Source organism: Collinsella sp. WCA1-178-WT-3 (M1) (assembly GCF_009696325.1).
GTDB lineage: Bacteria > Actinomycetota > Coriobacteriia > Coriobacteriales > Coriobacteriaceae > Collinsella.
On record NZ_VUME01000012.1, the window covers coordinates 1 to 57671 of the forward strand.

47 protein-coding genes and 1 tRNA gene are annotated in these 57671 nt (G+C 59.2%); 21 read left to right on the top strand and 27 right to left on the bottom strand.

Annotated elements, in window-relative coordinates; translation table 11 throughout:
• The 4 genes from FYJ40_RS09040 to FYJ40_RS07370 form a co-directional block, all read right to left on the bottom strand.
• The coding region (locus tag FYJ40_RS09040; protein ID WP_370450658.1) for an IS3 family transposase at nt 1-596 on the bottom strand (596 nt) is incomplete at its 3' end.
• Nucleotides 593-880, bottom strand: a complete 288-nt coding sequence (locus FYJ40_RS09045; protein WP_229770720.1) for a transposase — start codon at nt 878-880, stop codon at nt 593-595. The genes FYJ40_RS09040 and FYJ40_RS09045, both read right to left, overlap by 4 nt.
• A 251-nt stretch (nt 881-1131) precedes the next feature.
• Nucleotides 1132-1428 (bottom strand): hypothetical protein, encoded by a 297-nt coding sequence (locus tag FYJ40_RS07365; protein WP_154517889.1) that lies wholly within the window; start codon nt 1426-1428, stop codon nt 1132-1134.
• A gap of 54 nt (nt 1429-1482) precedes the next feature.
• Nucleotides 1483-2460, bottom strand: coding sequence for a nuclease-related domain-containing protein (locus FYJ40_RS07370; protein ID WP_154517892.1), 978 nt, complete (start codon nt 2458-2460; stop codon nt 1483-1485).
• Nucleotides 2461-2587: 127 nt separating this feature from the next.
• On the opposite strand from FYJ40_RS07370, the gene FYJ40_RS07375 reads away from it, so the two are divergent.
• Entirely contained in the window at nt 2588-3457 is an 870-nt protein-coding gene (locus FYJ40_RS07375; protein ID WP_154517895.1) for a hypothetical protein, read from the top strand.
• A gap of 511 nt (nt 3458-3968) precedes the next feature.
• Nucleotides 3969-4187, top strand: coding sequence for a helix-turn-helix domain-containing protein (locus FYJ40_RS07380; RefSeq protein ID WP_154517898.1), 219 nt, complete (start codon nt 3969-3971; stop codon nt 4185-4187).
• Nucleotides 4188-4307: 120 nt separating this feature from the next.
• On the opposite strand, the gene FYJ40_RS09245 is transcribed toward FYJ40_RS07380, so the two are convergent.
• The gene (locus FYJ40_RS09245) at nt 4308-4478 is read right to left on the bottom strand and encodes an IS3 family transposase (RefSeq protein WP_154517901.1); all 171 of its coding nucleotides are present in this window, start codon (nt 4476-4478) and stop codon (nt 4308-4310) included.
• Between the two features lie 251 nt (nt 4479-4729).
• Here FYJ40_RS09245 and FYJ40_RS07390 point away from each other — a divergent pair, with 251 nt between their 5' ends.
• Both FYJ40_RS07390 and FYJ40_RS07395 read left to right on the top strand, forming a co-directional pair.
• The gene (locus FYJ40_RS07390; RefSeq protein WP_154517904.1) at nt 4730-5809 is read left to right on the top strand and encodes an HNH endonuclease domain-containing protein; all 1080 of its coding nucleotides are present in this window, start codon (nt 4730-4732) and stop codon (nt 5807-5809) included.
• Between the two features lie 11 nt (nt 5810-5820).
• The gene (locus FYJ40_RS07395) at nt 5821-6417 is read left to right on the top strand and encodes a class I SAM-dependent methyltransferase (protein WP_154517906.1); all 597 of its coding nucleotides are present in this window, start codon (nt 5821-5823) and stop codon (nt 6415-6417) included.
• 343 nt (nt 6418-6760) lie between these two features.
• On the opposite strand, the gene FYJ40_RS09050 is transcribed toward FYJ40_RS07395, so the two are convergent.
• Nucleotides 6761-7018, bottom strand: a complete 258-nt coding sequence (locus FYJ40_RS09050; RefSeq protein WP_229770721.1) for an N-terminal phage integrase SAM-like domain-containing protein — start codon at nt 7016-7018, stop codon at nt 6761-6763.
• Between the two features lie 177 nt (nt 7019-7195).
• Here FYJ40_RS09050 and FYJ40_RS07405 point away from each other — a divergent pair, with 177 nt between their 5' ends.
• The 3 genes from FYJ40_RS07405 to FYJ40_RS07415 all read left to right on the top strand — a co-directional run bounded on the left by FYJ40_RS07405 (nt 7196) and on the right by FYJ40_RS07415 (nt 10630).
• Nucleotides 7196-7987, top strand: a complete 792-nt coding sequence (locus tag FYJ40_RS07405) for a hypothetical protein (protein WP_154517909.1) — start codon at nt 7196-7198, stop codon at nt 7985-7987.
• Nucleotides 7988-8226: 239 nt separating this feature from the next.
• Nucleotides 8227-8640, top strand: coding sequence for a helix-turn-helix domain-containing protein (locus tag FYJ40_RS07410; protein ID WP_154517912.1), 414 nt, complete (start codon nt 8227-8229; stop codon nt 8638-8640).
• Between the two features lie 1570 nt (nt 8641-10210).
• A complete protein-coding gene (locus tag FYJ40_RS07415; protein ID WP_154517915.1) occupies nt 10211-10630 on the top strand; it encodes a YjdF family protein in 420 nt (139 codons plus the stop codon).
• A gap of 456 nt (nt 10631-11086) precedes the next feature.
• Here the strand turns inward: FYJ40_RS07415 and FYJ40_RS07420 are convergent, their stop codons facing one another.
• The 4 genes from FYJ40_RS07420 to FYJ40_RS09250 form a co-directional block, all read right to left on the bottom strand.
• Nucleotides 11087-12292 (bottom strand): agmatine deiminase family protein, encoded by a 1206-nt coding sequence (locus tag FYJ40_RS07420; protein WP_154517918.1) that lies wholly within the window; start codon nt 12290-12292, stop codon nt 11087-11089.
• A gap of 306 nt (nt 12293-12598) precedes the next feature.
• Complete coding sequence (locus FYJ40_RS07425) at nt 12599-14029, bottom strand: APC family permease (protein ID WP_154517921.1); 1431 nt, start codon at nt 14027-14029, stop codon at nt 12599-12601.
• A 266-nt stretch (nt 14030-14295) separates the two neighbouring features.
• A complete protein-coding gene (gene ptcA, locus FYJ40_RS07430; protein WP_154517924.1) occupies nt 14296-15366 on the bottom strand; it encodes a putrescine carbamoyltransferase in 1071 nt (356 codons plus the stop codon).
• A gap of 370 nt (nt 15367-15736) precedes the next feature.
• On the bottom strand, nt 15737-16648 hold the full coding sequence (locus tag FYJ40_RS09250) for a response regulator transcription factor (protein WP_370450660.1): 912 nt from the start codon (nt 16646-16648) through the stop codon (nt 15737-15739).
• 241 nt (nt 16649-16889) lie between these two features.
• Here FYJ40_RS09250 and FYJ40_RS07440 point away from each other — a divergent pair, with 241 nt between their 5' ends.
• Nucleotides 16890-18695 (top strand): amidohydrolase, encoded by a 1806-nt coding sequence (locus FYJ40_RS07440; protein WP_154517926.1) that lies wholly within the window; start codon nt 16890-16892, stop codon nt 18693-18695.
• A 106-nt stretch (nt 18696-18801) separates the two neighbouring features.
• A complete protein-coding gene (locus FYJ40_RS09255) occupies nt 18802-19092 on the top strand; it encodes a helix-turn-helix transcriptional regulator (protein ID WP_154517929.1) in 291 nt (96 codons plus the stop codon).
• Between the two features lie 792 nt (nt 19093-19884).
• Here the strand turns inward: FYJ40_RS09255 and FYJ40_RS07450 are convergent.
• Together FYJ40_RS07450 and FYJ40_RS07455 are read right to left on the bottom strand one after the other, a co-directional pair.
• Complete coding sequence (locus tag FYJ40_RS07450) at nt 19885-20958, bottom strand: SDR family NAD(P)-dependent oxidoreductase (RefSeq protein ID WP_229770722.1); 1074 nt, start codon at nt 20956-20958, stop codon at nt 19885-19887.
• A 104-nt stretch (nt 20959-21062) separates the two neighbouring features.
• Nucleotides 21063-22400 (bottom strand): LPXTG cell wall anchor domain-containing protein, encoded by a 1338-nt coding sequence (locus FYJ40_RS07455; protein ID WP_154517932.1) that lies wholly within the window; start codon nt 22398-22400, stop codon nt 21063-21065.
• A 337-nt stretch (nt 22401-22737) separates the two neighbouring features.
• Between FYJ40_RS07455 and FYJ40_RS07460 the strand changes: the two genes are divergently transcribed.
• Entirely contained in the window at nt 22738-23967 is a 1230-nt protein-coding gene (locus FYJ40_RS07460; protein WP_195838609.1) for an InlB B-repeat-containing protein, read from the top strand.
• 129 nt (nt 23968-24096) lie between these two features.
• Here the strand turns inward: FYJ40_RS07460 and guaA are convergent, their stop codons facing one another.
• Nucleotides 24097-25695, bottom strand: a complete 1599-nt coding sequence (guaA, locus tag FYJ40_RS07465; protein ID WP_154517938.1) for a glutamine-hydrolyzing GMP synthase — start codon at nt 25693-25695, stop codon at nt 24097-24099.
• 268 nt (nt 25696-25963) lie between these two features.
• Between guaA and FYJ40_RS07470 the strand changes: the two genes are divergently transcribed.
• Entirely contained in the window at nt 25964-26977 is a 1014-nt protein-coding gene (locus tag FYJ40_RS07470) for an asparaginase (protein ID WP_154517941.1), read from the top strand.
• Nucleotides 26978-27294: 317 nt separating this feature from the next.
• Here FYJ40_RS07470 and FYJ40_RS07475 read toward each other — a convergent pair whose 3' ends face one another.
• The 6 genes from FYJ40_RS07475 to FYJ40_RS07500 form a co-directional block, all read right to left on the bottom strand.
• Nucleotides 27295-27513 (bottom strand): helix-turn-helix domain-containing protein, encoded by a 219-nt coding sequence (locus FYJ40_RS07475; protein WP_154517944.1) that lies wholly within the window; start codon nt 27511-27513, stop codon nt 27295-27297.
• Between the two features lie 475 nt (nt 27514-27988).
• Nucleotides 27989-28372, bottom strand: a complete 384-nt coding sequence (locus FYJ40_RS07480) for a DUF1648 domain-containing protein (protein ID WP_154517947.1) — start codon at nt 28370-28372, stop codon at nt 27989-27991.
• A gap of 11 nt (nt 28373-28383) precedes the next feature.
• Complete coding sequence (gene ychF, locus FYJ40_RS07485; protein ID WP_370450661.1) at nt 28384-29460, bottom strand: redox-regulated ATPase YchF; 1077 nt, start codon at nt 29458-29460, stop codon at nt 28384-28386.
• Between the two features lie 114 nt (nt 29461-29574).
• The gene (locus FYJ40_RS07490; protein ID WP_154517950.1) at nt 29575-30828 is read right to left on the bottom strand and encodes a 4Fe-4S binding protein; all 1254 of its coding nucleotides are present in this window, start codon (nt 30826-30828) and stop codon (nt 29575-29577) included.
• Nucleotides 30829-30979: 151 nt separating this feature from the next.
• The gene (locus tag FYJ40_RS07495) at nt 30980-32047 is read right to left on the bottom strand and encodes a glycerol dehydrogenase (protein WP_154517953.1); all 1068 of its coding nucleotides are present in this window, start codon (nt 32045-32047) and stop codon (nt 30980-30982) included.
• Between the two features lie 152 nt (nt 32048-32199).
• Nucleotides 32200-33414, bottom strand: a complete 1215-nt coding sequence (locus tag FYJ40_RS07500) for an iron-containing alcohol dehydrogenase (RefSeq protein WP_117794788.1) — start codon at nt 33412-33414, stop codon at nt 32200-32202.
• 500 nt (nt 33415-33914) lie between these two features.
• Here FYJ40_RS07500 and FYJ40_RS07505 point away from each other — a divergent pair, with 500 nt between their 5' ends.
• From FYJ40_RS07505 to FYJ40_RS07525, 4 genes are all read left to right on the top strand, one after another.
• A complete protein-coding gene (locus tag FYJ40_RS07505) occupies nt 33915-34991 on the top strand; it encodes a hypothetical protein (RefSeq protein ID WP_154517956.1) in 1077 nt (358 codons plus the stop codon).
• Nucleotides 34991-36034: a hypothetical protein gene (locus FYJ40_RS07510; RefSeq protein WP_154517958.1), complete on the top strand. Its 1044-nt coding sequence runs from the start codon at nt 34991-34993 to the stop codon at nt 36032-36034. The genes FYJ40_RS07505 and FYJ40_RS07510 overlap by 1 nt, the downstream gene beginning before the upstream one ends.
• Nucleotides 36035-36079: 45 nt before the next feature.
• On the top strand, nt 36080-38257 hold the full coding sequence (locus FYJ40_RS09060) for a MurT ligase domain-containing protein (protein ID WP_229770723.1): 2178 nt from the start codon (nt 36080-36082) through the stop codon (nt 38255-38257).
• 298 nt (nt 38258-38555) lie between these two features.
• Nucleotides 38556-38632 (top strand) — tRNA-Glu (locus FYJ40_RS07525).
• Between the two features lie 572 nt (nt 38633-39204).
• On the opposite strand, the gene FYJ40_RS07530 is transcribed toward FYJ40_RS07525, so the two are convergent.
• Nucleotides 39205-41292, bottom strand: coding sequence for a glutamine synthetase III (locus tag FYJ40_RS07530; protein ID WP_154517961.1), 2088 nt, complete (start codon nt 41290-41292; stop codon nt 39205-39207).
• A gap of 498 nt (nt 41293-41790) precedes the next feature.
• On the opposite strand from FYJ40_RS07530, the gene FYJ40_RS07535 reads away from it, so the two are divergent.
• The 6 genes from FYJ40_RS07535 (at nt 41791) to FYJ40_RS07560 (ending at nt 49154) form a co-directional block, all read left to right on the top strand.
• Nucleotides 41791-42663 carry a methylenetetrahydrofolate reductase gene (locus FYJ40_RS07535; RefSeq protein WP_154517964.1) on the top strand — a complete coding sequence of 291 codons (873 nt, stop codon included), beginning with the start codon at nt 41791-41793 and terminating at the stop codon, nt 42661-42663.
• Nucleotides 42663-43451 carry a hypothetical protein gene (locus FYJ40_RS07540; protein WP_154517967.1) on the top strand — a complete coding sequence of 263 codons (789 nt, stop codon included), beginning with the start codon at nt 42663-42665 and terminating at the stop codon, nt 43449-43451. The genes FYJ40_RS07535 and FYJ40_RS07540 overlap by 1 nt, the downstream gene beginning before the upstream one ends.
• Nucleotides 43452-43460: 9 nt before the next feature.
• Nucleotides 43461-46019 carry a homocysteine S-methyltransferase family protein gene (locus FYJ40_RS07545; RefSeq protein ID WP_195838611.1) on the top strand — a complete coding sequence of 853 codons (2559 nt, stop codon included), beginning with the start codon at nt 43461-43463 and terminating at the stop codon, nt 46017-46019.
• 108 nt (nt 46020-46127) lie between these two features.
• Entirely contained in the window at nt 46128-47492 is a 1365-nt protein-coding gene (locus FYJ40_RS07550) for a PFL family protein (RefSeq protein WP_154517970.1), read from the top strand.
• A 479-nt stretch (nt 47493-47971) separates the two neighbouring features.
• Nucleotides 47972-48697 (top strand): methyltransferase domain-containing protein, encoded by a 726-nt coding sequence (locus FYJ40_RS07555; protein WP_154517973.1) that lies wholly within the window; start codon nt 47972-47974, stop codon nt 48695-48697.
• 157 nt (nt 48698-48854) lie between these two features.
• Nucleotides 48855-49154 carry a YhbY family RNA-binding protein gene (locus tag FYJ40_RS07560; RefSeq protein WP_117839974.1) on the top strand — a complete coding sequence of 100 codons (300 nt, stop codon included), beginning with the start codon at nt 48855-48857 and terminating at the stop codon, nt 49152-49154.
• Between the two features lie 61 nt (nt 49155-49215).
• On the opposite strand, the gene FYJ40_RS07565 is transcribed toward FYJ40_RS07560, so the two are convergent.
• From FYJ40_RS07565 to FYJ40_RS07595, 7 genes are all read right to left on the bottom strand, one after another.
• Nucleotides 49216-52212 carry a BTAD domain-containing putative transcriptional regulator gene (locus tag FYJ40_RS07565; RefSeq protein WP_195838613.1) on the bottom strand — a complete coding sequence of 999 codons (2997 nt, stop codon included), beginning with the start codon at nt 52210-52212 and terminating at the stop codon, nt 49216-49218.
• Nucleotides 52213-52751: 539 nt separating this feature from the next.
• A complete protein-coding gene (nagB, locus tag FYJ40_RS07570; RefSeq protein WP_154517979.1) occupies nt 52752-53480 on the bottom strand; it encodes a glucosamine-6-phosphate deaminase in 729 nt (242 codons plus the stop codon).
• A gap of 272 nt (nt 53481-53752) precedes the next feature.
• On the bottom strand, nt 53753-54220 hold the full coding sequence (locus FYJ40_RS07575) for a PTS glucose transporter subunit IIA (protein ID WP_370450664.1): 468 nt from the start codon (nt 54218-54220) through the stop codon (nt 53753-53755).
• A gap of 100 nt (nt 54221-54320) precedes the next feature.
• Nucleotides 54321-55658, bottom strand: coding sequence for a phosphoglucosamine mutase (gene glmM / locus FYJ40_RS07580; protein WP_154517985.1), 1338 nt, complete (start codon nt 55656-55658; stop codon nt 54321-54323).
• A gap of 122 nt (nt 55659-55780) precedes the next feature.
• Nucleotides 55781-56176: a 30S ribosomal protein S9 gene (gene rpsI / locus FYJ40_RS07585; RefSeq protein ID WP_022094634.1), complete on the bottom strand. Its 396-nt coding sequence runs from the start codon at nt 56174-56176 to the stop codon at nt 55781-55783.
• A gap of 2 nt (nt 56177-56178) precedes the next feature.
• On the bottom strand, nt 56179-56622 hold the full coding sequence (rplM, locus tag FYJ40_RS07590) for a 50S ribosomal protein L13 (protein WP_370450665.1): 444 nt from the start codon (nt 56620-56622) through the stop codon (nt 56179-56181).
• Nucleotides 56623-56779: 157 nt separating this feature from the next.
• On the bottom strand, nt 56780-57658 hold the full coding sequence (locus tag FYJ40_RS07595; RefSeq protein WP_154517988.1) for a patatin family protein: 879 nt from the start codon (nt 57656-57658) through the stop codon (nt 56780-56782).
• Nucleotides 57659-57671: the final 13 nt, after the last annotated feature.

Sequence of the window (57671 nt, forward strand, 5' to 3'; positions counted from 1 at the left end):
CGAGGGACGGGCCCGTCAAGCCGTGACCGGAATCGGTGAAAATACGTTAGCGCAACCGGTGAAACCGCCTTTGCGCGAACGGTGCGCCTGTTTAGCGAAACTGGTGAAAAATAGATTGACGCTAACAAGTGGCCGACGATCTCCCTGTTGCAGGGGTCGACGAGCAGGCAGACGTAGTTCCACGAGGCCCCGACGCGCACGTAGGTCAGGTCGCTGCATATATGGGTGCGCGGCGCCCTGCCGCCGAAGCCGCGCGCGACGACGTTGGGCGCGTCGGCCTCGTTGACCGCCCCGGGGTGCACCTTGAACCTCTTCCTGCCGTATGCGCTGGCCAGGCCGTTCTCCCTCATGATGCGACAGACCCGGCGCCGGCTGACGGTGACGCCCGACCTCCCGAACGAAGCCTTTATCTTGCGCGAGCCGTACCGGCCCTTGCTGGCGGCGTGGGCCGCGACCACGGCCGGCGCGGCGGGGTCCGGCGCGGCGGGCCGGTCGGCCCGCGAGCGCATGGAGTAGTACGTCGACCTCGCGACGCTGAGGAGCCTGCACTGCGCTGATATGGGGTAGCGGCCCTCGTTGGCCGCTATGGCCCTCACTTTCGAGCGTATATCAGCGCCGCTTGTTTTAAGACGTCGACCTCCATCCGGAGCCTGCGGTTCTCGCGCTCGAGCTCCAGGATCCGGTTCTGCTCGGGCGTGCGGTTGTCCGCGGCGCGCGGCGAGCCGGTCGCGTTTATCGACTTGATCCACCTCTCCACGGTGCTCTTGCCGAGGTCGTACTCGTCCATGATCTCGCGCTTGGGCTTGCCGGCGTTGTAGAGGTCGACTATCTGCCTCTTGAAATCGTCGGTGAAATGCCTCGGGTGCCTGGGGTCCCTCATATACGGCCCTCCCGTCTCTTGCGCCCCTCCCGGAACTGTCCACATCAGTGTAGCCAATCCACTTCTGCGCGAGCGACTCAAGCTGCCAAAGCAGGTCGTACAGCCCCACCGCGGGCAGAAGCCCGGCCCCGCACCCCTTCTCAAGCATCGATCGCTCGAAGTGGTTGTATGCGAGGATCGCCTCGCCGTAAGTCAGCGTGGTCCCGATCGAAGGTATCTCATTCACCTACATCGATTCTCCTGTCTGCCGATTAGAGGCTGCTCGCCTCGCCGAGCGCTGCCATATTCGCCGCGAAGCGCACCCCTCCAGAGGTGAGCTCGACGGGGTGTCTGGATTTGACCAGGTCGCAAAGGGCGTATATTCCATATCCCGCCACCCCGGCAATGGAAACGACGAGGCATCCGAGAAGGCCAGCCTGAGGCCCGGTGATGCCGCTCGTCGCATCGACAAGGGATTTGAACACACCCTGGCAATTAATGGCCTTCTCGTTCATGGCATCAATCGTCACGTCGCTTATTGCAATGGATCCCATCGTGTTTTCGGTCATCCTTACTCCTTTTTGTAGTCAATCTGTGCTTTCCGCATCCAACAGCCAGGCTCCTTATCCTTTCTTTGCATGCAGGAATAGCCCACCCGCGCCTATTGCCAAACCAGAGATGACAGCCGCCGCGGCGGGTACCCAGCTGGGCAATTGCGAATGTCGAGCATGGTTATCGAGTGTTGTTGGAGAATCAACTTCGTTGTGGCCAGCCGCTATTGATTTAGCAGCGTCCTTCGCAGTCTTGGCCTCGACCAGATCGAGGAAATCCTCGAGCTCGCTTTTTACACGGTTTTCGTCAAGCGGCATTGGAAACTCTGCCGCCGTCTTTCGTGCGAGGAGGACGGACTTGATGCGAACCATATCCTCCCAAGACAGCTTATCGTCGCATCGGTTTGCGTCTTCGATGCTGTAGACAATCTGGCCACGACGCATCACGGGGACTCGATGGAAGAAATCGGAAACACTTGCCTCGTTATTCACGAAAAGAAGCATGCCATGCACGTCCTCTTCGCTCATGCAGCTGTCAGAAGAGAATTGAATCGCATCCCAAAGGGCATGCATCTTCTCACGCATTCGCTCACCGACGTTGTAGGAGCGAAGGCCGCAGCGCAGGATTCCCCCATCGTCTATCACGACGTCGTTTCGGTAGTTCTTTACCTCGATCACGTATACGCCCGAACGGGCGATTAAAACTTGATCGTATTCCTCGAACGAGCCTCCATTCGGAAGCGCGATGTTGGAAAGCAGCAGGTTATCGCCGCGAAGACATTTGAGACTCTTTGCGGCGAGAAGCTCGCCGCGCTTCCCGTTGATCAGCCCGCCTATGGTCGAACTGAGCTTCTCTAGATTCCGAATGAGGGCGGTGTAGGTGTCCTCTCCCTCCAACCCAAGGTCGTGGGCCTTGCTTCGCAGGTGGTCGATAAGGTCGTAGGTACGCAAGCTCTCGCTGTACGAGGTTTCGAAAACTCGCTCCAGAAGCACCCCTTCAAGACTCTTGAGCCGATCAAGAATCTCCTCGTTGGTATAGGTCTTGCTCATCTAGCACTCCTTGTCTACTTGCTCTCTGCCTGTTAGTATGCCTCGTAGAAAAGCAGAATGGTAGAATCGATTAACAGTAATATTTGTAGATTGAATCATATAATAGTCACTTAGGAGGATATTTTAGATGAGTGGTCCAAAGGCAGAAGTTCTGCAGTCAAATAAAGTCGTGGAACCAAGACTCGAAGCGTGGCGAAACAATCTCCTTGGACTCATGAAGGAGCAGGGCCTAACGCAGAATGATCTCAAGGATCTGATAAACGATCGATTCTATGGCGAAAGCGAGAAGCCTCGGTTTACGCAGAAGAACGTCAGCACGTGGGTCAACGCTGGCCTTCCGGACAGGAAGGGCCATGTGCGGCCTTTTCCAAAATTCGAAATCATGCTTCAAATCGCCGCGGTGCTCGAGGTCGATCTCGGCTATCTCATAGGCGATATCGAATGCAAAACCTACAAGGCCCAGGATGCCCATGAGTACACGGGAATAGAGGAATCCGCCCTCGAGCAAGTTCGAAAAATCACACATTTCGAACGCAGGTACCACCTCGAAGAAAGCCGGGACTCGAACAGCGCAATGATAAGCGAAATCCTAAAATCGCCCATCCTCCCAGAGCTTCTCGACGAAATGGCGTGCTTGGTTCGACTTAATGACAAGAGAGACGATATAACGGAGGCCGTCGTTGCAGAATACGGGGAGGAACTCGTCAACAGGGCCTTTAGGTTTCGCGACGACTTTGTCGCACCCGGGCCCGACGCACCTGAGGAAGAGCTTCATGAGGTAGAAGCGATCAACGAGGCCGTTTTTGAGTCGGCCGGGGTATCGCCTGTGGAGCGGCCGCGATTCATGGAGGCGGTGAAGGCGATTAACAAGGCCATCGACGACTGCTACGACGAGGAAAACCGCCTGGTTCGAAACGAGAGCGCAAGTCGCTATATGGTTCAGAAAAGGTTCGGAGAAATCGTCGAGTTGATTGCGCCCTCGCGTTTTACAAAATAGAGCACAAGGCCCTTTAACTTGAATTATTGCTTTTAGAGCCCCGCCACTCGTACATCCCAGCTTACCCAGACAGCCCTCCCACAATGTCCGTATCCCAACGGATGGTTACCATTTACCCGTGTGCACCTGGGACAACGGGCTGAAAAACCTGCGCAAGGTCGCTCGCAGAACATGCAACAGCAAATACGACATAAGAGGCGAAAGACAGATGCCGGACCCCGGATGACAACACCGCGGAAGACGAGCATTCCGACCACAACCGAACAACTCCAGCTACTAAGCAGGCGTCCGCATGGGCGCCTTTAACTTTTCAGAGACTTAGCTGAGGGCTAAGAAGCGCGGCTCATGGCCGTTTCATGGAGACCCGACCTGCTCGACCCACCTCGACCCATCTCCGCTCCTGTCGAGCGCGCCAACCGCAATCAGACGGTTCAATCGTCGCGCAGACGAAAAGGCACACGGTGTCGTGCGGTGTCCTCGCACGGTGCCACACGGGAAGATTGGAGGAACCATGGCACGCACAGCCGAATGCGCCGCGCCCGAGGGAAGCCAAGATCGGGACGAATGGATGACGGTGATCGAGATGCAGGAGTACATGAGAGCGGGCCGAAACAAGGCGTACGACCTCATCTGGTCGGGAGAGATCGACTCGTACAGGCTCGGAAGAAAGCTCCTGGTGTCGAGGGCGTCAGTGAACGCCTACATCGATTCAAGGAGCGGCAGGAATTGACGGCGGCGACCGCCCCGAGAGCCGCCCGCGGCCGGGCACGCGAGGGAGCCTCGAGACGAAAGGAGCTCGAGGACGACCATGACCATGAATCTGAATCTACCCCGATTCCATTGACGCCTTCTACGCCGCCTTCGGGTGGCTTTCGTCGTCCTGCCGATTGGGCTTTTCGAACTCTGCGGGGCCCAGATCTCCCAGTGTCGTATGTACCCTGGCCCGGTTGTATATGACCTCGATGTACTCGAACAGGCCCAGCGCCGCCTCGTCGCGCGTGGAATAGACCCGTACGTGCATGCCCTCCGACTTACCAGGCCCATGAGCGACTCCATGGCGGCGTTATCCCACGGCGAGGATATCGAGCCCATCGAGGGTCGGATGCCGTGCACGCGCATGGTCTTGGAGAGCAGCGGCGACACGCACTGCGAGCCGAACCCCGCCGAGTCGGGGCCGCCTGTCCCGAGAAGAGATGCACTTCGAGACGCAATCCCATGCAATTGGATGCACTGAGCGATAATTAGCGCACAGTGTAGAAAGGGGCAGACAGAATGAGCGCGATAGACGAGTACCTCCTGACGGGATCTCCCGAGGAGTCCAATTGGCGAAGCGTCATCCTGTTCGGGCGTAACGCGGCGTCCTACAAGTTCGCCCTCGCGCAGGCGCTCATCGACCTGGCGAAGCAGGACAGGGATTCTGTCACGCTTGACCAGCTGGCAGACCCCTACACCCGCCACCTCTGCGAGCATTTGGCCCATTCGCCGAAGCAGAGCACCAGCCGGTCGAGCAAGTTTATCGCCGCATGCTCAGGCTTCAACAACGGCGAGGTCACGCATGACGCGCTCATCTCCACGGCCGTGCAGCTCGGCTTCAACAACGTCCTCGACGCGTTCCACGTCGTCAACCAGGGCGACGTGCCCGTGAAGTTCTTCGAGAAGGACTTCTCCAGGGGGAGCAAGCGCCTCATACTCACCGACGAGGTGTTCAAGCTCGCCAACTCCGACGAGGCCGGCAACATCGTCCAGGAGACGGAGTCGCGCTGGAACCTCGTCGAAACGGCCTGGGAGCAGGGCATCTCGTCGAGCCTGCTGCGGATTTCGTATGACGAGCTCGGCCAGGCGTTCGTGGCCGAGTCCGGCACTCGGCGAAAGGACGTGACCTCTGCACGTGGATCGCTCAACGGCTACCAGAAGGGCCATTGCTTCTATTGCTACGTGCCCATCGACGCCGCCGACGGGACCGCACGCACGGAGGGAGGCCTCATTCTGCCCGAATCCGCCAAGCCGGGCCTCTGCGACGTCGACCATTTCTTCCCGCACGCCCTGTCTTCCCAGGTGCCCAGTGTCAACTGGGACGGCGTGTGGAACCTGGTGCTGGCGTGCCCCGACTGCAACCGAGGCGAGGGCGGCAAGTTCGCGCGCATCCCGGCGCCCGAATATCTACTCCGGCTCAACCGTCGCAACGAGTACCTCATCGGCAGTCACCACCCCCTGCGCGAGACGCTCATCGCACAGACCGGGGAAACGCCGCAGCTGCGCTGGGAATACCTGAAGAAGGCTGATAGAATCGCAACGGACCTTTTACCAGGCGAACGTTGGAAGACGGAGGAGCGCGAAGCGCCCGCGTTCTAGGAAGGAAGAACATGACCGCCACGGAGGAGACCATCGGCTACTACGATGGCAACGCAAAGAAGTTCATATCGGACACGGCGAACGTCGAGTTCGGAGCGCTGCAGAAGGCGTTTGCGGACAGGCTGCCCGAGGGCGGCCGTATCCTGGACTTGGGCTGTGGCAGCGGGCGCGACTCCCTGGCATTCCTCAAGGCAGGCTTCGCGGTCGACGCGGTAGACGGCAGCGCCGAGATGGTCAAGGCCGCAAGCAAGCTCACAGGCCATAAGGTGGAACATGCTACATTCGCCGATTTCGAGCCCAAGGGCGGATACGACGGGATCTGGGCATGCAGCAGCCTGCTTCACGTGCCGGCCGCAGAACTGCCCGCAATCGTCACCAAATACGCCGCCGCGCTCAAGCCGGGCGGCTGCTTCTACCTCAGCTTCAAAATCGGCGACCACGACGGCATGCGCAACGGCCGCTGGTTCACCGACATGACCGAGCAGTCCTTCCGCCGCCTCATCGACGACGTCGAGGACCTAACCGTCAAGCGCATCGACGTCACGTCCGACGTCCGCCCCGGCCGCGCTGATGAGAAGTGGCTAAACGCATGGTGTATGAGGATATAGATAGGCCGCACCAAAAGAAAAGCAGGATGCAAGGCGTCAAGCGTATCGCAGAGGCCGCGTGCATCCTGGAGGCGCAGAACGCGAAGGAACGGGCGGTCGGGCGCGATTGCAGTAGCTAGGCGTCGTGAACGCGCGAAGGCCGCCGCGCTTTCCGCGCGCATGTCGGCCACACTTCACCGGCCTCCTTGCTGCCCATCTTGTCCACCTTGTGGACGGGGTTCTTCTCCAGGTTCTAGTAGCGCTCGGCGTGGTTGAAGATGGCGTTGAGCTGGCTGTTGATGATCCTCAGGTACGTAGGCTTGAAGACGTCGCCGTCGGGCCTCGTGGACCCCGTGAGGGAGTTCTACCACCTGACGATGTCGACGGGCCGTATGTCGCACATGCGCATGTCGCCGAAGAACGGGATGAGTTTGCTCTGGATGATGTTCTCCTTGGCGTGCCAGGTGTGCTCGCGGATCACCACGCGCCCGAGGGCCTCCTGATCCTTGTTCACCTGCCGAATCACCTCGTAGACGCCGCCTCTCTTGATCTTCAGGCGCTCCATCACCTCGTCGGCGGTGAACATGCTCGGCCTCGGCGTCCGCGCAACCGGCCGTTCCATCTTGGACCTCCTGTCTATTCGTACGAATATGCACGCTGATAATCCCGAGAATAATCGTACGTATCCGTACTTCAATAGCATCGCGTACAAACTCGTACACTGATAGAATGACGCCAATTAAATACGCATGAGGGCAAGTGCACATACGCAGCAGGAAACCAAAGAACGGAGGGGCCGGTGCGTGGATTCGATAATGACGTGTTCAGCTTCAGCATAGGCGGGTTTTTTCAGGGGCACTCCTCCTTTGAGATCAGCAAAGACGGAGAGGCTTACTCTTTCCGCCACAGCCAGTCGCATCTTTTGGAGCAGGGAGAGAACCAGGGGATATTGGACAAGACGCAAGTCGATGCGCTCATGGCATTCCTCCGCGATCTTGGCACCGACGATTGGTTCACCTACTACGATTCACCGGTGCTCGACGGCGAACAATGGAGCCTCTTCGATGGGCACGGCTCGCACGGGGGCTCTAATGCATATCCCAAAGGTTTCGAAAAGCTATTGAAGTATTTGGCAGACGAATTCGGCTGCGAGGAGATGAGACCGGAGACCGGCGAAACCTACGATGGCCCGACCGAGACGGAAGGCCTCGCGATGCTGGCTTTTTACAATCTGCCGAGTGCCGAAGGGGTCGGCCAAGGGCTCGAAGACGGTAAGGCCGACGGCGATCACAAGAAGTGGCTGCAAGCCATAAGGGATGCAAAGCGCGATTTTCTGCACGACGTATACGCCTTCGCGGAAGCATATCCCGAATACAAGTGCTATGGCGATATTCTGGCGCAGCATGGGTTGGAACTCGATATCGAGGAGATCGTGAATCAGGACGTTTCCAAAGCAGATGAGAAGCTGGTCGTGGCCTCGATGATTGCAATCGCGAGATCCGATCGCTGGTGCGAGTGCGACGATTTCGGAAGATGCGTCGAGAACGGCACTTTCGCGCTTTGGACAAAAAGACTTCGCGAGCTTTTGTAAAGCCTCACAGAAGGCTTGGATTTGTCCCCAATCCCCTACGGTAGATAATGCGGGCCATGGCGTCCGTAGGTAACAAGCAGCCACTGTAGGCAGCTGCACGATCCTGGTTTAACCGCTCATTCATAAAGTTTGGCACAATCGTGTGCACAGATCCCTCCATGCACATTCGTGCCGTCAATGGAATCGCGTACATTTGCGTACGCTGATAAAATGACGCCAATGAATCTACAGGAGGGCACATGGCGACAGGCGACAACATTCGGCGGTACCGCAAGGCGAAGGGGCTGACGCAGGCCCAGCTCGCCGATGCCGTGGGGCTCACCGAGGGCGCGATCAGGCACTACGAGAGCGGCATCCGCGCGGTGAAGCCCGAATTGCTGGAGGAGATCGCGAAGGAGCTCGAGGTCTCCGTAGGCGCGCTCAAGGACTACGGAGTCGAGACGTCACGCGACCTCATGGCCCTGTTGCTGCAGCTGGAGGAGAGCTACGGCCTCGTGCCCAGCGAGGACGGCATGGGCCTGGCGGTCGACCCCAAGGCGCCGCATGCCCCAAAGCTCTCGCAGTCGCTCAAGCCCTGGGCGAAAAAGCGCAAAGAGCTCGAGCACGGCGAAGTCGACGAGACCGCTTACGCCGACTGGAAGGCCTCTTTCTGACATTTCCTCAGGTAAATTAATGCTTTTTTGCGAACAGCCTCCTGTTTTTCGGAGGCTGTTCCATTATTCCTATATGAAATCGGCGCCCAGGAAGAACCGTTAGAGGAATAATTGCATGCTCGAATGCGGCAAGGTACGCGGCGTCATTCGGCGGCATTCGGGGTTGCCGAAACTGCGGAAACCGATTTACGCATTTCTTTATTCCCGTTTGTTGACCTAGGCGAACGCAATCATGAAGGGTCTGAACCCAGCCCGTAGTTTCAACTTAGTTTCACCCGCCCGAAATCGACCCTCGATGGACCCGAATTATAAATTATTCCCGCAGGGCCCTATTATTCCCGTACCGCCGAGTACTCCGCCGCACCGCCCAGTAGGGACAGACGGGAATAATCGGGACGTTTTCCAAGGTAGACATGCAAAAAGAAAGCCTCCGAACCAGAGGGTTCGAAGGCCGTTATTCCCGTTATTTCGCCGGGGGCTTTGCTCTATAGCGATGCCGAAACAGCATCAGGCGGTACTTGGCGGCACCAAAACGCGAGTTCAGAAGCCAGTTCCCGCTACTCCCACTCGATGGCTTCAGTTTTACTGTCCCGACATTCCAGTTGTCCTCAGTTTTCGATGCCGTCTCAAACCGAGTGCCGCCAAGTAACACTATGTCGTGTTTCATCGGCTTCGGGGACAAAAGCCGAGGCAATCTCAAAAACTCATTCCAAACTTGGGGCTTTGAGTTTTCGTTTTTGTCCCAAAGGGCACGGCGGACAGCCTTTAGAGGTTCGATATCGACGAAAACGCCCGCTTTGAAACTCAAGTGCCTTTTCGTGTGCGAGCCGCCAGCTGCAATAGGAAGCGAATCAACGCAGGCGCCTTTCAAGCAGTTTGCAAAACTGCAGGTCGCAGGCCTTCATTGCTAGTAGGGGGAATGAGTAGTCTCAGGTGGCTTGCCCATGAGTTAGCGAGCAGGTTGGGGCTTCGTTGTTGGCGCAATCACTTCGTGCGCACTCGAAAGGTCCGTATAACAAAAGACTAATCGGATGCGACTGGCCGCCCATACGGCGACGAGGTTTCCCGTGCGAGCGCAAACGGCCCTGCGTGCCCTATCGAGCGATATCCCCGTATGACGCTCAGAACTCCTGCTCGCCGAGCAGTCACCTCGCGAGATCCAGCACGAGAACGCCCCCCCGGGTATAAGGCCCGCGCCTCGTGCGGGGGATGAGGACCTTCGTGAATGCATCCCTGATGGGCAGAAGCGACCCGAGCCCCTTCTCGAGCGTCGACTCAGAGCTAATGTCGTCTTTTGCTTAAACTCTCCTTCGCGGTTTCGAAACTCAAGGTCTTTTAAAGTTTCGAAACCGAGAAGACGATATGCGCAAGGGCGCGTCGGGTGGTAAGCCCCAACCATGTCATGTCGCCAGCGATGAAGGGCGCGTCTGCGCGTGCTACAATCCAACTACCAGAGATAAAAACACAGTCCCCGTCGGGTAGTCGTGGGCGTGCGGGGGTCCGCATCAGTAACCTGCCTCCTTGGTTGTCCCTTCTCTGCATGGTCATCTACATAAAGGAGGAACCAACCATGCAGATCAGTGTATCGTCCACCCTGACCGTATATCACGACGGCCAATTCTGGGTCGGGCTGGCGGAGCATGTCGAGGACGGCAGATACGGCGTCGCCCGCATCGTCTTCGGCGCGGAGCCGTCCGATGAGGAGATCCTGCGATTCGTTGTCGGCAAATGGGAGAAGCTCTCGTTCTTCGGCGACAAGGCCACTGAGACAAGCAAGCCCGCGAAGAACCCCAAGCGGCGCGCTCGCGAGGCAGCGAAAGCCCTTAAACGGCCTGCGGTGAGTACCAAGGCACAACAGGCGCTCGCGGCACAGCGGAAAGCGATGAAGCGGGAGTCGGCTCAAGCAAGAAGTCAGTGTCGCGCGGATGAGGCGGAGGCGCGCTTCGAGCAGCGGAAGCTGAAGCGCAAGCAAAAGCATCGTGGGCATTGACCGGTGCCGACATGGGTCCAGGTGTGAACAGGGCTACGTCCCCTATTCACACTGTTCACACATACAGCAGCGGGCACGGATTCGATTGAAACCGTGCCCGCTGTCTGATGCTAAATTAATTTATCAAACATGTGTTCTATTCCAGCGCAGTAATTAAATACGCTGGTACATAGATACTCCGATCAAGACGGCCGCGCTCGCGACCGGGAACTTTCGGCAATTGGATACGCGTCTGACCTGGGATATCCAAGCGAACAATTGGCCTAACCCGCAACAGGTCCCAGGCCAGGCGGGTATTCAATCGAAGGGGAAGGGCGCTCCGGTGTGGAGGCAGCGGAGCGCCCGGGGAAAGCCCGGCCGACCGGCCAGGCGGCCCCGTTCGCCTGGCCGGCCGGGCTTCCGGGGTGCGGCGGACCCCCGTGAAAGAGGGGCGCCGCGCCCCGGGAAGCCAGGCTATTAGGCGGACGGCTCCTGCTGCGTGATGCAGTGGATGTTGCCGCCGCCGTAGACGACCTGGTCGGACTTGACGCCCACGCACTTGTAGACGCCCTCGCCCCAGACCTCGTCGTATATCTCCTGGAGCGTGTCGACGGCCAGCTGGTCGTTCTCGTCGCCGTACTGCGGGACGATGACGCCGTGGTTGGTCACGAGGTAGTTCATGTAGGAGGCGATCAGCGGCTCGTCGGGGACGCGCGGCTCGGCGTTCTCGTCGGCGTCGATGGTGTCGCAGGAGGCCTGGTCCATGTACAGCGGCTTCACGGGCATGCAGAGCTTGTAGACCTTCAGCTTGCGGCCCTTGGCGTCAACCGCGTTGGAGAGGGTCTCGTAGGCGGCGTGGCACTGCTCGTAGAACGGGTACTCGGGGTCGTCGGTCCAGATGCAGACCATGACGCCCGGGGCGATGAAGGTGGCGACGTCGTCGATGTGGCCGTTGGTCTCCTCGGGGTCGATGCCCTCCTTGACCCAGATGACCTTCTCGACACCGAGGTAGTCCTTGAGGTGCTCGTTCATGTACTCGCGAAGCTCCTCGCTCCAGGGCTCGAACTTCTTGCGGTACTTGGGCCAGAGGGACTCGGGGTCCTCCTCCTCCTCGAGCACCGCGGAGCAGGTGCGGCCGGGGGACAGGAGGCACTGGTCGGTGACGACGAGGGTGCCCTCGCCGTCGACGGTGATGGAGCCGCCCTCGAGGATCATGTCGTCGGGACGGTAGCGGCGGCAGCCGGAGAGCTCGGCCATCTTGAGGGCGATCTGCTCGTCCTTGTCCCACGGGAAGTAGAGGCCGTCGATGAGGCCGCCGTAGCCGTTGAAGTGCCAGTGGTTGGCGCGCTTATCGCCCTTGCCGTTGATGACGTAGGTGGCGCCGGTGTCGCGGAACCAGGCGTCGTCGGTGGTCATCTCGACGACGGTGACGTTCTCGTCGTTCTCGAAGACGGCCTTGCAGTTGGCGTAGTCGACCTGGTTGGCGCACATATAGACCGGGGTGAACTCGGAGATGGCGCGGGCGATGGCGGCATACTGCTTCTGGGCGGGCTTGGCGCCGTGGGCCCAGGTGTCGGTGCGGTGGGGCCAGCCTATCCACACGCGGTCCTGGGGGGCGAACTCGGCGGGCATGAAGAAGCCGTCGGCCCTCGGGGTGGACTCGGACTCGGTGATCGTACGCATAAGATTTCCTCCAAACCGAACGATCGTCTGCCGCGGGCGGGCTGCCCGCGGCCTAGGACCAAGAGATGGCGGGCGCCCGTCCCCCGGCAGAGGTCGGGGCGCCCGGCGCCGGTTTTCACGGGGTCGCACCGGCGGGCGACGACGTAGCCAGGTGCGCGGAGACGGGACGCACGAGGGATACGGGAGAGGGGTCGGGGCGGTCGGCGGCTGCCGGAGCTATCGCCTGCACCCGCCCCGGGGAATGGTTGGCGGACCCGTCGCCCGGGCACGCCCCCGGGGAGGCCGGGGTGCCCGGGGCCGGGAGCCCTAGTTCTCCTCGGCCTCCTCGGCGAGGCGCTGGGCGGCCAGCTCGGGGGTGAGGCCCTTGTACTCGGTCTCGCGGCCCTTGGCGCTGACGACGCGGACGACCTCGCCGATGAGCATGAGCACGATGAAGATGATGATCATCGGGACCTTCTCGCCGACCTCGGCGGCGGAGAACGGTGCCAGCGTCGCGACGATGGCCAGGATCAGCTCGATGCAGGGGATGGCCAGCATGACCTTCATCATCGCGCCCTTGAACGGGAACGTGAAGATGCGCTCGCGGTTGGGGTCGTTCTTGCGGAGGTTGAGGAACGCCGGGAACATCGGGATGTAGGTGAGCAGCAGGAAGACGACGGAGGTGCCGAAGAGCATCCAGAAGACGCCGTTGGAGATGGCGTCGACGGGAACGAGCTGCAGGCAGAGGACCAGGGAGGCGACGACGGCGTTGACCAGGTTGGCGCCGTTGGGCATGTCGTCCTCGGAGATCATCGAGGCGAAGACCTTGGGCATGTTGCCGTGCTCGGCGGCGTAGCGGGCGACGGAGTTGACGCCGAAGGACCAGGCGGCCATGTTGGCGAACAGGGTGATCAGGAAGGCGATGCAGATGACCTTGAAGAGCACGGAATCGCCCACCATGGTCTGGACTGCGACGATCATGCCGTAGTCGGGGTCGATGGAGTCGGCCGGGATGGCGGCGCCGATGCCGAAGCCAGCGAACAGGTAGATGGCGCCAATGGTCAGGCCGCCCAGGATGATGGACTTCGGAATGTCGTGGGTCGGGTTCTCCATGTCCTTGGCGAAGGTGCAGATGACCTCGAAGCCCGTGAAGTTGAAGATGATGATGGACAGGTAGCCCAGGGCGTTGGTGTTGGTGAGCTCGGGCAGGAAGGTGGCGGCGGACATGTCGCTCGCGAAACCGTTCTCCATGGCATACCAGATGCCCAGGGCGCCGACGATGACGGCGACGGCGACCTTGATCAGGGCGCCACCGTTGAGGACCCACTCGGAGTCGGCCGCCTTGGAGCGGCCCATGAGGTAGACGATCCACACGAAGGCGAGCTCGATGCCCATCTTGGCGATCAGGTTGAACTCGACGCCAAAGACCATGCCCAGGATGTCGGGGAACATGGTCGCCAGCGAGGCGATCCACAGCGGGTAGTTGACCCAGTAGTAGTACGAAATGCGGGCGCCCCACTTGTCGCCCAGGCCATCGCGTACCCAGTCGTAAATGCCGCCCTCGCCGTCATAGGTGGTGCCGAGCTCGGCGACGACCATGCCGTAAGGGAGCAGGAAGGTCAGGATCAGGAAGATCCACCAGAAGAACTGCTGGTTGCCAATGGCAGCAGCAGGAGCGGCGGCCTCGCAAACGAAGACGACGCAGATGATGGTCGAAATGACCGTCAGGAAGGAAAGCTTTTTCTTTCCGTCACTCATATTTAATCCTTTGCTCAGTCGTTTTCAGACAGGGCGCCAGTGCTTACGCGCAGTGGCGCAGATGATGGGCGGCAAGAGACAAGCATCTGCTGCCGCCCATCAGAAAGCATCGTACAGGCCATACCACACGTCGGTGTAGATGAAGTCGGCGCCCTTGATGCACTCGGTTGTCGTCGGAGACTTTGCAGTTCTCCTCGCCGATGGCCATGAGGTCGCCCATCTCCTGCGAAGGCGGGCGAGCCGTAGCTCGCCCGACCTGGTACGTCTTACAGACCGTGCTTACCGAGAGCGGCCATGCGCTCATTGATGGTGGCGCGGTATGCCGCAGCCTTCTGCTCATCGGGCTCGCTCTGGGGGCACAGAGTGGCCAGGATGGCGCGAATGGAGTGCTTGCGGTTCTCGGCCTCGACCCAGCACAGGGAGCGCTCGGGATCGTCCATGACCTCGTCGACGACTTCCTCGCCACGGTTGGCGGGCAGGCAGTGCATGAACATGCTGTTCGGACCGGCAACGTTCATCATATCCCAGGTCACCTGGTACTTCGGATAGAACACATCCATGTAGCTGGAGCTGGAGACTTCACTGTCGTAGAGGCCGTACCACACATCGGTGTACACGAAGTCGGCGCCCTCGATGCAGGAAATGTCGTCGGAAATGGTGATGGTGCCGCCGGAGACCTTGCAGTTCTCCTCGCCGATAGCCATGAGATGCTTGCCGAACTCGGCGCGCTCCTCATCGGTGCCAATATGCAGGCAGCCGTCGGGAATCTGATGCCCCTTCGGTCCGAACTGCACGAAGTCCATGCCCATCTTCGTGCAGATGAACATGAGCGACGCGCAGGTCTGGGTGGCATCGCCGATCCAGGCAAACTTGCAGTCCTCGATCTTCTTGCCCTCGGGGAGGTTCTCGATCATGGTCATGAGGTCGCCGAGCTCCTGGGTGGGATGGTTGTACTCGCTCATACCGTTGATGACGGGGGCCGCGGAGTACTTCGCCAAGCTCACTACATCCTTATGACGATCGACGCGGGCCATGAGGATGTCGACGAGGCTTCCCATAACGCGGCCGGAGTCCTCGATGGACTCATGGCCACCCAGCTGGATGGAGCCGGGGCCGAAGAACTCGGCGTGACCGCCGAGGTCGGTCATGGCCGTCTCGAAGGAGATGCGGGTACGGGTGGACACCTGCTGGAAAATCATGCCGAGGGTCTTGTCCTTCAGCAGGTGCGGGTACTCGCCGCCCTCCTTGATGAGCCCCTTCATGGCGATGGCCAGATCTACCATGCCGAGCAGCTCTTCTTTTGTGAAGTCGTTGGTGTCGATGTAATCTTTGACCATTGAAATCTCCTTCAAAATTCGTTGGCCGGACCGCCCCTTGCGGACCGCGCTCCCATGAAGCGCCCCGAAATGAGCGAGACGCTCCCTTGCGCCACACAGCATGGGGCGCACCCGTAGTTTTGAGAAGAAATAACCAGGATTATTTTTAGATTACATTAGCTCACCGCACACCTTACCCTGGCTAATCCTAACTAATCCTAACTAATCCTAACGCCTAGACGGATTGAAATTGAACTGGTTTCTTCGCCCTGCGCGCCGCTGTCAACACCTTGCGTCTCCGTTCTAAGGAACCGACGCGCCCGACACCCAAGAATACGTAGACGGCTGATCCCGTAGGGGCGGCCGCATAGCCGCACCGACTCCCAGCCTCTCAGAGCCCGGCCCTCTTGCGGCCGCTCAGTTCCTTTCTAAGTTTTTGCGCAAGCTCGTCTCGGCCACTCACACCAAGCTTGGCGTAAATATTCGATATGTGGGTTTTCACCGTGTTGACGGAAATGCATTCTTGCTCAGCAATCTCCTTGTTCGATGCGCCCTTTTCAAGGAGCGACAACAGTACTTCCTCGCGCTTGGTCAGCCCGTATTCGCGAGCGATCCAGGGCACAAGGGATTCCGCCAACCGCACATTACGTATCCGCCGATGATGTGCAAGAAAGACATATGCAGCCACGGTGAAGCAAAGCGCCATAATCTCAACGGGGACCCTACGAGGAGAGGCAGAGCGCGCGCCGCCCTCCTGTCCAAAGGCCAAATACGTTGCCGCTTCCGCCAAGGCATATATGAGCACAAGTAAGAGCGAGAGAACCCATCGCCATTGGCTCATGTGTCGAAACTCTGCCGCCAAGCAGCAGATGCCGTACCCTATTACCCAGATTGCCAACAACCTGGTAAAGAAAAACTCGCGCCATAGTGCAACCGATTCGACTGACGAAGCGCCACTTGCCAAAGCCACCATCATGCAAACTGCCCAAAATAATCCCTCTACGGGAGAGAAGCTGCGCGAGAGCAAGCTGCCGAGCACGAGCCGATACAAGAGGATTACCAACATGTTGAATGCAACGCGGAGCATAGGATAGGCGTTTCGTGCGCCCTCGAATTGCATCGCGAATTCCGGAACGAACTCATACATGAATACAGAACATATATCTATCGTATACACAAGGAAGGTGAGCGCGACGAAGAGATACCCCCGCCTGCGCTCGACATAGTGCAGACTCCCATAGGCAGCACTGACCAACGCATAGGCGATGCAACATGCCACATTGTAGAGAAAAGCGAGGGACACGACTCCTCCTTCATCAAGCGGCAACATTATAGAAGATTTAGCACCCAAGGCTAAAACTACCCCAACGTCCGATTTGTCTCCCTGCATTTTCGCGGTTCAGAGACAGGGGGATAGAAAATCATCCTCCGATTAATCTCAAATCCCTCTCTGTTTTTCTTAACAAAGAACCCCCTGACTCTTAAGGTTGAATTACTACAGCGCAAAAAAGAGACAGCGCTGCAACCAAATTAAGGAGGGTCTTATGAGCACATCCCATCAGAAGCAACCTCTCAGCCGCCGTCGTTTCGTCATTGGATCGAGCGCCCTAGCGGCTGCCGCGTTCTCGGGCGGACTCTGGGGATGCGCATCCGGGGAGCAGCCTGGATCAAATGCCACGCCCGGTTCCGCCGATCAAAACATTGCCGATATCGTGCTCCGCAACGGCCATGTGCAGACCATGGTGTCAGAAAGCGATGTTGCATCAGCCGTCGCTATCGCGGGCAACAAGATCGTGTACGTGGGTGATGATTCAGGCACCGACGCTTTCGTAGGAGACGATACTCAAGTCATCGACCTCGATGGCAAGTTCGTCTCCCCCGGCTTCATTGACGGCCACATCCACGCCCCCGCCAACTGGTTCAACGCCCTCTTCCAGATCGACCTGACGGGGCTTACCACCAACGAGGAATACCTCGAGACAATCCGCGACTTCGTGGAGGCCCATCCCGACGAGGAGGGCTACATCGGAGCGCCTTTCATGCTCAATGCCTACCAGCTTCCCGACGGCTCGAATCCCGGGCCCTCGAAAGAAGATCTAGATGCCATCTGCCCCGATAAGCCCATTCTCATCCACGACGTCTCCTACCACGCCGCTTGGGTCAATTCCAAGGCCCTCGAAATGGCTGGCGTGACTGCCGACACCCCCGACCCAGAAGGCGGCCTGTTCTATCGCAACGAGAAGGGGGAGCCTTCGGGGTGCGTCTCCGATGCCGCCAAGGGAATTGTATTCGCCATCATGCCCAACACCATGACCAACGATAAGCTGAAAAAGGCCATGCGCAAATTCATGAAGGAAGCAAACTCCTATGGCATAACCGGCATTACAAATATCACCCAAGGCGGTCTTGATATCATCGACATGTATCACAAGTTGGAGGACGAGGGCAATTTGACCCTGCGCATGCGCGTCGTCCCCACCATGAAAGAAGGCCGCACCTATGACGAGGTGCTTTCCGCCATCAAGTCCTACAACGACTCCGCCACAGACATGATTTCTTCGAATACCGTGAAGATTTTCTACGATGGAGTGACCGAAAGAGGCACCGCCGTCTTCCTGGAACCCTACCAGGAATCAACGGGACTCGGTGATCATTGGTGCGGCGAACCCATCTGGTCTCAGGAAGACTTTACCCGTCTTGTACACGACTTTGATGCAGAAGGCGTTCAGGTGCACGTGCACGCCATGGGCGACGGCGCCGTTCACGGCACCCTTGATGCCTTCGAGGAGGCTCGGGCGACCAATGGGAAGCGCGACGCGCGGCACACGATCACCCACGTATGCGCCATTACCGATGAGGATATCCAGCGCATGGCCGATTTGGATGTGGTGGCGAATCTCCAATTCCTGATGATGTACCACGATGATCTCATGGACCTGGAGCGCGCCTATATCGGCGACGAGCGCGCCATGGCGCTGTACCCAACAAAGCACTTGGCCGAGGCAGGCATCTGCATCAGCGGCTCCTCAGACGCCCCCGTCATTCCATTTGCCCCGCTCGATGCGATCGAGGTTGGCGTTACCCGCAACTCGCCCTATCCCGAGGAAGAGGACACCGACATGACCCGCTGGCCCGAACAGGGGCTCACAGCCTACCAGCTGCTCGAGGCCTACACCAAGAACGACGCCTACCAGAACTTCATGGACGATATTATCGGCACCGTTGAAGTAGGCAAGTTCGCCGATCTCGTCGTGCTGGATACCAACATTCTCGAAGCCGATGCCAAGGCCATCTCCGACACGCGCGTGATCTACACCATCTCCGACGGCCGCATCGTCTACAAGGGATAGAACCACGCCAGAAGGTACCAGCATTACAGAACGGCTCACAAACCCTCGAACACAAGCCCCCGCGGCTCTGCGGTCATTAGTCCCGCAGAGCCGCGGGGGCCAATCTATGCGACTTCGCAGTCCTTACCGGCACTGCGGCAATACACAAACACGCTGTATCCCGAAAGGGCTTCTCGCTCTCCAATTTGCTTTAGCGCACTTTACTACCGGCGAGAAAATCAGGTACTACCGTAAGCTTCGCGGGCTCTATCAGGGAGAGCTGGGCGAGAAAATCGGCGTCTCCAAGGGCGCGATCCGTCACTATGAGACGGATTTCAGGACTCCCAAGCAGCCTCAGGTGGAAGCCATCGCCGAAGCTCTCGACATCTCTCCGCTTGCCTGTTGGACTTCAGGGTAGAGAACGCCCGAGACCTCCTGGGCCTCCTTCTGCAGCTGGAGGACGAGTTCGGCATCGTGCCTGTCGAGAATGGATCGGGCCTTTCAATCGATGTATCTGCCGAGAAGGCGCCCGCCGCTGCCCGGCCTCCCTCAGGGTCTCAACGTGCATAAGGTCGACGGCCAGCCCCCTCAGCTCGATCCCCGCCCTCAGCCTCGGCTTGCTAGTCATGTGCCTGTTCACCTGGGAGAAAGCATGCCAAAGGCAGCGCTGGACCATGGTTTGCGGCCAGGTCTCGCGCACGGCCCCGGAGAACCCGCCGTCGGGGGCGAGCGTGGGCCAGACCTCCCGGAACTCGGCCGTCCTGCTCCTGAAGGCCCGACCGCCGCAGTAGGGACAATAGACGGTCTTCATGGGCACCTCTTCCGAAAAGGTATTTAACGGTTCCGGAAAAGGTTATATACCTGCGGGAACGATAGGCAACCGGACATACATTCTGTCCGAGCGGTTAAAAGCGGGCACGGAATTCAAACGGCTAAAAAAGGGGCATCGACCTGCGCCGATGCCCCCCAACAGGACACACGTTTTGTCCTATAAGCCTTAGCCAACAGATTGCCTGCACAAAAAAACATGGCCACCCGCAAAGGGTGGCCATGTAGATTCTATCTGCAAGAAATCTTTTGCGTGCGTGGTGTGCTTTCGCGCATTCAGTCCTGCGCGCCTTCGCGCTTTCACACTCTAGCACGTTCACGCGTCCACGCTTTCCGCATTCTCGCGTTCGCGCTTTCGTACTGGTCTATTCGCCTGTACGAATTACCACGTGCGGGAATTCATCTGGCGGAACTGAGCAACGGTTGGAGCGTGCGAATTCATGCCGCCGTCAACGTTGATGATCTGTCCCGTGGTGTAGGTACTTTCATCAGAGCCAAAATATACGGCTGCATGAGCAATGTCTTCTGGGCAACCGTAGCGGTTAACCATGATGCTACCCAAGAAGATATCTTTGAGCATCTGAGGAACCTTCGCCTCGTTTTCTGGCGTAACAATCAAGCCTGGACGGATGCAATTGCAGCGGATGTTGTCTTTGCCGTATTGCAAGGCAACGTATTGCGTGAAGATGTCTACGCCCGCCTTGGCGCATGCATAAGCGGTAGAACCTAAGTCGCCTGCACATGATGCCATAGAGCCAATGTTGACGATTGCGCCGCCACCAATTTCTTTCATGTAGGGGATAGCGCACTTCGTTGCATAGAAGGTGCCGCGCAGGTCGCTTTCCAAAATAGCGTCCCACATTTCAAGGGTGAGCTCGTCAACACGACCGTCCTTGAGGGCAACGTTTGCTGCATTGTTTACCAAAATATCGAGCTTGCCGTATTGCTCTACAGTGTCTGCAATAAGCGCTTCGATGCTTGCTGGTTCGGTAATGTCGAAATAGTGGAAGCTTGCCTTGCCGCCTGCTTCAACAATTTGATCAACTACAACTTGGCCTTTTTCGGCACGACGACCACTAATAACAACCGTTGCGCCCTCGGCTGCGTATACCTTTGCAATACCGATGCCAATACCGCTGGTGGAGCCCGTTACGATAGCAACTTTGCCTTCGAGTCTACCCATTGTGTTCCCTTTCTCGTTCAAATAATCGATAAGGTATTTGTATTCCTTTTTCGCGTTTTTGTGAATATTTGCATAGAAAAAGCGGATGGCAGGCGTGGGGATTTCGGCAGGAAGGGAAGGGGCCGGCCGCGTTGCGTGCACTGCCGTATTCTTTTCTGCAGGAAAATATGTTGAGCTGCTCGTTTTTCTGTTTGAATAGTAGACAGATTTAGCATGGTCAGAGGCTGCTAGCAAGCAATTTACCCCCTCAACAAAACGCTTGCTCTCTGACATGCCATGCTCGGCGCACAAAGTTGGGGCCTTCCCAGACGGGAAGGCCCCTTTGCTGATTATCTTAGCGCTTCATTTCAATGGAGCTGCACCAATGGTATCCGTGCTTATTTATAGTTGTTGCGCTTTCTGAACGTGAAGAGCGCCCCAGCACCGGCAGCGATCGCAACGCCGCAGATGCCCATTGCATAGAGGGCGGCGCTATCGCCGGTGTGAGGGAGATTGGATGCAGACTTATCGGAGTCGACCCCGACGATGGTCAGCTTGGCATCGTCGATGTTCACGGTGAACTGGTCGGTCACGTCGTTGCCGTCGGAATCGATGACGACAGCTTGGCCGGAAACCTTGACAGGGTACTCGCCTGCATCGGTGCCCGCTGCAGAAGCCTCAACGCCGGAAACGTAGAAGGTCTGACCATTGATCTGGAACTCCAGGGTCTCGAAACCGGATACGGACTTCTCGGTGCCGTCGTAGGTCACGGACTTGGAATTGGGAGTGAGGGTGATCTGGTACTTCTCGCTACGGTCGGTAACGGTCAGGGTTCCGTACGTCTTGTTGATCTGATAGTTGTCCAGATTGGTTCCCTCGTTGGGGATGCATTCGAATGCATTCTCGGAGGAGCCGACGATCTTCTGCGAACCGGTGAAAGAATAGGTGGCACCTTGGCCATCGACCCAACCAGTATCCCGGGCAGCCTCCCCAACGGTGACCTTGTGATTGGTCAGGGGCTCGCCGTCGTACTCCTTGGAACCACTCGCGGAGGTCAGGGTGACCGGACGTGGTGTGATCTCCACTATACCTGTTTCAAACTTGGTAATATTGTAAGAGTCGGGACTACCCTTAATAAATATTATCTCAAACGTATTATTATTCGTTATGCCAACATTGGTCCGAGAACTAGTCGATATGCAATAAACATCGTCAAACGTAGCAAAACCAGGATCAACTGATACGGGACAGGCAAGAGGTTCGCCGTCATAGGTTTTTGAGACGTTTGTGGACTTAAGAGTTACGTTACGCTTTGTAATCTCGATTTCGAATCGTTCCTCATCCACATCACCTCCCGAAACCACCAAGGTCACGTGGCCGACTTGAGTTCCCATTACAGAAACGGTCTTGTGATTAGGATAAAGATTATCAAGATACGAGATTGTGACATCTCCACCGTCATTGTCACGAATATAATCCCATTTATATTCAGACCTTGATGTTATATTGGTATATTGTGCAGCAACGCCGTACTGAATCTTATCAGGGCCTTTGAATGCATTGCCAACGGGATCGCTTACCGCCCCGCCCCCATCAGCGAAAGCTGCGACGGGCAGAAAAGATGCTGCCAGCACTGCCGCCAGCATCACCCTCGCAAATCTTTTCGCAAGCGATTGGGAGAGAACTGCAGTTGCGACCTCTCCCCATTTGGAGAATTTGGAATCCATGAAGCTCATGTCTGCTCCAATCGCATCGAATTGAACCAACGTAAAACGCAACACGACGTACAGTGTGTTGCTGCGTTTTTTCGATTTGGTAAAGAATAACCGAGTCTTTGTTGGCTATGCGTCGTTTGAATGTAATTACCTCTCTAATAAATCATATTTGTTACTTTTCTGCACCACCAAACCAGATTCTGCCTCCTTCGAATTAGGCACCCACCCCATCAAGACCACGAAGCATCCCCGTCCAGAGCAAGCCCGAGCCGAGCAAGGGACATGCCCGAAAATAATTCTCTGTTAACATGAAATGCAATGTTGCAATAGGGAGCGCACGCTTGAATTGGAGGATACGATGAAGATACAGGTTAAAGAGACCTTGGCCAGGCGCCGGACGGTTTTCTTCCTCACTCTCGCAGCCATAGTCGGCGTTTGCGCTTTCACCTTCTCCGGCGCCCAGAATTACGCCTGGGCTGAAGGCGAAGGGCCCATTGCCACCTGGAATAGAGTCCTAACGCCGGAAAGTTCTTCTATTCCTGACGATAATGGATTGAATCTTTCGCTTTCAATAATACGAGCTAGCTCGAGCGATTACCTGGAGGCCTATATCACGAATAACGGCGGAGATACAATTTCCCCATCTGTCCTTGAGTTGACAACGAATGATGGACAAACATTAATCGCCAAATTTACAGAACCTATTCCTAATGGCGGCCAAACCGGAGCATCTTCCATTGAAGGCTCGGATGCCAATACCCGATTCACTAAAGCAGAGCTTTATTTGATGCACGAAACCGTCACCGTGACCTTCGATATGAAAGGCCACGGAGCCCAGATTGACCCCATTACGGTCAAGAAGGGGACGTCCGTCACCCTGCCCGAGCCCACCGATACCGACTATGACTTCGGCGGCTGGTTCACCGATGAGAGCCTCACCACCTCGTTCAACGGCACCGCCGCTACAAGCATGACCGTCTACGCCAAATGGACCGAAAAGGAAAAGGTCACCGTTTCCTTCGAATCCGAATTCGGGACCGCACCTGAGGCCAAAACCGTGAACAAGGGCGAGATCGTCGAACTCCCCAATCTAGGCACTGACGGCGACTACACATTCGTTGGCTGGATTCCTAAGGGCTCCGAAGGCACCGATCCCCTTAAAGGCGAATACACCGCTAAAGAAAACATCACTTTCACGGCTGTCTGGGAAGCTCCCTCCACTCCCATCATCGAAATGGTCGATGTCACCTTCGACATGAACGGCCACGGCGACAGTGTGACCAAGCAGACCGAGAAGGACAAGCCCATCACCCTTATCGATGTTCCCACCGCTGAAGGCTACACCTTCAAGGGCTGGACCTACGACAAGGAAGGCAAGCAGGCCTTCGACCCCAAGAAGAACGCAGACCAGGACACCACCCTGTACGCCCAGTGGGAGAAGAATGCCGACTCCGCTCCCATCAACTCAACAATCCCTCGGACCGGTGACAACCAGATGGCACTCCTGGCATCCCTCTGCTTCAGTGCAGCAGCCCTGATCGCAGTCGGCATCGCGTTAGCCGCGTATCGCAAACGCAAGCACGCATAAAGCATACGTGACGTTACCGTTCTAATTCTCGATCTAAACAGAGGGGAGTCCCGCGGGACTCCCCTTCCCATTCGCGTACCTAATTACGCTGTTCCTACTAAAATTGGGAACTCTATTCCCAGTTTTCTCCTATTCCCACTCAATGGTCGCGGGCGGCTTGGACGTGATGTCGTAGCACACGCGGTTGGCGCCGGGAACCTCGGCAACGATGCGGCCGGAAATGCGGGCCAGCACCTCGTAGGGCAGCTTGGCCCAGTCGGCGGTCATGGCATCACTGGATTCGACGGCACGCAGGATGATCGGGCGCTGATAGGTGCGCTCGTCGCCCATAACGCCAACGGACTTGATGTCGGGCAGGACCGCGAAATACTGCCAGCAGCTGTGCTCAGAGTTGCGCTCGCCGGTCTGCTCAAACAGGCGCTCGTTGTAGGCATCCAGCTCCTCGCGCACGATGGCATCGGCGTTTTTGAGGATCTCGAGCTTCTCCTTGTCGACCGCACCGATGATGCGGATGGCCAGACCCGGGCCCGGGAAAGGCTGACGGAACACGATATGACCCGGCAGGCCCAGTGCCAGACCAAGCGCGCGGACCTCGTCCTTAAAGAAGTGATCAAGCGGCTCAATGAGGTCGAAGTGTACGCCCTCGGGGAACGGGATCAGGTTGTGATGGCTCTTGATGGTGGCCGTCTTGCCGCCTGTCTTGCGAGCGCCGGACTCGATGATGTCGGGGTAGATGGTGCCCTGAGCCAGGTACTTGACCGGCTTGCCATCGGTCTCGAGCTGCTGCGCCACGGCGAAGAACTCTTTCCAGAACTGAGTACCGATGATGCGGCGCTTCTCCTCGGGCTCGGTCACGCCGGCCAGAAGCTCGGCATAACGGTCCTCGGCGTGAACGTGGATAAAGTCGACATCGAACTGCTTGGTGAAGACCTCCTCCACCTGCTCGGGCTCGCCCTTGCGCAGCAGGCCGTGGTTGATGAACACACAGGTCATCTGCTTGCCCACGGCGCGAGCGCCCAGCGCAGCCACGACGGAGGAGTCGACGCCACCGGACAGGGCCAGAATCACGCGGTCGTCGCCGACCTTCTCGCGGAACTCGGCCGTCATGGTCTCGACCAGGTTGTCCATGCTCCAGTTGGGCTCCAGACCGCAGATCTCAAACAGGAAGTTGCTCAGCAGCTGCTGACCGTACTCGGAGTGCTTGACCTCGGGGTGGAACTGGGTGGTGAAAATCTTGCGCTCGGGGCACTCCATGGCGGCAACCGGGCACACGTCGGTGCTGGCGGTAACGGTAAAGCCCTCGGGCACCTCGGACACGGCGTCGCGGTGGCTCATCCACACGGTTTGCTGCATGGGCGTGGAGTTAAAGAGCTTGGCGCCGGCAGTGCGCGTAATAGTGGCGCGGCCGTACTCGCCCACCTCTGAGTGACCGACCTTGCCGCCGAGCGTCACGGCCGTGATCTGATGGCCGTAGCAGAAGCCCAGGACGGGAAGGCCCAGGTCAAAGATGGCAGGATCGATGGACGGAGCGTCCTCGGCATACACGGAGGCCGGGCCGCCGGAAAGGATGAGCGCAGAGGCGTTCATCTCGCGAATCTCATCGGCCGAGATGTCGCAGGGAACAATCTCGGAATACACGTTGAGGTCGCGGACGCGACGGGCAATGAGCTGACCGTACTGCGCACCAAAGTCGAGTACGAGGACCTTTGCGGAAGCCTTTTGATCCATGGTTTCCCCCTCTTGTTGGCGGGGAGCCGGTGCCCACCCGCGCGAATAAACGAGAATAACTTTCATAGTGTACACGTTATATGGGGTTTCTCGTCCCTCGCAGCCATCAGCGCACGGCAAACGCACGACCTGGGCCCCTATTTGACGGCAATTGAAGTGTTACCAAACGTTACAGATGATGTAATACGTTTGAACATTGGACACCCTGTGCCACAATACTGCCGAACGACTCCGCCTCTGGGGCGGCAAATACGATAGGAACACCAACATGAAGCGCATCCTTCTCATCGCCACGGGCGGCACCATCGCATCGACCGAGGACGGCAACGGCCTCTCCCCCGCCCTGACCGGTGAGGAACTCGCCCAGAGCGTCCCCGAGATCTCGGGCCTCTGCGAGCTCGACGTCGTGCAGCCCATGAACATCGACAGCACCAATATGCGTCCGAGTGACTGGATGCGTATCCGCGACGTCATCGTCGAGGGCTATGCCGACCACGACGGCTTCGTGATTCTGCACGGCACCGACACCATGAGCTACACCGCGGCGGCGCTTTCTTACCTGATTCAGGACAGCCCCAAGCCCATCGTGCTCACCGGCTCGCAAAAGCCCATGGGCAACCCCTTTACCGATGCCAAGCTCAATCTGTACCAGAGCCTGCTCTATGCGCTTGACGAGCATTCGCACGACGTCTCAATCGTGTTTGGCGGTGTGGCCATCGCCGGCACGCGCGCTCGCAAGCAGCGCACCATGAGCTTTAACGCGTTCATTAGCGTCAACTATCCGCCCATTGCCTACATCCGCAACGACCGCATCGTGCGCAACGGGCTCCACGGCACCCACCAGAATGAGAGCCCGGTTCGTTTCTACGACAGTATCGACCCGCGCGTGTTTGTCCTTAAGCTCACGCCCGGCGTGAATCCAGGCATATTGGACGCCCTGACCGATAGCTACGACGCCGTAATTCTGGAGACCTTTGGCATTGGCGGTATTCCCGAGTTTGGCGAGTCCGGCGAGTCATTCCAGGAGGCGATTTTCCGCTGGGTCGATTCGGGTCGCACCGTCGTTATGACCACACAGGTCCCCGAAGAGGGCCTCGATCTGGGTGTTTATGAGGTCGGCCGTGCCTACGCCGACCATCCGGGTATTTTGCGCGGCGACGATATGACCACCGAAACGCTCGTGGCCAAGACCATGTGGGCGCTCGGCCAGTCACGTGATGCGGCCGAAATTCAGCGCCTGTTCTACAGCCAAGTCAACCATGACCGCATCCCGATGGTGTAGCTAAAACAAAATCCGCCTCTTTGGGCCTTGTAGGGCACGTGGTACCTCTCGGAACGTGCAAAAAGCGGAGTTTTCAGCACCCGCCCCTTCCGGAAACGTTAAAACCGCTAGCTGTAAATCGCTTTTCGGTTCGATAGGCTCGTCCCACGCGTCAATTATTCCTCATAATAATGTATTTTGTGGATAATCCAAAACAGCAAGCATCGTATTTGCGCCTTCGGTTGCTGTCAATTTATTGAGGGATGCTGAATACTCGGGTTTTTGCACGCCGCCGTCGGGGGGACCCGTTCAGCAAACGACAAATCTAGCAAAAACGCCTACTCAATGCCCTCGAGGAGCTCTGACACCGTCATGCCAAGCGCGGGCGCAAGTTTAAATAAAATCTCGAGCGTGCTGTTTGCCGTTCCGTTTTCGATTTGATCGAGATAAGGTCGGCTGATTCCAACCGCCACGCAAAAATCGACCTTGGAGATACCAAGGGCCTTGCGCGTCCGCTCGACTCGCTCGCCAAGAATCTGTTTCGCATGTTCGTTCATGCAGACGAGTTTGAAATGGAGCAAAACAAAAACGTAAACTATAGTTTACGTTTTGCCCAATATACAGGAGTTTTCTATGTCGGGTTCTTCGGTCCGCATGTACCGAGCCACGCTTCGCACAAACAGCGCACCGCCCAAGCTCGTCGTCGTTGAAGCAGAATGCCTTTCGCCCGATGAGCGCACAGCATTTGCATTGCTATCAAGTCGCGTCGCCGCCGTTTTGGTCCCTTGCCCAGCGCAAGGTGAACTTGCCATCCAATGCCAAGCGCACGGCTGCTCACTCAATCAGGCTGCCGTAATCGCAACCAGCCAGTGTGGCCTGCCCCTTCTCTTGGAAGCCGGTATCGCGCTCTGCCTTCGCGGTGCCGGATACGAAAACGAGGCCGCCGCCGATGTGGTCTTTCAACCACGATCGAGCGGCGGCCTCGCAGCAGCCATCGAATATGCTTGCAGGCTCGTTGCCTAAAGGCGCAAGCTAAAAGCCCAGGCCAAAGCCTGTGCCGGTAATCGCCGAATACATAAAGTAGACGTTAATTACGTTGAGGAATGCGCCCGTGATGCAGCCGTTTCGCAGGTAGCGCTCGCACACGATGCGTGCCATGGCGGCGGAGTCCTCATTGTTCTTAGCCTGGCGTCCCGCCGTAAAGTACGTCGCCACGCTCAGCAGCAGGTTGAGCACCGGCAGCGCCAGCAGCTCGTAGCTCTTGCCCCAGCGCGTCACCTCACCGGCGGCATTAAACTTTGTTGCCACCTCGGGACCAATGTTGGGGATTACAAACGCTGCGACCACCAGCGGAAGCACTGCAAGCACCAGCAGCGCGATGCCCATGTAGCCAGCTTTTTTTCCATATTTAAACATGCTCGCTGTCCTTACACGTTAAAGCGGAAGTGCACGACGTCGCCATCGGCCATGACATACTCTTTGCCCTCGATGCGCAGCTTGCCTGCAGCCTTGGCGCCTTGCTCGCCACCGAGCTCGATGTAGTCGTCATAGCCAATGACCTCGGCCTTAATAAAGCCGCGCTCAAAGTCGGTATGGATGACACCGGCGGCCTGCGGGGCGGTCGCGCCCTGACGCACCGTCCAGGCCTTGACCTCCATCTCGCCAGCCGTAAAGAACGACTGCAGACCGAGCAGCTTGTAGGCTGCCTGCGCGAGCACGTCCAGGCCGGGCTGCTCCAGGCCCAGGCTCTCCAGGTAGTCGGCCGCATCCTCGGGATCGAGCTCGGAAAGCTCGGCCTCGATCTTGGCGCAGATCGGCAGTGGCTTGACGCCATCGATGGGCGCCAGCTCCTCGTTGAGCATGTCCTCGTCCACGTTGGCCACATACAAGATGGGCTTCATGGTGAGTAGGAACAGGCCCTTCGCAGCGGCGCGCTCCTCGTCGGTCATCTCCATGGACGCGGCGCGCTTGCCCTCGTTGAGCCAGGCGAGCAGGCGCTTGGCGACCTCAAACTTGGGCATGAGCTCCTTGTCGCGCTTGGCCTCCTTCTCGAGCTTAGGCAGCTGCTTTTCGAGCGTGCCCATGTCGGCCAGGATGAGCTCGGTCATGATGGTGTCGGCATCGCCGGCGGGATCGACGAACTCGCCCGTGCGACCCACCTCACGCATGACGTTGGGATCCTTAAAGTAGCGCACGACCTCGCAGATGGCGTCGGTCTCGCGAATGTTTGCCAAGAACTGGTTGCCCAGGCCCTCGCCCTCGTTGGCACCCTTCACCAGGCCCGCGATGTCGACAAACTCGACCGTAGCCGGCACAATGCGGCCAGGGTTGACAATGTCGGCGAGCTTTTGCAGGCGGCTATCGGGCACATCGACGATACCCACGTTGGGGTCGATCGTGGCGAACGGGTAGTTGGCGGCAAGGCCGGTCTTTTTGGTAAGCGCGGTGAACAGCGTCGACTTGCCCACGTTGGGCAGGCCCACGATACCGATGGAAAGGGACACGACAGCTCCTTTTGGTACAGGTACTTCAAACTGTATAAGTATAGCGCCGCCACAGCATCCGGGCGAATCCGGACACCGCGGCGGCGCAAATGAAGCAGAGATTGGGGTAGCTGGCTAGTCCGCGAGCTTCTCCACCTGGTCGAGCATCTTGTCGAGCTTGGCCTTCGCCTCGGCTTTTACCTTTTGGGCCTCTTCGTGGGCTTTGGCCTTCTGAGCGGCCTTTTCCTCGGCTTCGGGGTCGACGACAACCAAGTTGGACGCATCGTGTTCGACCAGCTTGAGCGCATGTTCGGGACAAACCTTGACACAGGCACCGCAGCCCAAGCAATACGTGGACTCCAACGCGAAGCGGCCGCTTCCCACCAAATCGCAGGCGAACGTGGGGCATACATTGACGCACTCGCCACACGACGTGCACTTGTCAAAATCGCACTCCGGCGTGCTCACCTGCATGTTCTGGGCAAGCTCGGGATGGTTCTGCAGTGTCGAAAGCACCAGCTGCCGCCCATGCGTGAGCGAACGGCGACGCTTTGCCGTCGTGGTGCCGCACATGGTGTTGAGCGTGCGCTCCAGCTGGGTAATCTGATGGCGATGGGCCTTCAACTTCTGCGTCACCGAGGCCAGCGCCGCCGTCGCCGGGTTGAGCTTGGTCACCGTCAGGCCCGTCGTGCGGGCGATCTTTTCCATGTACTCCTTGCGCTCGTACTCGCGGAGCTTATGGCACTTGAGGCTCTTGGGGTCGACCTCCAGGCCCATACCCGTGCCAGACCACTCCTCAGCCTTCGCAATCGCTTCGCCCAGGATATCCTCGCCGCCGGTGTTGCGGCATTTATCGCACACGCCCAGCGGAAGGTACACACTCACGTTGGGATAGTCCGCCAGTACCGAGAACCAGGTCTCGGCCGTAATATCGCCCACGCAGGCAACGACGACCTCGTTCTCGCGCGGCATGCGCTTGAGGGCACGCGTGCAGGTGACGTAGGCGGTCTCGTGGCTCGTTGCCGCCGAGACAATGTCGTCATACAGGTTTTTGGGCGCCAGGCGCGGCGAGATGATTGCCTCGGTCGGACAGGCAGCGGCGCACAGGCCGCACTTGCGGCAGGAGTCGAGAATCTCGATGGAGTCTTCCTCGACCTCGATAGCGTTGACCGGGCACACATCCATGCACGCGGAGCAGCCACTCTTTTCGTTTTTGCAGGTCAGGCACGGAATGGTGTTGCCGCGCGGACGCTCCTTGTAGTCGGCGGGATTCCACTGCGGCGCCGACGGATCGAGCGCATCGGTCACACCGCCAAGCGGGTTTTTAAGAAAGTCGAAACCCTTGCTGATCTCGATAATGTCATCAAACAGATCGTGTTCCTGCGCCATGCGCGGCCCCTCCCTGAGCAGTGCAAACAAGCAAGAGATAATGATACGCCATCGGCCCACGCCTCGGGCAAATTACACGCGGCGCATCTTTGAGACAAATAGCCTATGGCCTATCGCCGCCTCGATTGCACAAGGTCAATCAAGCGCCAAGCTATGCCCCGCACATGAGCTGCACGAGCTTTTGTTTGGTCACCTTGGCCTGTTCGTTAGCCATATTGCGCTCGTTCTTAAAAGTTGCGTCCGCAACGCTCAGCAGGTCGGCATCGGAAATCTCGCCAAGGCCCAGCTCCTCGAGTGTCGTCGGCAGACCCACGCGCTGGCAAAACTCGAGCACCTGATCAAGCTCGGGCGCGCGCTCCAAACGAAGCTGCACCACCAGGCCAAATGCCACGGCCTCACCGTGCATGGCCTTGCACTCGGGCAGAATCGTCAGGCCGTTGGCGATAGCATGCGCCAACGCCAAGCCACCGCTCTCAAAGCCGACGCCCGAGAGTAGGATATTGCACTCGACCAGGCGCTCAACCGCCGGCGATATACGACCCTTTTTAAGATCGCGCTTGGCAGCGACACCACACTCCATGAGCGTGTCGTAGCAGGCACGTGCCGCGACCAGGGCAAAGTGTCCCGGCGCGCCACCGTGCTCGTTGGCGCCGTGCGCCGCGGCGCACGAACGCGCCTCGAAGTACGTTGCCAGCGCGTCGCCCATACCAGCGACCGTCATACGCAGCGGAGCCGCCGCAATCACGTTGGTATCGACCACAACCAAATCTGGATTCTTCTCGAGCATCAGATAGCGGTCGAACGACCCATCCTCGTGATACAGCACCGAAATCGCGCTGCACGGACCGTCCATCGAAGCCGCCGTGGGGCATACGCACAACGGCAACTCGGCATAAAACGCAACGGCCTTGGCGATATCGAGCATCTTGCCGCCGCCAATACCCACCACCATGTCGCAATACTCAGCCTGGGCTTCCTTGGCCATTTCGATAACGGCCTCTTCCGTACACGGACCGTCATAAATCTTAAAGAACGGCTCGCTTAGATCTTCGTCCAGAAATCCATCGACGATCTGCCTGCACAGCCGATCCTCGGTGCCCTGGTCAAACAAGACATAGGCAGCGCAGCCCAACCATGACAAATATCTGCCCTGACGCGAAAGTTCGCCCGGCCCCTGAACATACCGGCCGGGACCGCCATAAACCATAGGAAGCGCCATACGAGAATCCGTCCTTCATCAAACAACGATTGGTGCAAAGCCACCTGTCCCCTTGTGGCAACTTGGCGCATTGAGGACAGGTTAGATTGCACCATAGCAAAAAGGGTCCCGCGCACAGAGCGCGAGACCCTTATCAGAACAATGTGTGCCGATTAGAACGTGACCGGGGTGTCGGTGTAGACGCACTCGAGCAGCTGCTCCATCTCCTCCTGAGACGGCTGGCGCGGGTTGGAGCCCGTGCAGGCGTCGAGGATGGCGTTGGCGGCAACGTCGTGCTTCTTAGCCTCGAACTCATCGTAATCGATGATGGACTCGTCGGCCTTCACGCCCTTGGCACCGTAGTTCTTGATGCCCTGCGGGATGTCGAGCTTGTCGTTGAGGTCGCGAATCTCCTGGACCAGGGCCTCGACCAGCTCGTCCTCGGTCTCGCCGGCGAGGTGCAGGATCTCCTTGGCGATGAAGGCGTAGCGGCTCTTGGCGCGAGCGTCCTTGGCGTTGAACTGGATGACCTTGCCCAGGTACATGGCGTTGGCGCAACCGTGGATGATGTGGTCGCCCTCAAAGGCGGCACCGGTCTTGTGAGCCATGGAGTGGACAATGCCCAGCAGACCCGAGGAGAAGGCGATGCCGGCGATGCACTGGGCGTCGTGCATGTGCTGGCGGGCCTCATGATCGCCCTGATAGGACTTGGGCAGCCACTCGACGATCTCGCGGATAGCATGCAGGGCGTTGGCGTCGGTGTACATGGAACCAGCGGTGGAAACGTAGGCCTCGATGGCGTGAGTCAGAGCGTCCATACCGGTGTGAGCGCACAGCTTGGCGGGCATGGTGTAGGTGAGCTCGGGGTCGACGATGGCGACATCAGGGGTGATGTTGAAGTCGGCCAGCGGGTACTTGATGCCCTTGGCGTAGTCGGTGATGACGGAGAACGCGGTGACCTCGGTAGCGGTGCCGGAGGTAGAGGAGATGGCGCAGAAGTGAGCCTTCTGACGGAGCTCCGGGAAGGAGAACGGGACGACTGCCTCCTCGAAGGTCTCCTCGGGATACTCGTAGAACAGCCACATAGCCTTAGCGGCATCGATGGGCGAGCCACCGCCAATGGCGATAATCCAGTCGGGCTGGAACTCGGTCATGGCCTCGGCGCCCTTCATGACCGTCTCGACGGACGGATCGGACTCGACGCCCTCGAACAGCTTGACCTCGAAACCGGCCTCCTTGAGGTCGGCCTCGACGTCCTGCAAAAAACCGCCGCGGCGCATGGAGCCGCCGCCGGTCACGATGATGGCCTTGCTGCCCTTGAGGTTCTTCACCTCGTGGCGAGCGCCCTCACCAAAGTACAGATCGCGAGGATTGGTAAAACGTCCCATACTGTGCCTCCTAAACAAGCCCCTCTTAGACTTGCGTATATAACGGAGCACCCGATTGGCTCCGTTAGGACCGTTTTGCGCGTTGCCGGCGATGACAATGCGCGATGTCTAAACGTCTCAACGCTCAGACAAACATTATTTTACCGTTCTGGTTGGTCAGTTATTTACTTAAAGCCGACAATGATGAAACGTTTTTTCTATCCCTGACGACCCTTATGCGGCATTCATACTCCCAAGCTGGGCAAACGTTTTATCAAGGTTGACCACATATCCAGGGCAGGACTGTGCCCCTCCAAAAGACACACCGTTCGCCGCCAAAAATCGACCGTTTGCGGCACCGTGATACCACTCGGTCGTCCAAGGTGCCGACATTTGTGCGACATCCGTCTTCGTGGTGCAAAGGTGCATGTCCAAGTGCGGCACTCCCAATGTGCCTCATGCGGGTAAACTAGAACCTTATATAGAGACATTTGAACCCTAACCGCAGCAAAGGAGGCCCCATGGCATTCGATCCCATTCAAGAAGATTGCCATCGCCTCGTTCTTGAGGCCTTGCGCCGCGACAATATCCCGCTCACCGACGGCCCTGCCGTAGAGCGTCTGATGGAACAATTCACCCGCAACCCCGCGCCGCTCATCGTGCACGACCGCGACCGCGCCGGACATCTGATTGCCAAGGTAGTCGAGGCTGTCGACTACCGCATTCCCTTTATCCCTGACGATACCCAGGCAGAGCAAGAAGAGACCGCTGCCGAAAACATGCTTCGCGAGGCAGCCGCACTCGACCCGACCAACTGGGACGCTCAGCGCATGTTGACCGCCCTCACCGCTAACTCCAACGAGGAGTACGTACAGTACTTGGTATCCAAGCGCGATGAAGTCGAGCACGACCTGGCACTCAAGATCGCCTCGGCGCAGGACCCCTACGAGCGCGAGGCCGCAGGCGACCTTACACGCCGCCCCTACCTGCGCTGGCTTGCCGCCCTTGCGTCGCGCGCCCTCATTAGCGGCCGTTACCGCCTGTCGCTCGAAACCGCAAACCGCAGCCTGGACTTTGCCCCCAACGATCCGGCCGGTGTCCGCCACACTGCGATGCTCGCCATGGCAAAACTCGAATACCCCGCCGAGGAGCTCAAACGCTTTCGCTCTGCCCACTCCGTCCCCTATCTCGCCAATACGCCGCTGCGCCGTCGTCCCAAGGACGCGGAACGCGACTTAGACCCGTGGACGCTCATCGCGCTGATGAGCGCTGCCTGGCGCGAGCTGGACTACGAGGGCGCCGAACACTACTTGCGCATCCTTGCGCGCTCGTGCCCGCACGCAGCCGAGGCGCTTTACTTTCAAACCGAGTTTCCCGATGGCGTCTATGCCCGCGTCAACGTGGGCGTGGGCTCCACCGACGAGCTTGTCCTTGCGCTGTCCGAAGCGACGCCGGTACTGCAGGAGGGCTTGGGCGCCCCCGACAACGCCAGCTTTGCCGCCTGGGTCGCCACCAACGATATCGTGCGTTCCCAGATCGACGAGCGCATCCTGCGGGCGGCCGAGCAGGGCTTGCCGTTTAAGGGAGGAGACCTCTAATGGATCCGAGCGTCTACATCCCCGCCTACCTGGAGCGCGCCTACGTTGCGTCGCACCCCGAACTCACCGATGCAGCACGCGATCTTGTCCATAACGACGTGAGCGTCAACCCTCATAAGTATGCGCAGACCGAGCATGCCCAGGCACTGCTTTCCTATGCCGGTGTTCACCGCCACCTGCTCGACGAGCTCCATCGTATCGAGGATATGGGCAGCGATGAGGAGTTTGAGCAGACGCGCAACCGCCTGTTCGACGATATGCGCGATGAGCTGCTCAAGATCGTCCGCGTCGATGCGCTGGCGGTAGATGCCCAGCTGCTTGCCATCATTTTGGCGGACACGCCCGTCGACGCCTGCCTGGGCGACCTGATGAAGCTCGAGGCGACCACAGCCGATTACTTACGGCAAAGCGTGCCCGGATTCGATATGGAGGCCCCGCACTACTGGACCAACAAGGTGCTGGCAGACGGCGTGACGGCGGCCGATCTCACCGTGAGCGAGCCGGCGCTTATCGGGTGGCTCCACACGCTCGAGGCCATCTCGCAGCTGTGCATGGCGAGCGCTCGCTACCGTGCTGCCGTCAACTATTCTCGCCGTGTTCTTAAGGCGGAAGGCTATCCCACCCGAGCTGCCGGCACCGTGCTACTCGCCCTCGCTCGTCTGGAAGACGAGGACGGCTTTTTTGCCCTGGCCCACCAGCTCGAGGAGCAGATGGGGGCCGATGTCCTCGAGAACTCCCCCTGGTACCTACTCGCCCGCACGATCCTGCTGTTCAAAACGAACAAGATGCGCCCGGCGACACGCGCGCTGCGTGAGTTTGCCAACCGCTGCGAGGGCGGCGCGTTCTTTTTGCTGAACCCCATGTATCAGACGCCGTACCTTCCCTGCCGGCCCGAGCCGCACGACCCCTGGGACCTTTCGCACCAGGCAGTTTGGGAGGCCGACGGTATCATCTCGGATACTCCCGACTTTGCCCCCTGGGCCAACGCTTGCGAAGACGTATCGCAGCTTGCCCAGGAATTTGCGCGCCGTTATGGCTTTTAACGGCACGATCGCCACGACCATGTCATTCACGTTAGGAACGGCTTCATGAACTTCCGCTCATCTCTCGCCTGCACTTCGAGCGATATCGCCCGCTGGGGGCTGCGCTCCATCCTTAAGCGCCAGGGCGGCGTACTCCCCGGCCGCATCGCCATGAAGATCGACCCCGAGCTGCTAAGCGACCTCGCGAGCCTTGTCGACCGCAGCGTGGTGGTCACCGGCACCAACGGTAAGACCACCACCTCCAACCTCATCGCCGACGCCGTTGCCGCCAGCGGCGCCACCGTGGTATGCAACCGCGCTGGCAACAACATGGAGCCGGGCGTGGTGGGTGCCCTGCTCGAGGGCCGCAGCGATCTTAAGCGTGCCGCCAGCAGCAAGCGCGTAGGCGTCTTTGAGTGCGACGAGCTCTACACGGTGCGCGTCTTGCCCAAGCTCAAGCCGACCTACTTTGTGCTGCTCAACCTGTTCCGCGACCAGCTGGACCGCTACGGCGAGATCGACCACACCCAGGACGTCATAGCCCACGCGTTGGAGCTTTCGCCGGCAACGACGCTCATCTATAACGCCGACGACCCGCTCTGCGCCTCGATCGCCGCACGCGTCCCCAATATGAGCATCGCCTTTGGCATCGACGGCGCCACGGGCACCGAGTCCGATCGCATTAGCGACTCGCGTTTTTGCTCGCAATGCAACGCGCCGTTAGAGTACGACTATGTTCAGTACGGCCAGCTCGGCGCCTATCATTGTCCTTCGTGCGGTTGGAGTCGCCCCGCGCTGGTCCGTCGCGTGACAGGCGTTGAGCTCGGCTGCGACGGCTACGGCTTTGACCTGGCCTTTGGACCCGAGGCAAAAGCGCCCGCCACGCACATCGCCACACGCTACAACGGCCTGTACATGGTCTACAACGTTGCCGCCGCCTTCTTTGCGGCGCGCGAGTTGGGTGTGGACGCAGCGCATCTGCAGCCCACGCTCGATGCCTACGTCCCCGCCGGCGGACGCATGGGCCGCTGGGAGATTGCCGGCCGTACCGTCGAGGCAAACCTGGCCAAAAATCCCGTAGGCTTCGATCGCCAGATCCAGTCCATTAAAACGGCAGGCGGCAGGCTCTGCGCCTTCTTCCTGAATGACAACGACGCCGACGGCCACGATGTCTCGTGGATCTACGACGTCGACTTCGAGCGCATCGCCGATACCCCAGGGCTTATCGCCTTTGCCGGGGGTACGCGCGCGCACGACATGCAGGTGCGCCTGAAGTACGCCGGCATCGACGCCGCCATCATCTCGAATATCGAGCAGGCGATCGGCGCCGTGGCAGATGAGGCAGCCGATGACACCTTCTACGCCGTCGCCAATTACACGGCATTTCCGCCACTGGTCAAAGAGCTCGACGGACTTAAAGACGCCGATGCGAGCTCGGTTGCCTCCTGCGCCGTAACACGCACCGATGGCAGCGCCGTCCCCACCGATATTGCGCCGGTCGAGCTTCCGCGCCCGCTGCGCATCGTCTATCTGTATCCCGATGCCCTCAACCTCTATGGCGACGGCGGCAACGTCATCGCCCTCGAGCGCCGCTGCGCCTGGCGCGGCATTCCCGCGCGCGTGGACGAGGTCCGCATGGGCGAGACGCTCGATCTTACCGACGCCGACATCGTCATGATGGGCGGCGGTGCCGACCGCGATCAGTTGGCTGTGGCACACGAGCTGCTCGCTCAAAAGGACAAGGTTGCGACATATGTTGAGGACGGCGGCTCGTTGCTCGCTATCTGCGGCAGCTATCAGCTGCTCGGTCGTTCGTACTATATGGGCGAGAATCGCATCGAGGGCCTAGATGTCATCGCCGCCGAGACCGTGCGCGGCTCCGACCGCCTGATAGGCAACGTCGCCGTCAAGACCGACCTGGCACCCGAGCCCTTTGTGGGGTTCGAGAACCACGGCGGCCGCACGCTTTTGGACGCTGATGCCACGCCGCTTGGAACGTCTGTCGTCACGGGCACCGGCAACAACGGCGACGATGGCTTTGAGGGCCTCATCTATAAGGGCGTCATTGGCACGTACCTACACGGACCAGCACTGCCCAAGAACCCCGAGCTCACCGACTGGCTCATCGCCCATGCCCTCGAGCGCCGTGGCGATGCGCAGGCCGCCGCCCTGCTGCCGCTCAAGCCCCTCGACGACACCTACGAGCACGCCGCCCACGACGCCGCCATGAAGCTTCTCCCCTAACGCCCCGCCACCACAAAGGGACAGGCACCTTTGTGGTGGTTTTGACCCATCCCAGCCGTTTGTCTCAATCTGTAACATCTATTCCGTTAAAAGTCGTCTTACTGTTACAGAATGAGATGTTCGTTCCGACGTCTGCCTTTTGTCTCGATCTGTAACAGATAGAGCCGATTTGCCCGCCCAGATGTTACAGATTGAGATGTTTGAAGATCGGGATAGAAAGTCAGCTCCTGTGTGGTGGTTTTTCAGTTTGCCAACGATATGTGAACGGATAAAAAAGTCTGCTATACTCTTTCCCGCTGTCCCCATCGTCTAGCGGCCAAGGACGCCACCCTTTCAAGGTGGATATCGCGGGTTCGAATCCCGCTGGGGGCACCATTTGAAACGAGAAGCCCATTACCCCCGCGGTGACGGGCTTTTTTCTACCCCAACGTCGGGATTCGAACCCGACAGGGTGCGGAGCTGAGGAAACGCGAAGCGTTTTCCAGCGCAGCACGCAAGGAGCGAAGCGACGCAGCGAAGGCGGGCGGCGCCAGCCGCACGCGGACATCCCGCTGGGGGCACCATTTAAAACGAGAAGCCCGTTACCCCCGCGGTGACGGGCTTTTTTCTACCCCAACGTCGGGATTCGAACCCGACAGGGTACGGAGCTGAGGAAACGCGTGAGCGTTTTCCAGCGCAGCACGCAAGGAGCGAAGCGACGCAGCGAAGGCGGGCGGCGCCAGCCGCACGCGGATATCCCGCTGGGGGCACCATTTAAAACGAGAAGCCCGTTACCCCCGCGGTGACGGGCTTTTTTCTACCCCAACGCCGGGATTCGAACCCGACAGGGTGCGGACCCCGACAAATCGGCGGCAAAACGGACTCCAAAGCGTCCTTCGCAATCAAAAAGCCAGGGCCCGCGCGATGCGGACCCCGGCTTAATACCGTGACGATATGTTGGCTATGCCCTACACGTAGAACAGAATGTCATCGTAGGTCGGGACCGGCCAGTAGTCGGCGGCCACAATCTCCTCCATGGCATCCACGGAGGCACGCAGCGTATCCATAGCGGGAACAACCTCGTGTGCATACACATTGGCCTGCTCCTGGCCATCGAGAGCCTCGGCCTTCTGATGCACGGCGTCGAGCGCCTTGATGGAGTCGTTGATGGCGGTGATACCGTTGCAGAGCTTGTTGAGCGTGTTCTGCTCGCACTGCATGGCGGCCTCAGCACCGGCGGCACGAATTGTCTCAAGGCCCTTAGCGACCTTGGTGGCATAGGCGGTAATGACCGGACGATAGGTACGACGTGCCTCGCGAATCATCGTGGTAGCCTCGATGTTCATGAGCTTGTTGTACTTCTCGAGCTTGCAGTCGTAGCGGCACTGAGCCTCGGCCTTGGTCAGGACGCCCGTCTCCTCAAAGAGCGCGATAGCCTTATCGGAAACAAAAGCGGGAAGAGCGTCGGCCGTGGTCTTGTTGTTGGCAAGGCCGCGCTTCTCGGCCTCGATGGGCCACTCGTCGGAGTAACCGTCGCCGGAGAACAGGATGCGCTGGTGATCGGTCAGCACCTTCTTACAGTACTCGAGCGCGGCGTCCTGGAACTTATCCTCGGGCGTACCTTCGAGTGCGTCGGCGAAGGACTTGAGCGACTTGGCCACGGCGGCATCGAGCACCAGGTTGGAGTCGGAGACGTTCTGCTCGGAGCCGCAGGCACGGAACTCGAACTTGTTGCCGGTGAAGGCGAACGGAGAGGTGCGGTTGCGGTCGGTGTTGTCCTGCATCAGCTTGGGCAGGGTATCGGCGCCCAGGTCGAGCACGCCGCGCGTGGCATGGACGGAAGCCTTGCCATCGATGATCTTCTCGACGACCTCGGTAAGCTGGTCGCCCAGGAAGATGGACATAATCGCCGGAGGAGCCTCGTTGGCGCCCAGACGATGGTCGTTGCCGGCCGAGGCAACGGAGGCACGCAGGAGCTCCTGATAGTTATCGACGGCCTCGATCACCGCGGTGAGGAAGACGATGAACTGCAGGTTGTCGAGCGGGGTGTCGCCCGGATCGAGCAGATTCTCGGACTCGGTGCCAAGCGACCAGTTATTGTGCTTGCCCGAACCGTTGATGCCCTCGAAGGGCTTCTCGTGCAGCAGGCAGACTAAATCGTGGCGGGAGGCGATGAGCTTCATCTTCTCCATCATGACCAGATTCTGGTCGATGGCCTCGTTGACCTCGCCATAGACGGGGGCGAGCTCATGCTGGCAGGGAGCGACCTCGTTGTGTTTGGTCTTGGCGGGAATGCCAAGCGCCCACAGCTCATCGTCCAGGTCCTTCATATAGGCCGAGACGGTGGGGCGGATAGCGCCAAAGTAGTGCTCCTCGAGCTCCTGGCCCTTGCAGGGAGCAGCACCAAAGAGGGTGCGGCCGGTGATGACCAGGTCCCTGCGCTTGCGGTAAGCGTCCTTCTTGATCAGGAAGTACTCCTGCTCATCGCCCACGGAAGGAACGACCTTCTTGGGGGTCTTACCAAACAGCGCCAAAACGCGCTTGGACTCACGCGAGAGCGCGGTCATGGAGCGCAGCAGCGGGGTCTTCTTGTCCAGGGCCTCGCCCGTGTAGGAGCAGAAAGCCGTGGGGATGCACAGGACATCGTCCTTGATAAAGGCGGGGCTGGTGGGATCCCAAGCGGTATAGCCGCGGGCCTCGAAGGTGGCACGCAGGCCGCCGTTGGGGAAGCTGGAGGCGTCCGGCTCGCCCTGGATGAGGTTCTTTCCCGTAAACTTGGTAATAGCGGTGCCGTCGTGGTTGGGTTCGAGGAAGCTGTCGTGCTTCTCGGAAGTAATGCCCGAAAGCGGCTGGAACCAGTGCGCGTAGTGCGTCGCGCCCTTGGAGATGGCCCAAACCTTCATGGCATGGGCAACGGCGTTGGCCACATCCAGGTCGAGCGGCTCACCGTCCTCGAGGGTTGCAGCAAGGCGCTTCCAAATGTCCTTGGGGAGGTAGTCCTTCATGACTTCCTCAGAGAACACCATGGTCCCGAAGCGGTCAGTAAGTTCGGCCATACGGAACTCCCTTCGTATCGGCACCGCGTGAGAAGCGGTGTTGATTACTAACGAACGAGTCATAGCTTAGACTCGCCGTGTTTCCGCGACATTACCGTTATGTTGCCGTCGCGAAACTAATCAATGAGGTTACCGCATCGCGGCGATGTTGCCACCCTCAACGGCCAATCAACTGTATAAATTGCAGACCTCTCCGCATGGTTTACGGGTAGTCTTTTTGGGACGGGGCTTTTTTAGCTGCCCTATTTAAATATGGTCTCAAGCTTTGGAGGCGCCGGATTGGGTAGCTAAAAAAGCCCCGTCCCAAAAAGACTACCCTGCGTACCTGGTTGATGGGGTAAAAAAGCTCCAAATTAGCTACGCTGTTATAGGGAATGCCGATAGCGAAACATCTTCGATTGGTATCCCCAAATAGCGAGTGAAACTCCACCTTAGCGCAGTGGTGCTGTAGAATCCTTGCAACAAAACATCGCACCCAGGCATCTAAAGGAGCACGATATGCGCGTCGACGAGGTTTTTAAGCAGGCAGCATCCCAGGGCACCACGCCCGTTTCGTTTGAGATGTTCCCGCCCAAGGGCGAGCTTACCCTCGACACGGCTCGCGAGGTGGCTGGCAATCTGTGCAAGCTTTCGCCGAGCTTTGTCTCGGTCACCTGCTCGGCCGGCGGCTCGGGCAACGGCGCCACCACCGCCCCCATCGCGCATATGATTACGAGCGAATTCGATACGCCCTCGGTGGCGCACCTCACCTGCGTTGGCCGCACGCATGCCGATATCGCTGCCAAGATCGACGAATACCGCTCCGCCGGCGTAGAAAATGTGCTGGCCCTGCGTGGCGATCTTCCCGCCAGCGCGAACGAGGATGACAAGCCCGCCTCGGACTACGCCTACGCCCGCGACCTCATCCCTGAGCTCGTCGACGCCGGCTTTTGCGTGGGCGCCGCAGCCTACCCCGAGGGCCACATTGCCTGTGAGAATCTCAACCTCTCGGTCGAATATCTCAAGCAAAAACAGGACGCCGGCGCGAGCTTCTTTGTGACGCAGCTCTTTTTTGATAACGAGTGCTTCTACCGTTTTCGCGAGCTTGCCGACAAGGCCGGTATCACTGTGCCCATTACCGCAGGCATCATGACGTTTATGGGCAAGTCGCAGATCAGCCGCATGGTCTTTATGTGCGGCGCGTCGCTGCCCTCCCCCGTCATCAAGATTCTCGCCAAATACGAGAACGACCCCGAGAGCCTGCAGGCAGCCGGTGTAGATTATGCCGCCCGTCAGCTTTGCGACCTTAAGGAGCACGGTGCCGACGGTCTGCACCTGTACACTATGAATCGTCCTGCGATCGCCGCAACCATTATGGAGCGCCTGGGGTAATGGAAAAACCGCACATCGATACAGCTTTTGGTGAAGTGCCGGCCGACCTTGCGTCGCCGGCGCTCTACCGTATCGATGATGCCCACCATCCCCGCGTCGATCGTGCCGAAATGCTGCGGTATCTGGGTTACGGCGGCCAGCAGATTGAGCCCGAGCTGTCACGACGTATTGAGCTTGTGGTCGAGCGCCTTGAGCTGGACATTGAGCCCCGTGGCGTGCGCCGCGTATTTGCCGTCGATGCCATGGGCGTGGACGAGCAGGGAGAACCCAGCATCCGTCTGGTTGGAACCAACGTTGAGCTGCGCGGCCGCGATATCTATCGACATCTCAAAGACGCCCGCTTTGCCGCGCTCATGGCATGCACCCTCGGCATGGACGCCGAGCGTCGCCTGCGCACCACGGGAGCCCAGCAGCCCCTAGAGGGAGCCGTGCTCGATGCCGCGTGCTCCGCCTATGTGGAAGCTGCCGTCGAGCAGATGGACCAGCAGGTCAAGGCTGCGGCCGCCGCACACGGACTCGCCGGTAACTGGCGCTTCAGTCCCGGCTACGGCGACTGCCCGCTTACGGCTCAGCGTTCAATCGTGGCTACACTCAACGCCACGCGGCTCATCGGGCTTACCGTCACACCTACCAGCCTGCTCATGCCCACCAAGAGCGTGACCGCGGTGATCGGTCTGTTTGACGGCGAAGTCCACGACGCCCAGAGTCGCCCCACCTGCAATATCTGCCGCATGCGCGAGCACTGCCGCTTCCGCGCCGCCCACACCACCTGCTATTCCAGCCATTAGGAGCCCCCGATGTTTACTCCGCTTATCACTCATGATCTGGACGGCGCCGCGCTGGCGGCGCCCGTTGATGCCGCCCGCCGCAAGGGCGCCACGTACAAGACGCGCACGATCGACGACCTTTGCATTAAGGACGATCGCTTGCGCGCCGCCATCGAGGGCACGGGGCACCTACTGTTCGACGGCGGCATGGGCACCATGCTGCAGGCGGCCGGCATGAAGGCCGGCGCCCTGCCCGAGCTGCTCAACTTTGAGGAGCCCCAGGTCATTACCGATATTCAGCGTCAGTATGTCGAGGCCGGCTGCGATGTGATCACCGCCAACACCTTTGGCGCCAACGCCCACAAGCTCGACGGTGCCGCCACCGTGGCAGATGTCTTTGCCGCCGCCGTCGCCTGCGCCCGCGCGGCCGGTGCCCGCTACGTCGCCGGCGACATCGGCCCCATCGGTGCGCTGCTTCGCCCCTTGGGTACCCTCAGCTTCGACGAGGCCTATGACCTCTTTGCCGAGGAAGTGCGCGCTGGCGTCGAGGCGGGTGTGGACCTCTTTATTATCGAGACCATGACCGACCTTGCCGAGATCAAGGCGGCGGTCCTTGCCTGCCGCGAGAGCTCCGACCTGCCCGTCTTTGCCACCATGACCTTTGAGGAAGACGGCCGCACCTTCCTGGGTACGAGTCCCGAGGTTGCCGCCATCACGCTCGACGCCATCGGCGCCGACGTCCTGGGCATCAACTGCAGCCAGGGACCGGCCGAGCTCCGAGGACTCGCCGCACGCATGCTCACCGTTACCGACAAGCCCGTTATGGTGCAGGCCAACGCGGGACTCCCCCACGTGGATGACGACGGTAACACCGTCTTTGACATCCAGGCCCCCGAATACGCCAAGGCCGTCGCCGGCATGATCGCCGACGGCGTGAGCGTCGTGGGCGGTTGCTGCGGAACCACGCCGGCGCACATGGCAGCGCTGCGCACGCTTATCGACAACCACACGCCCAGTCCGCGCCACCGCAAGCCCAGCATGTCGGTCACAAGCGCCCAGACGGTCGTGGACCTTCCCTGTGACGGCCACAAGATCGCCGTCATCGGCGAGCGCATCAATCCCACCGGCAAAAAGCGCCTGCAGCAGGCCCTGCGCGACGGCGACCTGGACTACGTCGTAAGCCAGGGCATCAGCCAGCAGGAGCAAGGCGCCGACATCCTGGACGTCAACGTGGGCCTGCCCGAGATCGACGAGGTCAAGATCATCCAACAGGCGACCGAACAGCTCCAGGGTTCCACGCTGCTGCCGTTGCAGATCGACTCCACCGATCCCGCCGCCGTCGAGGCTGCCGTGCGCCGCTACGCCGGCAAGCCCATCATCAACTCGGTCAATGGCAAACAGCAGATCATGGATGAGATCTTTCCGCTGGTCGCCCATTACGGCACCAACGTCGTCGGCCTCACGCTCGACGAAGGCGGCATTCCCGATACCGCCGAGGCTCGCTTCGCCATCGCCGAGCGCATCGTGGCCGAGGCCGCCCGCTACGGCATCGGACCGGACCGCATCCTCATCGACTGTCTGGTCATGACCGCCTCGACCAATCAACGCCAAGCCGAGCAGATCCTGCGCGCCATGTCCCTGTGTAAGGAGCGTCTGGGCGTCAAATGTGCACTCGGCGTGTCGAACATCAGCTTTGGTCTGCCCGCCCGCCCGCTGCTGGGCTCAGTCTTTTTGGCTGCCGCCTTTGGCGCGGGCCTGGACGCCCCCATCATGAACCCGGGTTCCAAGCGCTTTATGGATACCGTCTACAGCTATCGCGTCTTGAGCGTTGAGGACGAGGGCTCGACCGGATACATCGAGCGCTACGCCAGCTGGACCGATCCGTACAAGATCGCCGCGAACCCGGCGGCGGCTCAGACAGTATCGACCGACACTGTGCCCGCCGCTGGCACCGACGGCACCGACGGCAACGACGACCCGATTCGTCGCATGGTCGTCTCGGGCCGCAAAGGCGAGATTGCGGCCGAGACCGAGCGTCTGCTGGCAGACCACGACGCCATGGACCTCATCAACAACCACTTTATCCCCGCCCTCGACGAGGTTGGTATCCTCTTTGACCAGGGCAAGTTCTTCTTGCCGCAGCTCATGGCCTCGGCCGAGGCCGCGCGCGTGGGTTTTGACACCATCAAGCGCCGGATGCCCGCCGGCGAGATTGCCGACAAGGGCAAAATCTGCGTGGCCACCGTCAAAGGCGACATCCACGACATCGGTAAGAACATCGTCAAGATGCTGCTCGATAACTACGGCTATACCGTCTTTGACCTAGGCCGCGACGTCGACCCGCAGGAGGTGCTCAAGACCGTACGGGAGCGCGACATCAAGCTCGTCGGCCTCTCGGCGCTTATGACCACCACAGTCGTCGCTATGGAGGAGACCATCAAGCTGCTCCATGCCGAGGTGCCGGGCGTCAAGATCATCGTAGGCGGCGCCGTACTCACCCCCGAATACGCCAAGCAGATCGGCGCGGACTACTACGCCAAGGACGCTGCTGAAAGCGCTCGTATCGCCGAAGAGGTCTTTGGGCAGTAACACAACGGAAACAACCGAGCACCAAAACGTGCCGCATGCGCCACTTGGCACGTGCGGCACGTTAGAATAGACAAGACTATGCTCATTTTGGCAGATAGGAGTGCAAGGATGGCGATCACGCCCGCAGAAATCGCGGAAACCCGCGGCATGGTTGAGGAGCAGAACCTCGACATCAGGACCATCACCATGGGTGTTTCGCTCATGGGTTGCGGCGACGAGAACCTCGACCGCATGTGCACGAAGATCTACGACCACGTGACGCACACGGCTGAGCATCTGGTCGAGACCGCCGAGAACCTCGAGCGCGAGTACGGTATCCCCATTGTCAACAAGCGCGTTTCCGTCACCCCGGTGGCGCAGATCGCCGCATGCTGCAAGGATGAGGACCTCACCCCCATCGCGCATGCCCTCGACCGCGCGGCCGAGACGCTCGGCATCGATTATCTGGGCGGCTTCTCCGCACTCGTCCAGAAGGGCATCGGCGACGCCGACCGCCGCGTCATCCAGTCCATCCCCCAGGCGCTCGCTACCACCAGCCGCGTCTGCTCCAGCGTCAACGTCGCCAGCCTGCGCGCCGGCATCAACATGGACGCCGTGCTCATGGCGGCTCAGACCATCATCGATGCCGCCAAGCTTACGGCAGATGAGGATTCCGTCGGTGCTTCCAAGTTTGTCTGCTTTGCCAACATGGTCGAGGACTCCCCGTTTATGGCGGGCGCCGTTCACGGCGGTGGCGAGGCCGACGCCGTCATCAACGTAGGCGTCTCGGGCCCCGGCGTTATGGCCGCAGCCCTGGAGAAGCTGCCCGATTCCGCATCGATGATGGAAGTCGCCGAAAAGATTAAGCAGACCGCCTTTAAGATCACCCGTGCCGGCGAGCTCATGAGCCGCGAGGCCGCCCGTCGCCTAGGTGTCGAGAAGGGCATTGTCGACCTGTCGCTGGCGCCTACGCCTGCCGTCGGCGACTCCGTCGCGCGCATCCTCGAGATCATCGGCGTGGGCACCTGCGGTGGCCCCGGCACGACCTGCGCGCTCGCCATGCTCAACGATGCCGTCAAGAAAGGCGGCGTCATGGCCAGCTCCAGCGTGGGCGGCCTCTCGGGCGCCTTTATCCCCGTGTCCGAGGACGCCGGCATGATCGCCGCCGTCGAGGCCGGCGCGCTTTCACTCGAGAAGCTCGAGGCCATGACCTGCGTGTGCTCCGTTGGCCTGGACATGATCGCCATTCCCGGCGACACCTCGGTCGAGACTATCGCCGGCATTATCGCCGACGAGATGGCCATCGGTGTCATCAACAATAAGACCACGGCCGTGCGCGTGATCCCCGCCATCGGCAAGGGCGTGGGCGACTGCGTTGAGTATGGCGGTCTGTTTGGCCGTGCGCCCATCATGCCGGTGAACCCCAACGCCGGCACCGTGCTTGCCCACCGCGGTGGACGCTTCCCGGCGCCGCTGAACTCGCTCAAGAACTAGCTGAGGGGGACTGGCGAGGAGCCCCGGGGGAGGGCAAATATATAAGGTCGCCTGCTCGGACAGTCCTGACTCGCACGGAGAGCACATTAAGTGCTCTCCGGCTCGTGCGGAACTCGCGATCGACCTTATATATTTGCCCTCACCGGGGCTCCCGCACAACGGGATCTCGGTTGGGTTCTATCCCGGTTGCAGTTGCTTCGCTCCTGCACTACGTGGTCGATACTGCGGTTTGGCGTTGGATCGGTTCTTTCTGATATATGCTGGTTGCGGCTCTTCTTTTGGGAGGGGCCGCTTTTTTGTTGTAAGGGGGATGGCCCGTGGTTGATGGGGATGTTCGTTCTGAGCTGCTTTCTGCGGATTGGAATGAGGAATGGATGCGCTTGCAGGCTGGTCGGCATCGGGCTGATGATTCTTTTGAATGGGATAAGCGGGCTCGGCATTTTCGGCCGCTTGAGACTGCTCCATATGCCCGGGACTTTATGAAGCTGTTGGCGTTAAAGCCTGGTGAATCCGTGCTCGATATGGGGTGTGGGGCTGGGTCGATTGCTATTCCGCTTGCTCAGGCTGGACATCCCGTGATTGCCGCTGATTTTTCCCCTGCTATGTTGGGCACGCTTGATGCCGGCATTGAGTACTATGGGCTCGAGGATCGCATTACACCGCTTGAGCTTGCTTGGGATGATGACTGGGATTTGGTCGGTCCGGTCGCGAAAGCGGTAGATGTTGCCTTTGCGAGTCGCTCGGTTACTACGAACGACCTAAAAGGCGCGCTTGCCAAGCTCGACCGTACGGCTCGGCGGCGTTGTGCTGTCACGATGGTCGCCAACTCCAGCCCGCGCTATGACCTGCACGTGATGAATGCCATCGGCGCCTCGGTTACCCGCAGCAATGGTTTTGTGTACGCCTTTAACATCCTTATTCAGATGGGTGCACTACCGCAGGTCACGTATTTTGAATCGCCCCGTCGTGACACCTTCGATAGCCTCGAGGCCGGCGTGGCGGACCTCTCCCGTATGCTCGAGCATGGCAACGAGGATAAGATCGATCGTCTGCGCGACTATATCGCCCAACATATGATCGAGAACCCCCATGCCGGCGAGCCGGGATCCAAGGGCGTGCCGCAGGGACGTTACATGCTCGACCACATCCGCAAGGTCCGATGGGCGTTTATCGCCTGGGAGCCGGTCTCTGCGCCCCGACCGTAGCCCATCTAAAGCATGCATCGTCTACCCGCCCGGCATCCGCATTCTTTGCGAACTGGCAAACGCGCTCCACACCGCGCCGTTCCTGCGCTATCGTGGGACAGCTCACGTAGATTAAGGCCCCATCGCGGGGCGCCCCATACATAGAAAGCGAGATCCCATGGCACTGACAGGAGCCCAGGTCAAGCAGCTTCGCAGCATGGCCCATCACCTCAACCCCGCCATCATCATCGGTAAGTCCGATGTCAACGAAGGTACCGTCGAGCAGACGGTCGCCTACCTGGAGAAGCACGAGCTCGTTAAATGCTCCGTGTTGGACGGCTCCAGCCTTTCTGCCCGCGAGGCCGCCGAGGAACTCGCCGAGCGCTGCCACGCCGACGTCGTTCAGGTTATCGGCCGCAAGTTCTCGCTGTATCGAGAGTCCTCGCGCAAGGATATCGAGAAGATCAAGCTTGTCTAAGGGCCGATCGGTTCACACAGAGCAAGCCTGCGGGCGTCCGAATGATGCGGGCGCCCGTTTTTTATCGCTCAATGAACGGTCGGTTGACCCTGCTTTCGACCAGACGCTCGTAGAGACGCTTGGTCTCGGGCTCGGGAACGCCTGCGACCTGTTCCTTAAGATGATGGATATGCCCGCTATAGAGCTCGACGATATCGCGGCGTCTCCCCGCCGCTCCGTACACGCGCATGGCGCATCGCACCATGTCCTCGCGTGCGGTCTCCTGACGTAGCCCCGCTTCTGCCAGCCAGATTGCCGACTGCAGGTCGTTTTCTTCCAAGGCAGCGCTTGCTCCCACAATCATGCAGTCGATAAACTTCGACTGCATGATGCGGCGCATGCGCAAAAAGTACGTCGGATTGCAACCGTTGGGGATATACAGCGGTCCGGTATAGAGCTGTTCGATCTTAAGACACAGCTCGACCAGGTGAGGCCCACGCACTCTTGTGCGATTACCCAAAATCTCGCGGCTTATCTGCTCAAATAGCTTCACATCGGTCTTAACGTAATCCCTGTTGAGGCCAAGGCAGTCGTTTTGAATCAGGACGCACGACTTGCCATCTGGCGTGGGTCCCAAAGCGGATCGTAAGCGTGACACAGTCGAATACAAGTTGTTACGGGCGCTACTGTACTCGGCATGTGGCCACAGTTCCATAGCCAAGGTCTCGCGATCGACAAACGAATCGATACCCAACGCAAGCCGCTCGGCAAGCGTTGCCGCTTTCTTACGACGCCACATCTTGTCTGTGATGGGAAATCCGTCGCGCTCGGCACGAAACGCGCCAAACATGCGAATCTCGATATGATCGATAGCGTCGACGGGTTCGACCTCGCCGACCTGGAACAGCCGCTCGCTCTCTCCCTCCAAATCGTCGCGCAGCGAATATCGCGATAGCTCACGCACCGGGAGCTTCTTTCGAATCTTGGCAGCAGGCTCGCCCAAGCAATGCATCGCAAGGCGTGCAAACAGCCGATACGCTGGCTCCAGAATCCCAGAACGATTCATAGACATCCAGGCGGCAAGATCGCTGTCACGGCCCGCAGACGCCAAATGCAGCGCTACGACCCAAGCCTCCGCGCCGCCGACTTGTGTCCGACTTAGGTCGAGCAGCTCTGCCTCCTCTCGTACCGACACCATCGACGTATTGCGAAGGCTTGATGCACGCTCCAACAGCAACGCGTTGTCGCGCATGTATGCGATCGACTCGTCAGCAAGCTTGAGTACCTGGACCGCGCGGAACTTCGCGTTGACCGGGCGCCCCTCGGCGAGCGCCTGCCAGCCTTCGAGTAGCAGGCCAAACAGCTGGATTTGATTGTCACGCACGCGCACGGCAAAGCGATCGAGCTCATTAAACGCCGTATCGTCAGTCATTGGCAGGCCTGCAAGCAGACGCCGTGCCGCCAGCACCATACGCACCCAGACAGCCGGTGCCTTAAGCCCACGAGCATCGAGTGCCTCCCGTGTTCGAGACATCTCGTCGTCACGCTCATCGATTCCCATAAAGGACCCATCGAAGAGCTCCGCCAACATCCGATCTGCCCGTATGAGAATCTCTGCAATATCGAGTTCGCAATCATATACCTTGTTCGCCTTGAGTCCCGAAAGCGCTGCGCCGTCTTTCGCCTGTTCGGTCAGCCGGCTCTTAACCTCGATATGCGCCGACAGCATATCGAGCGCAGCACAAGATGCCTCATTTTTTGGAAGCGCAGGATTGGCTGGAAGCCCAAGCTCGCAATCTCCATAACAGACGACCGTAAGCACCTGAGCGACTTTCCAAGAAACCAAATCAATCTCGCGGACCGACTGTGCGCTCGCATGTTCGACAATCGAGGCCATATACCGGGCCAGTTTAGTATTCGAAACGCTTACCGCCGCCAAATAGACACCAAGTGCCTCGGTGGGCGTCGGCTCCAACGCGGGCTTATCGGCATCCGTCGTCCTCAGTACCGCGCGGCAGACATCCCCTCCATGCCCAGTCAGAGCCAAATCGACACCATACTGTCCAGCAAGCTCAAGGACGGCGTCGCGATCCAAAAAGGCATCTGCCAAATCCATCGCAGCATCGCATCGGCCCGCCTTGAGCAGAATGCGTGCCGCGCGCATAACGAGCTCTGGACGAATTTCCGCAACCATTTTTCGTAATCTCAGGCGCGCGTTATCCTCGGTGCCCATACACGTAAAGCTTCGGTCGACCGGATCGACACCAAAAATCGGATAATCACGAACAAGATAGGACTGATTGATCATGGAGAGCCTGACACCGCATGCCTCAAGTTCCGCAATCTTGCCCTCGCCCATGAGCGCCATCACGCACGCCACGTTAAATAGGGCGCCGTTATCGATTGATGCCATATCGGCAAGTGCCGCACCGTATACGTTGACAATCTCGTTTTCGAGCAAGCTGGCAACGTCGCCCTCTCCGTACAGCCCCGTCTGCATAGCCGAAACCAACTCGGGAACACCCTGTGTGAGCTGGTAAAAATCGAGCGACGTGCTAATCGAGAACGCCGATGCCCAAGCCGAATACTCATAGGCATGCACCTTGAGCATCTGCGCATTGATCTTGACCGAGTCACCCAGCCCGCGAATCAACTGGCGATTTGAGGGGCGGCAGGTGACAAAGACCCCGATCCCCATAGTGCGCAGGCCTCGAATTCGATCGATAAGCTCCTCGGTATCTTGCTGATCGAGGTTGGGGACGTTATCAATCGCAATCAACGATCGCGGTTTGTCCTCAAGTTCATCTGTGACCACTTCGAGCTGCATAAACACCTCGCGGGCAATCGCGCGGTCAGCCTCGATGATTCGTACCAGACCGCGCGTCGGGTCGCTTTTGACTTCCTGAGCGTACTGAAGCAATATCGATGTTTTCCCAAACCCATCTGGTGCATAGAGCAACACAATGCCCGCCTTGCGGCCCTTGACAATCAACTCGCTCATCAGGCGATCACGTCGGACCATATAACCTGTGCCCAACGGCGCCAATTCGAGATCGTCCGTATCGTTCAGCCCGTTCATCATGCTCGCTCCTTACCTCGGCCACATGGACACCGTAATCGCAAGACAGCCCAAGCCATCCCGTAAATCGAACGACGCAGAGTTTTAGGTTGTCTTTCGGTTCGCATTTGGCAAGTTTTTGTTCAGCGAGCGCCGATTGAAACTTTTCCCCCAACCAACCGGTCTTTGCGCAGGTCAATGCGCTTGCCAGCATGTCCCACTCATTTGGCAGTGTAACGCAATGGGGCTTGTAATATTTTGTTGCGCAACTCGCCTACGCGCTGCTACCGTTTGCGACTCATTAGTAGCATTTTTGAATAGAATATGCTAGAGAATGCATCACGCTATACGAGGCGCCACCGTCAAGCTTTTGGCAAGCTAATGTTATGCACACCATAAAGTCCGCGCTCATTCTGGTTCCGCTGGCAGATATTGCGGACGGACGCAGTATAAGGGCCCATGAGTCTATAAGCTAGCCGCCATTCCGCATATGCATAATAAAAAAGGCCCCCGCAGAACGGGAGCCTGTAACAAAGTAATAACAAATCGCTCGGATTGTACTACTCGCAGAGCGAAAGGGCAGCCTCGTCGGCAACGACGACGCAGTTGGTGTGCAGCTGCAGGATCGAAGCCGGGCACTCGGGCGTAACCGGGCCATAGCACATATCGTGCACAGCCTGAGCCTTGGCCTCGCCGTTGGCGACGACCAGGATCATGCGGGCATACATGATGGTCTGGGTACCCATGGTGTAAGCCTGGCGGGGAACGTCGTCGATGCTATCGAACAGGCGGCTGTTGGCCTGAATGGTGCTCTCGGTGAGGTCGACGCAGTGCGTACCCTTGGAGAAGTGGTCATCGGGCTCGTTGAAGCCAATATGACCGTTATTACCAATGCCGAGCAGCTGCAGATCCGGGTAACCGGCGGCAGCGACGATTCTGTCGTACTCGGAGCAGGCAGCGGCGGCATCGGGGTTGGAGCCATCGGGCACGTGCGTGTTATTCAGATCGACGTTGATGTGATCGAAGAAGTTCTCGCGCATGAAGTAGTGATAGCTCTGGGGATCATCGTGCGAAAGGCCGCGATACTCGTCCAGGTTATAGGTGCTGACCTCGGAGAAGTCAATATCGCCCTTCTTGTACCAATCGGCGAGCTGCTTGTAGGCGCCAATCGGAGTGGAGCCGGTGGCAAGACCGAGCACGCAATCGGGCTTAAGGATAACCTGCGCCGAGATGATATTGGCGGCCTTGCGGCTCATATCCTCGTAGTCTTTAGCTTTAATGATCTTCATTACGCATCCTTTCTCGTAGAAGAGAGGCAAGGCTCCCCTTACAAGCACTTGCCCGCGGCCTGCGTCGGCCGCAACCAACGTGTGCGGCCACCAGGGCGAGGTCGCGTAATGTATGTATCTCGTGTCTAGCCGCGTCGAGGCCCCTGCCCGTCCACGGTGACCCGAAGCCTTTTAGCCTCGGACATTTTTCATCTTGCCACGAAGGGCGCCCTCTTTCAAGGGCGCCCTCCGTAAACGTGTTTGAATTGTAGGCCAAAGGGCAAGCGAACGAGTTAGCGCTCGCGAGCGACGATGAGCTGATCCATCTCCTCGACATGCTCGCCGACGGAGCCCTTGATGCTCGAGAACTCAACAGAGTTGCACACCAAAATGGGAACCGTCACATCGTAGCCCTCGGCCTCGATTGCCTCGCGTTCAAACTCGATAAGCACATCGCCCTTATGGACGATATCGCCCACCTGTGCATGAACGGTAAAGTGTTTGCCCTCGAGCTGAACGGTATCGAGTCCAACGTGGATTAAAACATCCAAGCCATCGACCGTGTTGAGCGCAACGGCGTGTCCCGTTGGAAAAATCGCCTCGATCTTGGCATCCGCAGGTGCAATCACGCGCGTGCCCGTAGGCCGAATGGCAACGCCTTGGCCCAAAAGGCCAGTGGCAAACGTCTGGTCTTTAACCTCGGAAAGCGGAATGACATCGCCCGAGATGGGAGCATCCAGCGTAAGGACCCGACCACGCATACCAAAAGACCTTAGGACTTTAGTGAACATGCTCCCCCTTGGACATACCAATAATCAAAACCAGCTTCCTAGTTTACCACTTGGCATTGGTTTTTGACCATTAGGGAAGTTCGCGCTTGACAACCTCGACGATGTCGTCAACGACGCGCTGAGTCAGCTCGTGCGTCTCGGCCTCGGCCATCACGCGAACCAGCGGCTCGGTACCGCTCGGGCGCACCAGAATGCGGCCGCGACCGTTAAGCTCCTTCTCGGCGGCAGCGACAGCATCCCAAATGGGCTGGCAATCGTCCAGACCGGCCTTGTTGTCGGAATGCACGTTGACGAGCACCTGCGGGTACTTCTTCATGATGCCGGCAAGGTCGGTGAGGGTGCGGCCAGTGCGCTTGAGCACGGCCAGCAGCTGCAGCGCCGTCACCAGGCCATCGCCGGTGGTGTTGTGCTCCAGGAAGATGATGTGGCCGGACTGCTCTCCGCCGATAACGGCGCCGTCCGCGAGCATGCGCTCCAGCACGTAGCGGTCGCCCACGGCGGTCTGCACCATCTCAAAGCCCTGTTCCTTCATAGCGATGGAAAAGCCCAAGTTGCACATAACGGTCGAGACGATCTCGGAGTTGGCGAGCTTGCCGCGAGCGGCGAGGTCAGAGCCGCAGATGGCCAGGATGTAATCACCATCGATCTCGTTGCCCTCGCTGTCCACGAACAGCACGCGATCGGCGTCACCGTCGTGGGCCAGGCCGATGTCGGCGTGGGTGCGCAGCACGAGCTCGCGCAGGGGCTCAAGATGAGTGGAGCCGCACTCGACATTGATGTCGGTGCCACAGTAGTCGGTATTGATGGCGTGGACCGTGGCGCCCAGACGCTGAAGCGCGGCAGGCGTGGTCTGGCAGGAAGCACCGTGACCGCAGTCAACGGCAACGACCAGGCCGTCGAGCCTAAGGCCGTCGAGGGTGCTGATAGCGTGGTCGACGTATGCCTTGCGAGCGTCCTTCATCTTGATGATGTGGCCCACACCGGCGCCGGTCGGCAGCGTGTCGGCAGCCATGGCCTCCTCGGACATGACCCAGGCGCTGATCTCTTCTTCAACGGCATCGGGAAGCTTCATGCCCTTGCGGCTAAAGAACTTGATGCCGTTAAACTCCGGCGGATTGTGTGAAGCGGAGATGACGATGCCGCCGTCGAGGTCGTTTTGGACGGTGAGCAGCGCCACGGCCGGCGTAGGGATAACGCCGCAGCAGTGCGGGCGACCGCCCTCGGCCATAATGCCAGCGGTCAGAGCGCTCTCGAGCATGGTGCCCGAAAGACGCGTGTCGCGGCCAACGCAAATGTCCGGACCAAGGAACTTGGTCGCCGCACGGCCAAGGCGAAACGCGAGGTCGCACGAGAGGTCGGCGTTGGCGACGCCACGGACGCCGTCGGTGCCAAAGATGTTCTGGGGCATAGGATCGCTCCTTCCCAAGTGGGCAAAACGCACTCGCCCACCCTAGTCGAAAAAGAAAAGCGGGACCCGCCGAGCAATCGGCAGGCCCCGCTTGTACATTGTATCTCGTAAGGAGAAAAACCTTAACGCTTGGAGAACTGGGGAGCGCGGCGGGCCTTCTTGAGGCCGTACTTCTTGCGCTCGACCACGCGAGCATCGCGCGTAAGGAAACCGGCCTTCTTGAGGTCAGCACGGTAGTCGCCAGCGTTCAGAAGAGCGCGAGCGATGCCCAGGCGCAGAGCGCCGGACTGACCGGAGATGCCGCCGCCATCGCACAGAGCGATAACGTCGAACTGACCGGCGGTATCGGTCACCTTGAAGGGAGCAAGGGCGTTCTCAACGAGCTGATGACGGCCGAAATACTGCTCGGCGTCACGCTTGTTGATAGTCACCTTGCCGGTGCCGGGGACGAGACGGACGCGGGCGACGGCGTTCTTACGACGGCCGGTACCCTGGTAGACAACGGTGTTCTCAGCCATCTTTAAGCCTCCAGCTCAATCTTCGTGGGGTTCTGGGCAGCATGCGGATGCTCGGCACCAGCGTAGACCTTAAGCTTGGTCATCTGGGCACGGCCGAGGGTGGTCTTGGGCAGCATGCCGCGAACGGCGCGCTCGATGACCTTCTCCGGGTGCTTCTCCATAGCCTGGTGGAAGCTCTCAGCCTTGAGGCCGCCGTTGTAGCCGCTGTGGCGATAATAGGTCTTCGTGTCGGCCTTGTTACCGGTAAGCTGGACCTTATCGGCGTTGATGACGACAACGAAGTCGCCGCAGTCGCTGTTGGGCGTGAACTGGGGCTTGTTCTTACCGCGCAGGATCATTGCGATCTGGGTGGCAAGACGGCCCAGGACAGCACCATCGGCGTCGACGAGAACCCAGTTGCGCTGGACCTCGCCCTGCTTGGCGTAGTGAGTCGATTTCGAAATCACTTAGACTCCTCCATGTACAGTACGTGTTGTTACAGAGATTCACGGGGCTCTGCAAGTAACCCGTCCATATTACCCCGCCCGTCGCCCGAGTCAACAGGTATTTTGGCTCTGACCAGACTTTCTGCACATGTCGTCCATCGGTAATGATGTCGCGACGCTAGCGCTCGACAAATGCCTCGATATCACTCAGCAGACGCTTTGCCTCCTGACGACCCTGAATATACAGGTCGAGAAGCTTTGCCGGATCGTGCTCGACGTGACCGACCTCGACAGGCTTTTGCGGGGCAACGACCAGCGCGCGGCCCTCGCGCTCATACTTCCACAGATGCATGCGCTGGATGTTATAGCGGTCGTGGCGCGTCTCAATAGCCTCGAGCAGATAGGGGTAGTCGGCATAGCGGGCGCGTGCGGCAGGCATAAACTCGTAGGGCTTTTTCTCGTACGAGCGGTCCTGCGTGACAATGACAACCGCGCGATCGAAGCCGGCCTCCTCCAGCACGTGCTCGATGGGGACCGAATCGGCTACGCCGCCGTCGACGTATTTGTGCCCGTCGATCTCGACCGGCGGCGTCACCAGCGGCAGCGACGTCGAGGCGCGCACGGCATCGAGGTCGAGCACGGCGCTTTTGACCGGCAGGTATGCAGCGGTTCCAAAGAGCATGTCCGTCGCGACGGCGTACATCTCGATGGGGCTCGCGTCGAATGCCTCGTTATCAAAGGGATCCAAGCGGTCCTGGACATCGTTGAAGATGAAGTCGTAACCCACGATGGAGCCCGTGGACGCAAACGATGCGGCACCCATGAAGCGGTTGTCGTTGCAGAAAGTCAGGTTGATGCGGTTGGCACGGCCGATCTGGTGCGACTTGTAGTTCACGCCGTTGAGGGCGCCGGCCGATACGCCATATACTGCCGGAATCTCGACGCCGGCTTCCATGAGGACGTCGAGCACACCCGCGGTAAACTGCCCGCGAAAACTGCCGCCCTCCAAGACGAGCGCGACCTTGCCGGCGTTCTTTGCCTTATCTTCTGCCGTCATGTTGACCTCCTAC

Coding starts and splice junctions, on each gene's coding strand:
- FYJ40_RS07425 (WP_154517921.1), bottom strand. CDS start 14,029: ATGAGTGACGGAAAGAAAAAGCTTTCCTTCCTGACGGTCATTTCGACC.
- FYJ40_RS07495 (WP_154517953.1), bottom strand. CDS start 32,047: ATGGCGCTTCCTATGGTTTATGGCGGTCCCGGCCGGTATGTTCAGGGG.
- FYJ40_RS07540 (WP_154517967.1), top strand. CDS start 42,663: ATGGAAAAACCGCACATCGATACAGCTTTTGGTGAAGTGCCGGCCGAC.
- FYJ40_RS07410 (WP_154517912.1), top strand. CDS start 8,227: ATGGCGACAGGCGACAACATTCGGCGGTACCGCAAGGCGAAGGGGCTG.
- FYJ40_RS07475 (WP_154517944.1), bottom strand. CDS start 27,513: ATGAACGAACATGCGAAACAGATTCTTGGCGAGCGAGTCGAGCGGACG.
- FYJ40_RS07490 (WP_154517950.1), bottom strand. CDS start 30,828: ATGGCGCAGGAACACGATCTGTTTGATGACATTATCGAGATCAGCAAG.
- FYJ40_RS07440 (WP_154517926.1), top strand. CDS start 16,890: ATGAGCACATCCCATCAGAAGCAACCTCTCAGCCGCCGTCGTTTCGTC.
- FYJ40_RS07565 (WP_195838613.1), bottom strand. CDS start 52,212: ATGAACGGGCTGAACGATACGGACGATCTCGAATTGGCGCCGTTGGGC.
- nagB (WP_154517979.1), bottom strand. CDS start 53,480: ATGAAGATCATTAAAGCTAAAGACTACGAGGATATGAGCCGCAAGGCC.
- guaA (WP_154517938.1), bottom strand. CDS start 25,695: ATGGATCAAAAGGCTTCCGCAAAGGTCCTCGTACTCGACTTTGGTGCG.
- FYJ40_RS07375 (WP_154517895.1), top strand. CDS start 2,588: ATGAGTGGTCCAAAGGCAGAAGTTCTGCAGTCAAATAAAGTCGTGGAA.
- FYJ40_RS09245 (WP_154517901.1), bottom strand. CDS start 4,478: ATGCACGTACGGGTCTATTCCACGCGCGACGAGGCGGCGCTGGGCCTG.
- ptcA (WP_154517924.1), bottom strand. CDS start 15,366: ATGGTCAAAGATTACATCGACACCAACGACTTCACAAAAGAAGAGCTG.
- rpsI (WP_022094634.1), bottom strand. CDS start 56,176: ATGGCTGAGAACACCGTTGTCTACCAGGGTACCGGCCGTCGTAAGAAC.
- glmM (WP_154517985.1), bottom strand. CDS start 55,658: ATGCCCCAGAACATCTTTGGCACCGACGGCGTCCGTGGCGTCGCCAAC.
- FYJ40_RS09255 (WP_154517929.1), top strand. CDS start 18,802: ATGCGACTTCGCAGTCCTTACCGGCACTGCGGCAATACACAAACACGC.
- FYJ40_RS07470 (WP_154517941.1), top strand. CDS start 25,964: ATGAAGCGCATCCTTCTCATCGCCACGGGCGGCACCATCGCATCGACC.
- FYJ40_RS07560 (WP_117839974.1), top strand. CDS start 48,855: ATGGCACTGACAGGAGCCCAGGTCAAGCAGCTTCGCAGCATGGCCCAT.
- FYJ40_RS07480 (WP_154517947.1), bottom strand. CDS start 28,372: ATGTTTAAATATGGAAAAAAAGCTGGCTACATGGGCATCGCGCTGCTG.
- FYJ40_RS07370 (WP_154517892.1), bottom strand. CDS start 2,460: ATGAGCAAGACCTATACCAACGAGGAGATTCTTGATCGGCTCAAGAGT.
- FYJ40_RS07535 (WP_154517964.1), top strand. CDS start 41,791: ATGCGCGTCGACGAGGTTTTTAAGCAGGCAGCATCCCAGGGCACCACG.
- FYJ40_RS07415 (WP_154517915.1), top strand. CDS start 10,211: ATGCAGATCAGTGTATCGTCCACCCTGACCGTATATCACGACGGCCAA.
- FYJ40_RS09050 (WP_229770721.1), bottom strand. CDS start 7,018: ATGGAACGGCCGGTTGCGCGGACGCCGAGGCCGAGCATGTTCACCGCC.
- FYJ40_RS07450 (WP_229770722.1), bottom strand. CDS start 20,958: ATGTCAGAGAGCAAGCGTTTTGTTGAGGGGGTAAATTGCTTGCTAGCA.
- FYJ40_RS07595 (WP_154517988.1), bottom strand. CDS start 57,658: ATGACGGCAGAAGATAAGGCAAAGAACGCCGGCAAGGTCGCGCTCGTC.
- FYJ40_RS07395 (WP_154517906.1), top strand. CDS start 5,821: ATGACCGCCACGGAGGAGACCATCGGCTACTACGATGGCAACGCAAAG.
- FYJ40_RS07420 (WP_154517918.1), bottom strand. CDS start 12,292: ATGCGTACGATCACCGAGTCCGAGTCCACCCCGAGGGCCGACGGCTTC.
- FYJ40_RS07455 (WP_154517932.1), bottom strand. CDS start 22,400: ATGAGCTTCATGGATTCCAAATTCTCCAAATGGGGAGAGGTCGCAACT.
- FYJ40_RS07530 (WP_154517961.1), bottom strand. CDS start 41,292: ATGGCCGAACTTACTGACCGCTTCGGGACCATGGTGTTCTCTGAGGAA.
- FYJ40_RS07505 (WP_154517956.1), top strand. CDS start 33,915: ATGGCATTCGATCCCATTCAAGAAGATTGCCATCGCCTCGTTCTTGAG.
- FYJ40_RS07545 (WP_195838611.1), top strand. CDS start 43,461: ATGTTTACTCCGCTTATCACTCATGATCTGGACGGCGCCGCGCTGGCG.
- FYJ40_RS07510 (WP_154517958.1), top strand. CDS start 34,991: ATGGATCCGAGCGTCTACATCCCCGCCTACCTGGAGCGCGCCTACGTT.
- FYJ40_RS07500 (WP_117794788.1), bottom strand. CDS start 33,414: ATGGGACGTTTTACCAATCCTCGCGATCTGTACTTTGGTGAGGGCGCT.
- FYJ40_RS07390 (WP_154517904.1), top strand. CDS start 4,730: ATGAGCGCGATAGACGAGTACCTCCTGACGGGATCTCCCGAGGAGTCC.
- FYJ40_RS07555 (WP_154517973.1), top strand. CDS start 47,972: ATGAAGCTGTTGGCGTTAAAGCCTGGTGAATCCGTGCTCGATATGGGG.
- FYJ40_RS07380 (WP_154517898.1), top strand. CDS start 3,969: ATGGCACGCACAGCCGAATGCGCCGCGCCCGAGGGAAGCCAAGATCGG.
- FYJ40_RS07550 (WP_154517970.1), top strand. CDS start 46,128: ATGGCGATCACGCCCGCAGAAATCGCGGAAACCCGCGGCATGGTTGAG.
- FYJ40_RS09045 (WP_229770720.1), bottom strand. CDS start 880: ATGAGGGACCCCAGGCACCCGAGGCATTTCACCGACGATTTCAAGAGG.
- FYJ40_RS07460 (WP_195838609.1), top strand. CDS start 22,738: ATGAAGATACAGGTTAAAGAGACCTTGGCCAGGCGCCGGACGGTTTTC.
- FYJ40_RS07365 (WP_154517889.1), bottom strand. CDS start 1,428: ATGACCGAAAACACGATGGGATCCATTGCAATAAGCGACGTGACGATT.
- FYJ40_RS07575 (WP_370450664.1), bottom strand. CDS start 54,220: ATGCGTGGTCGGGTCCTTACGCTGGATGCTCCCATCTCGGGCGATGTC.
- FYJ40_RS09060 (WP_229770723.1), top strand. CDS start 36,080: ATGAACTTCCGCTCATCTCTCGCCTGCACTTCGAGCGATATCGCCCGC.